This window comes from Alishewanella sp. SMS8 (assembly GCF_030737935.1).
Taxonomy (GTDB): Bacteria; Pseudomonadota; Gammaproteobacteria; order Enterobacterales; family Alteromonadaceae; genus Alishewanella; species Alishewanella maricola.
The window spans coordinates 673,693-731,363 of sequence record NZ_JAPJEA010000001.1 but is presented as its reverse complement, the minus strand read 5'-3'; the positions used below and the strand labels follow the sequence as shown (position 1 = coordinate 731,363).

Genomic DNA, 57,671 nt, shown 5'->3' with positions numbered 1-57,671 from the left:
GACTTCTTAGGTTTGCGTACCCTGACTATTTTGCAATGGGCGGTCAATATGGCCAACGCCCGTTTGCAAAAAGAAGGACGTGCGCTGGTCGATATTAATAGTATTCCACTGGATGACCGCTACAGCTTTCAACTGCTAATGCGAGCTGATACCACGGCAGTATTCCAGCTGGAATCGCGTGGGATGAAAGATCTGATCCGACGCCTGCAACCTGACTGTTTCGAAGATATGATTGCCTTAGTGGCATTATTCCGCCCGGGTCCATTGCAATCGGGCATGGTTGATAACTTTATTGACCGTAAACGTGGTCGTGAAGAAATTTCATACCCCGATGCCACTTGGCAGCATGATTCGTTAAAAGTTATTTTGGAACCGACTTACGGCATTATTCTCTACCAAGAGCAGGTCATGCAGATCGCTCAGGTGCTGTCGGGTTACTCATTGGGCGGTGCCGACTTACTTCGCCGTGCCATGGGTAAGAAAAAACCGGAAGAAATGGCGAAACAGCGCGATACCTTCCAAGAAGGTGCCGCCAAAAATGGCATCGATCCAGAATTAGCAATAAAAATCTTCGATTTAGTTGAGAAGTTCGCCGGCTACGGTTTTAACAAGTCGCACTCTGCCGCTTATGCCTTAGTCTCTTATCAAACGTTATGGATGAAGGCGCATTATCCCGCCGAATTTATGGCGGCGGTGATGTCAGCAGATATGGATAACACCGATAAGATTGTGACCTTGGTTGATGAATGTGAGCGAATGAAGCTGACCTTGATCCCACCTGATGTCAATGCGGGCCAACATAAGTTTACCGTGAACGAACAAGGTCACATTGTTTACGGTATTGGCGCCATCAAAGGTGTCGGAGCCGCCCCTATTGAAGCCATTATCGAGGCCCGGCGTGAACACGGTGAATTTAGTGATTTGTTTGACTTCTGTGCTAAGGTTGATCTGAAGCGTTTAAATCGACGCGTGATGGAAAAATTAATTTTAGCCGGTGCTATGGATCAATTAGGGCCGACGCGAGCTAAACAACATCCTGGGCCGCAACGCGCTATTTTAATGGCTAATTTGGAAGAAGCCATGAAAGCCGCCGAGCAACATGCCAAAGCACAAGCGGTTGGCCAAGACGATTTATTTGGTTTACTCGGTGGTGCCGACGATGAACCCGGTACACAAAGCTTAAGAATGGTGCCGCTGTGGTCCGATGAAGTTTGGTTAGAAGGCGAGCGAGAAACGCTGGGGTTATATTTAACCGGCCATCCTATAAATCGCTACCTTGATGAAATTAAGCATTACACCAGTTGCCGCTTAGTCGATTTACAACCAACGAAAAAAGATCAAAGCGTACAAGTCGCAGGTTTAGTTGTTTCTGTGCGAGTTATGATTAACAAAAAAGGTCGGCGCTGGGCTATTGTGACCTTAGATGATAAATCTGCTCGTTTAGATGTACGATTTTTCCCAGAACAGCTGGAAACTTTCGAGCAATTGCTACAAAAAGACCGAATTTTACTGGTTAATGGACAGGTCAGCTTTGATGATTTTAACGGTGGCCTTACAATGTCCGGCCGCGATGTCAGCGAAATTACCGCGATGCGAGAAAAATCGCTGAAATCTCTGAATATCACTGTACAATCGATGCAGATTGATCAGAATTATCTGGAAAAGTTAAAACGGGCGTTAGCCGAGTATCAAGCTGGCACCGTGCCAGTACATCTTTGGTATCAACGCGAGGAAGGGCAGGTTAGACTGCAGTTAGGGACAGCATGGTGGGTTACGCCCACAGACGCTTTGTTGCATCAGTTACGACAAATGGCAACAATAGAATTGGAATTTAATTAATTAGGTAGTGATAGTCGATGATGCTGAATTATTTAGAGTTTGAGCAACCTATTGCTGAACTGGAAGCAAAAATAGACGAATTACGCAATGTCAGTCGCAATGGCGATTATGATCTTGGGTTAGAAGAAGAAATTAACAAATTAAAAGAAAAAAGCCTGACGCTGACCAAAAAGATTTTTGCGGAATTAGGTGCTTGGCAAGTTGCACAATTAGCGCGCCATCCTCGTCGGCCATATACCTTTGATTATCTTCGGCATATGTTTACCGATTTTGATGAACTGTGTGGCGATCGGGCTTTTGCTAATGACAATGCGATTGTCGGCGGAACGGCCCGTCTTGGTGAGCAAGCGGTGATGGTCATTGGCCATCAAAAAGGTCGCGATACTAAAGAGAAAATCCGTCGTAACTTTGGCATGCCAAGACCAGAAGGTTATCGTAAAGCCTTACGCTTAATGGAAATGGCCGAACGTTTTAAATTACCGATCATTACGTTTATTGATACGCCAGGTGCTTACCCGGGTATCGGCGCTGAAGAGCGCGGCCAATCTGAAGCCATTGCCCGTAATTTAAAAGTGATGGCCGGTTTGAAAGTGCCGGTGATCTGTACGGTTGTGGGTGAAGGTGGTTCTGGTGGTGCTTTAGCTATTGGTGTGGGCGACAAAGTGAATATGTTGCAATACAGCACGTATTCGGTTATCTCGCCAGAAGGCTGTGCCTCTATTTTATGGAAAAGCGCTGAAAAAGCGCCATTAGCGGCTGATGCTATGGGTATTACTGCCGGTCGGTTAAAAGAGCTAAAATTAATTGACGAAGTGATTACTGAGCCACTAGGCGGCGCCCATCGCTCGCCAGAGCAAATGGCCAGCACCTTAAAGCAGGCCTTACTGCGTGACTTAGAGAAGTTACAAAAACTCAGTACCGCAGAATTACTAGAAAAACGCTACAAGCGTTTAATGTCTTACGGTTATTGTTAAGCATAGCTAGCTGAGGATAGGTCAGCTTTGCACCGAACAAACTTAAGCCAGTATTTGCTCAAGCAACTGCACCAACACCAGCCCTCGCGGCTGGTGTTGGCTTATAGCGGTGGCTTAGACTCACAAGTTTTGTTGCATTTACTTTGGCCTTTATGTCAACAACACGCCATTCCCTTGCAAGTGGTGCATGTACATCACGGGCTAAGCCCGCAAGCCGATGCCTGGGCCCGTTTCTGCCAGAAACAGTGTCAACAGCTTAACCTGCCTTTTGAGCTTTGCCATGTACACCTGCCGTCTAATACCAATATTGAACAACAAGCACGCCGCGCAAGGTATCAGGTACTAGCTGACTATATTACTGAGCCTCAAACGAGCTTAGTGTGCGCACATCATGCCGATGATCAATTCGAGACACTACTGCTGGCGTTAAAGCGCGGTGCCGGCTTAAACGGTTTAGCCGCCATGCCAAGCCGTCGAAATTTTGCCAAGGGCCAGTTGTGGCGGCCGTTACTGGCCATCAGCCGCCAACAGTTAGTGGATTATGCCACTAGCCATGCGTTGTCTTGGGTAGAAGATGAGAGTAATCAGAACACCGAGTTTGAGCGCAATTTTGTGCGACATACGGTGAGCCCGGTTTTAAAACAGCGCTGGCCGCAGTGGCTCAGTACGGTAGGGCGCAGTGTGCAACATCTGCAAGATGCCGCCAGTTTAGCGGAATATTATACCGAGCAAGCGTTAGCGCGTTGTGCCACGCCAGATAAGCTCGATCTTATTGCACTGAGTCAGCAGCATCCGTTACAGCAAGACTTGGTGTTACGCAGTTGGTTATATGCTGCCGGCTTTAATCCAGATACACAGTGGCTTTTAACGTTAAAACAGCAAGTTATCGCGGCGCAAGCCGATGCTCAGCCGCAATTAGTGGCTGGGCGCTTGTTGGTTCGCCGTTATCAACAGCACCTTTATTTACTGAATAACGATTCTCAACGGAAATTCTTACCGAGTTGCGTATTAACTTGGCAACAAGCCTGTCAGTTACCCGAAGATCGGGGGCAGTTACTCTGGCATAAAACCAAGGTAGCGGGAGCATTAGCATTAGCTGAAGCGTCACAGCAGTATCAAGTGGTATTTGGTATGTTAAATTTGCCGTTTAAACCGGCAGGAAAGCAGACTAAGCCGTTAAAGCAGTGGTTTAAGCAATGGCAATTGCCCCCTTGGCAGCGAGGGCAAATACCGTTGCTGCTGCATGAGGGCAAATTAGTGTTAGTCGCCGGTTATGCCAGTAGCTACAGCGATGAACAAGCTAAAGCGTGGCTTAGCTGGCAGCCAGCAAAGAATGAGCTGCCTTTTCTAGCAACTTAATACGGCCGCCATTATATTGACTGACTCGACCTTTGCCTGATAATTTAGCCTGGTATAAGGCTTCATCTGCGGCATGAAATAAATCGCGCGGTTGATGTTCAGCCGATAACCGCGCCATACCAATACTGCAACCGACGTTATGGCTCGCTAAAAAAGCATTTGTATAAATGCTTTGCAGTAAACGATCAGCCACCACATCCGCATGCTCTGCATCACTATCAGAGAGCAATACCGCAAATTCGTCCCCACCAAAGCGGAACAAGCTGTCAGTGGCTCTTAGCGATTCCCGCATACAATCTGCTACCGCGATCAACACCTCATCACCCACATAGTGGCCAGAGTTATCATTAACTTGTTTAAAGTTATCTAAATCTAATAACAATAACGTCAAAGGCAGTTGATGGCGCTTAGCCAGTTGCACGGATTTGACAAAACTATCGTCAAAAAAGCGACGGTTGCCTAACGTGGTTAATGGATCTTTCAAAGCCATTTGTTGCAAGCGACTGACCAATAGTGCATTGCGCAATGCAAACAGCCACTCTGATTCTAATAACAGCAGTTGCCTTTGCACTAAAGGCGTAAACGCATGCGCCGAATCATAACTAATCTCAGCTAATACTTGGTTTTCTAGCACCAATTTTGATTGGTGATGATAAGCCCCTTTTTTTGAACCACGGGCTTGCAAGTTGCTGGAGTGGGTATTTAAAGTCATTCCGCAAAGAGGCAAAACACGACCTGCGCTCATGGAAAAAATATCCAATTGCTGCTGCAAGTCTAAGGTGGTTTGTAATTGACTGACTAAACTGCTTTCACTGCAGTCTGGAGTTTCTTGCCAAATACTGCCGATGGATAAGTCACCAAACGCGTTAGTTAAGTTGCTTGATTCTTGCCACATATGCTCACCTTACCAGAATTTATTGTTGCACTGATAAGGATAAAGCAAATGTTAGGCCAGTTTTTTAAATTATTGTTTTTGTTGGTTTAAGTTTGGTTGCATTTAAGGTTGGCGGTTTTTTGACGGCATTATTTTATGGTGCGGCAAGAAATTGCATGATGCTATCCATCTGCTGCATACCATCTTCAAAGCCTAATTCAATTAAACGGCGCGTGTATTTTTGTTCGAATAATAGATAACTGACTAAGCTTGAATCAGAGTGTTGCCGAATACCCGTAATGCGCAATAAGGTGCGAATGGCGATCGGCAAACACAAAAAGTATTCACTGGCTAATTGATTAAAATTTTGGCTTGGATTAATCATGTAGCTTTGCACGGGCTTGAGTTCCGTTTCAATATTGTGCTGCTGTAACAGCTCAACGGTTTTATTGATGCGCTGCATTCGCTCCAAATCGGAGTTAAGCGTGTCGGTAAATACCGTATCAAGTAAATGACCTGCCACCGTGGCTAAATCTGGGTGGTGTAAGCTGCGCTCTCGAAAAGCACCACGGCGCGGATCGTCGACACCAATAATCAAAATTTTGTCAGCACCCAAATGGATCGGCGAGCTAAGGGGAGCCAATTGATTAACAGAGCCATCACCAAAGTAGCGTTGATGGATACGCACCGAAGGAAACAGCAGTGGTATCGCCGCAGAAGCCATTAAATGATGTACATCTAACAGGGTCCGTTGGCCACAACGTTTGGCTCGGCGCCATTCTTCTGCCGTATCAGATTGAAAAAAGCTAATCGAATCGCCGGTATTATAACAAGAGGCGGTAACCGAGAAGCTAGACAGATAACCGCGCATAATATTTAGGTCAATGCGCTGCAAGTCGAGAATTTTGTTCAATAACTGTTTAAGCGGTTTGTTATCCAGTAAGCTGACCGGTTTTTTATTGGCATAGTCTGCTTGAAAGGCACTGTAAACATTACGAATTTGATGGCGAATTAGCCGAGGATAATCAGAGTAATACACCTGCGCGGTATGAAAGTTTCGCCACACCGATTCAATTTTTTTCACCCCTAAATGAAAACAAGAGGCATAGCAGGCAAGGCCTGCACCATTGATGGCGCCAGCAGAAGTGCCACTGATAATCTTAAATGGTAGTGGGCTACTGCGTGGATATTGACTGGCAATCGCTTTAAGCACACCAACTTGATAGGCCGCTCGTGCGCCACCACCGGTTAACATTAATGCGGTTTTGCTAGATGTTACTGTGGGGTCTGTTTGCATAATAAGGTGTTAAACATCCTGTACTGAACTTTTTAAACAACCTGTACTCTTCAATTAGTATATTGCTGATAATTGAGATTAATGCAATGCTAGACACCCTTAAGGGTTATTTATTTCAAAAGCACAGGTAAATCACTATGTCACAACAAGCTTCAGGTGGTGGACAGTCCGTATATTATGCCGGTTTAGCCGGCGTAGTTTTAATCATTATCGCTGCATTATGGTTTTTATTCAAAGGCCCGGCCGAACCGACCGAAACCGTCATGCTGCCACCGGTATTATTACCGCAACCCGAACAAGTGGCCGCAGTAGAGCAAGCTGAGCAAATGCAACCTGAACCTGTTAACGAACCTGCCGTTATGCCAGAGCCGATAGCAACCATTGAAACACCCATGGCCGAAGTGAAACCCGAGCTTCCGCCGTTACCACCTTTGAATACCTCTGATAAAGTGATTAGTGAAGATTTGTTAGCGCTGAACTGGAAAGCGGGTATGGCATCGCTATTTAATCGTGAAGATATGGTGCGGCATTTTGTGGTCACGGTTGATAATTTAGCGCAAGGCCGATTAGTCGCAGGCCATGCCGTGTTATCTGCACCGGCTGACGCTTTTTTAGTTGAGCAAGTGGCGCCGGATCGTTTTCGGATGGCTGCAGCGAATGCCGCCCGCTATGAGCCTTATATTCAGCTATTAGAAAGCGTACCAGCAAGACAGTTATTGGCTTTGAAAGCGCGCTATCAACCCTTGCTTGACGAGGCTTTCGCCGAACTCGGCTATCCTGACATGAGTTTTGAACAGCGTTTACGTCAAACGATTAATCTATTGCTGGCTACGCCAGAGTTGTCGAGTCAGCCCGAATTAATCCGCCCTTCGGTCATGTATGTTTACGCTGATCCGCAGTTAGAGGCGTTACCTGAAGCGCAGAAACAATTATTACGCTTATCACCGGCGCAACAACGTCGTTTAAAAGGGGTGCTGCAGACCTATCAGCAAGCTTTAGGTAATTAAACTGTTGTTTTTATCAGCGTTAGGGTTGCAGCTTGCTGCTTAGCACTTGCAACCCCGAACGGTTTTGCGGATAATGCGCGTTGCCGTTAAGGCAATACCATGGTAACTCCATTGGTCCTCTCGCAATACTAGTAGGCGAACCTGGTCAGGTCCGGAAGGAAGCAGCCACAGTTTATGATGTATGTGCCGGGATGTGGCTGGTGGAGTTGCCACCCAAACCCCTCGTTGTTCACTCTATTTTATTCAAAACACTGAAATAAGCTGCTGTTTCGCCGTTAACTCGCCCAAGACGAAAACGTTAAACGCTGCGTAAAGCTTCGGCTGGAGCACGCGGTAAATACCTCCCTGTACGCTCCTCTTTTTCATCCCTGAAAAAGACGTCTCTAGCCAAAGTTTACTTCGCTATTAACTCATCCAACTTAAATCCGATCCTTCAGGTTCAGAGACTAAACATTTGGGTCTAGATATCTGACCCCGAAGCTTGACCTAAAAATTCATAGCCGTTTTTGCTGTTAATCCCATTACGTTGCAAGCCGGGCAATCTAGCGCGGCCAAGGTTTTAAGACGAGGGGTGTTTGAGCAAGGCACGGTAGTGCCGAACGAGTTATCTCATCGCATTGTCCGTGTTAGGTTGAGCCGGGCTTTCGCCGCAAGGTAGGGTCGCATTTTCTTTGGATACTTTCTTTTGGCGACGCAAAAGAACGTATCTCACCGCAGGTGAAATGCTGACCAGCAGATTAGGCTAAGTTGCTGAAATGATGACCAAACGATTTGGGGTAAAAGAGGTCATTTACAGCTAAGCAAATACCGCTTTGGTTTTAATTCCCCTTAGAGCGAGCCGACTGAACATCGTTGACCAAGGTTTTAAGAAAACGGGTGTTTGAGTGCGGCGACGGTAGCGCCGCGCGAGTTACGTTTTCGCCTTGGACGGCGCATGGGCAGGCGGGCTTTCGAGCGGAAGTGGGGTCGCATTTTCTTTGGATACTTTCTTTTGGCGACACAAAAGAAAGTATCTCGCCAACGGCGACAATGTAATTTTTATCAGTAGATTAGTGTTTAAGAATCAGCGGAATTAGCATCATAATTTCTTTGAATACTTTCTTTTGGCAAGACAAAGAAAGTACTCAAAGTCAGGGAGAATAAGTTAATTCATTGGCTTAGTGATGATGACCACAGAGCGCTTATTGCGAAGCTGCGGCCAGTTTGTTCTCAGTATCTTTGACGACTAATTTTAAGGCGGCCAGCAAGGTTGCTGCAGGCAAATTTTGTTGTTCTAGCAACAAAATTAAATCGACGGCCAGTTTGACATGGTCGGGTGCCTGCTCAAGAGATGACATTACTGGTTATCCAAAAAGTTGCGGGCGCGGCTAATAGCTTCTTTTACTTTCATTTGCATTTCAAAGCGTTCACTTTGTGGCATGTAAAATGACATATCCACTTCATAGCGAATGTATCGTGGCGGTAATAAATTTAAAGAGATACAGCATAAATCAGCTAAATACTCGCTGTCTTTTTCTTGGTCTAATCCCAGCTCAACAATATGATCTAACAATAGTTTTTCATAAAAATTATGAATATCGTTATCCAATGTCATGGCGTTTCTCCTCGTTAATGTACTTTAAGCATAATCAGCTTTGATCGAAAAGACTACTGAAAGATTGAGTTAGTTGCGCGCCTTGTTACAATGCGCTGAACAGCGATAAGTGGTTATTAAGCGTATGCAAAAAAATACAACAGCATGTTACTACGGCGATTACTTGCAACTCGACAAGCTTTTAACCGCCCAAGCCCCGGAAAGTAAGCGCTATGGCGCTGAAGCCCATGATGAAACCTTATTCATTATAGTACATCAGGTATATGAACTGTGGTTTAAACAAATTTTGCATGAGCTAGGTGCTGTTATGGCGGTGTTCGCTGAAGCTGAAGTCAAAGATGAACAATTGACCGGTATGGTGCATAAATTAAAGCGCATTATCAGTATTCAACAACTGCTTAATCAGCAAATTGCAGTCATCGAAACGATGACACCGCAAGACTTTATGGCGTTTCGCGATTACTTAGTGCCGGCCTCCGGTTTTCAGAGCATTCAATTTAAAATGCTCGAAATTGGTTTGGGTTTAAAAAGCGAATTTCGCATCGATTTTGATAAAAACTCATTTTATAGCCGGTTAAATGCCGCCGATCGTGAGTTTTTACAAAACTTAGAGCAGGCGCCAAGTTTGTTTGAACGCATTGAAAAGTGGTTAGAGCGCATGCCGTTCTTACAATTTGAAGACTTTAGTTTTTGGCAAATGTACCAACAAGCAACCGAGCAGATGTTGCAAAATGATCAGAGTATCGTTTCGCAAATTGAGCAGATATCGAATACCGAGCGTGATCTTCAGTTGCAAGAAATTGCCCGTACGCGTGAAAAATTTTCGGCTTTACTTGATCCGGATAAATATCAGCAATTACAACAGCAAGGTAGTTTTCGGTTAAGTCAAAAAGCCATGCTGTCGGCCTTGTTTATCAACTTATATCAAGAAGAACCGCTGTTTAATTTACCGTTTCAGTTATTAACCTGTTTAACAGAGATTGATGAGCAACTGACGATCTGGCGTTACAAGCATGCCATGATGGTACAACGGATGTTGGGCAGTAAAATTGGCACCGGTGGCTCGTCAGGGCATGATTATTTAAAGCGCACTACTGAGAAGAATCGTATCTTCACCGATTTATTCACTATGGCAACTTTTTTACTGCCAAAGTCAGCTTTACCGGCCTTACCCACGGCGATCAAACGGCAGTTAGGTTTTTATTTCGCGCCCCAAGTTTGAGCCAAAGACGTTGAACGCCGCTTTAAATAACTGCAGATGCACCGCAGTGAGTGCGGCGAGATCGCGTTGATAGCCTCCGCCAATGACTGCCGCGACTGGGATCTGTTTGGCGCGGCAGCTTTCGAAAACTAACTGATCGCGCTGAGCGATAGTGGCCGTGCTGATCGATAATAAACCTAAATCATCGTTTTTATGCACATCCACGCCTGCGTCGTACAAAACCAGTTCAGGGCGATACCACGTTAATAAACTGTCTAAGCTTTGCTGCACGGTTTCTAAATACTCGTGTTCGCTACAGTTCGTTGCTACGCCAATATCCCAATCAGAGTGTTGTTTGCGTGCTGGAAAGTTTTTCTCACAATGAATGGAAGCAGTGATAATCTCTGGCTCGTTGGCTAACAGCAGCGCGGTACCATCGCCTTGATGCACATCCAGATCAAAAATTAAGATCGGGCCCACACCCCGTTGTTTCAATGTTTTCGCGGTGAAAGCCAAATCATTAAACAGGCAAAAGCCACTGCCAAAATCATGAAAAGCGTGATGATAACCACCGCTTAGATGCACAGCTAAGCCTTGTGCTAACGCTAATTCTGCGGTGTGTAAAGTGCCACCTATCGATTGCAATGAGCGTGCAATGAGTTGTTCAGACCACGGAAAACCAATACGGCGCATGGCTTTGGCATCAAGCGTGCCGCTGCATAAGGCTTCAACATAGTGACTAGCATGGATACAACTGAGATCGGCCGGTAGGGCAGCTTGCGCTTCGGTAAAATGTGCAGCAGGTACACCGATAGCGAGCAATGCTTGTTGCAAAGCGCGATACTTACCAATCGGGTAGCGATGGCGCTCGGGTAAAGCCAACTCGCTGTAACAAGGATGATAAATCAGCGGGGGTAACGCTTGGCTCATCGGTTTTTTCCTGCCTCCAGTTTTTGAATGGCTAACTCAACTTCATAAATCGCTTTTCGACATCGACCCAAGCGACCATGTAGGGTCAAAGTGCGGTTGGTTGCTTCTGCATCACTTTCCCGCTCGGCTTGTCTTACCATATCTAATAAGCGGCTTTCATATTGCTGGTATTCACTTAGCTGTTGATACAACTGCTGACCTGTCACCGCAAGTTGTTGCACCGCAGCTTTAGTACGAGGGGCCGCGACATGCTGATGTTGTTGGCGCACTTGATTGAGCCGGAATGCCTGGGTTAACGCCGAAATTTGTTCATTTAAGCGTTCAGTAATCCGTTGTTTAGCTGTGGTAGATAAGTTATCAGCCTGTTGTTGCAGTCGGTTTAGATTACGCACGCTATCCTGCACATAATCTGCCAGATCTGGTGAATGACAACTAAACAAGGCAGAATCGAACCAGTGCACCGGCTTACCGGGTTTTCTTTGCCGATCAAGTTGTTGCGCCCAGCTTAATAATTGCTGCAATTGAGCTTGTAAATGACGCAGTTGCTCCGAGGTTAAGCTGTTCATCTTAAGCACTCCAAGCCTGCCACGCTAAACGTGCCGCAATGGCAATAACCACACTGATAAATACGGGCCGGATAAATTTACTACCGAAACGAATGGCTGAGTGCGCACCTAACCATGCGCCGCACATCAAGCAAAAACCCATGGCTAAACCGAGGGTAAAATGTACATGGCCCAGCACAATAAAAGCGGCCAATGAAAACCCATTACTGACAAAATTCATGGTTCTGGCGACACCACTGGTGAGTAGTAAGTTAATTTTATACATTGCCATGGTCGATACCATCCAGAAAGCGCCAGTACCCGGGCCGGCTACGCCATCATAAAAGCCCAAAGTGAGCCCTTGCAGACGTTGTTGCCAAAACAATTTTTTACTCTGTGTCGGTAATGTCATCCGATCATCGGGCTGCATGCGATTAAATAGGGTATAGATCGCAGCAAAAAGAATGAGTATGGGTAACAGTTTTTCTAGCAATACGGTACTTAATTGATCGACGACCAAGGTACCGATTAATGCACCCAGGGCGGTAAAAATCAGGCTGGTGCGCCAATAACGCGGGTTAAATAGACGCTTTCGATAATAAGTTAGCGAAGCGGTAAAAGAACCAAAGGTCGCGGCCAGTTTATTGGTACCTAACACCACATGCGGTGGCAAGCCCGCGGTAAGCAAAGCCGGTACCGTTAATAAACCACCACCGCCGGCGATAGCATCAATATAACCGGCAATAAAGGCCACACTGCAGAGTAATAGCAGCAGTTCTGTCGTAAGAACCAGCTCGGGCATAACGGTTGAGATCCTGTCAGTATTCTATATTTCGTCGAAATGGCGGCAGTGCATCAAGCATGGCTTTACCATAAGTTTTACTTACCAGTCGGCGATCTAAAATAACGATACGCCCTTCATCTTGCTCTTGGCGCAGCAGTCTACCACAAGACTGCACCAGTTTTTTCGCCGCAGCCGGAATACTTAATTGTAAAAAAGCATTACCGCCACGGGCGGTGATGGCTTCACTCAAGGCCTCTTCCAGCGGTGAAGTGGGCACGGCAAAGGGAAGTTTAGTGATCACTAAATTGGTAAGCAGTTTACCAGGTAAATCTAACCCTTCCGAAAAGCTTTGTGTGCCAAATAATATACTGGCGTTATCGCCATTAACCCGATCAGCATGTAATTGCAGCAAAGCTTGTCGCGAAGCCTCGCCTTGTACCAGTAGCGTAAAGCCTTGTTTGCGAAGCTCCGTGGCCACTTCTTGCATTTGCCAATAAGACGCAAATAACACCAACGATCCGGCAGGGGTATTGAGATAATGCGGTAATAGGCGCACCAATTCAGCGGTAAAAGCGCTGTCAGTAGGTTCACAGCGTGTTTTGGGTAGCAGTATTTCAGCTTGTTGTTGATAAGCAAAAGGTGAATCGACTTGTAAACATTGCAAGCCAGTATGGGCATTTAACCCTAATTCCTTTTTGGCATAATCGAACGAGTTTAAGGCGGTCAGTGTGGCAGAGCAAAGGATCACTGCAAAGGCTTGGCTAAATAATAGCTGTTCTAATTGTAAGCCGGCAGCCAAGGGGCTGGCGTGCATAAATAAAAGATCAGTATCAGCACGCCGCTGTAACCAACGCGCTTGCCAAGCAGGTTCTTTTTGCGCTTGTTGTAATAATTGCCACAGGGCTTGCTGTTGCTCAAAGCGTTGGCGCGCATAAGCCAGCTCTTGTAATAACGTGTACCACAGCTTAGGGATCTTACTGTTTTCTGAAAGCTTTTGCTGTAGCTCGGTTAACAACTTATCGCACAGGTTAGTGGCTTTTTGCGCTGCTTGTGCCAAAACCTCAGCTTGTTGCTGCCACAATTTGGGTAAAGCCGCGTGTTTAAAACGATATTCGGTTTGCTGTTTACTGTTAAACCAACTGGGTAGAAATTCTTGCACACTGCGCTGAATCGGTTTAAGCGCGACGTTAAAATCACTCACCGCATCGTCTAAGCGCATGCAATCGCGCAATGCGGTATCGGGTAAAACGGCTTGGAGTTGTGTAAGCGTTTTACGTAATTTCTCTAACCAAGGGCCATTTTCCGTTAATTGCGCGCTGGCGCTCAGTAGCTCTCTGCCACAGCTTGCAAGATGATGGGCTTCATCAATCACATAAAGAGTTTCTGCCGGCTCAGGCAATACCGCGCCACCGTTTAGTAAGTCAGATAATAACAAGCTGTGATTGACCACTAGCACTTGTGCATTGCTGATTTCAGCACGGGCTAAGTGAAAAGGGCAGTGTAAATGTCGGCGTTGTGTTTTACTGCAGTAGTGTGCATCGGCTTGTAAGCTATACCAGAGCTCGTCAGTTACAGGCTCGGGTAACGTATCGCGGTCGCCCAGCCAGTTACGTTGTTGCCAAGCGTCTAATAAACGCTGTAATAACGCTTGTTGATGGGCATCAGGTGCATCCTGACTAAACAGCGTGGGTTGTTGTATTTGTTGTTGTAAACGTTCAATACAGGCATACCGCTGGCGCCCTTTCACCAAGCTGTAATCAAACTCTAAGCCGCTATGTTGCCGAAAAAAAGGCAAGTCTTTATTCACTAGCTGCTCTTGCAGTGCCACCGTTGCCGTCGCAATCACCACTATTTTTTTTTGGCTTAAGGCATAAGGTAGGGTGCCAAGCAAATAGGCTAAAGATTTGCCGGTACCGGTACCCGCCTCAATTAAACCGATGCGATCGTGTCTATCGTACTTGCCTGCAACGATATTCGCTATTTCCGCGATCAATTTATTCTGCGTGGGCCGAGGCTGGTAGTTAGGCAATTGTTGTTTTAATTGTTGGTGTATTTGCCTAATCTGTTGTTTTGTACCGTTATTTAGCATCTTAAAATCTTCTTGGTTTTTACATTTGCTCGTCAAAAGTTACTTTTGCATCAGTATGTATCTGATTTGTATAGTAAAGGTATTTAATGCTTTTCGCGGTTAAAAAATACAAATGTTGAACAACTTTGTTTGGTTGACATGATTGACCAGCCCGATTGTTATGTTTATTATCAAGACGTGGAATAATAATTCCAACGATTTCTTGAACTTTTTCAAAAGTCAGGATAAAGCTTATACACAGAATCACACCCAATGTGATCCAGGGAGAACACCATGTTTACCACTAATAAAATTTCGGGCTCAGTGCGTCTTGCTTTGTTCTTGAGTGCGTCATCAGTTGCTATGTATTCTGGTGCTGCATTCGCTCAACAAGAAACACCAGCAGCAGAAGAAAAAGTTGAACGCATTTCTGTAACGGGTAGCCGTATCAGAAGTGCAAACGCAATGTCTACCAGCCCAATCAATACTATTGATGCTGTAGAAATTGAAAAACAACAACAACCTGAAATTGAACGCGTACTACGTGTATTACCTGGCGCAGTTCCAGGTGACAACAGTAACGTGAACAACGGTACAGGCGGCGCAGCCACTATCAGTTTACGTGGCTTAGGTTCAAACCGTAACCTTATTTTGGTTGATGGCAAGCGCGTTGTGCCATTCAACACTGCAGGTAGCGTAGATACCTCTACTATCCCTACTGCACTAATCGACCGTGTAGAAGTGGTTACTGGTGGTGCTTCAGCCGTTTACGGTTCTGATGCAATCTCTGGTGCAATCAACTTCATCATGAAAAAGAATTTTGAAGGTGTGCAGTTAGATGCAGGCCATTCAAGAACGGCTGAAGCCGATGCCTTTACAGACAACATTGCTTTAACCATCGGTGGCAACTTTGACGATGATAAAGGTAACGCCGTTGTTTCTTTCAGTTACTATGACCGTGACCCATTATTATTAGGTCAACGTACTTTAGGTAATTATGGTATTGCTACTGCGTCTGGCGGTAACTTATCTAACTTCCAACAAGGTATTGCACCTATTCCACCAACACAGCCATTATGCGGCCAAAACGCGCCAAACGTAGTAGCACCAGGTGGTGGTAGCGGTACAACAATCCCAACACGCGTAGGTATTGTTGGCGCCACTGGCACCAGCGGTCAATTCCGTGATGACGGTTCTCTAGTGATTGGCCCAACATGTTCTGCCTTTAACTTCAACCCGTATAACTATTATCAAACACCTTCTAAGCGTTTCAGCGGTACCGCTATTGCGCATTGGGACATCAATGATGATACAACTGTATACGGCTCATTCAACTTTACAAATACTAACGTATTACAACAAATCGCTCCATCAGGTATTTTCGGTAATACCTTTATGGTCCCGGTAGCCAACCCATTTTTCTCTGATCAAGCTCGTGGCGCTTTAGTTACTGCAGCGAATAATAGCATCAGCCAGTTAAACGGTCCTGGTTTAACGACATGGATTGATGGCAACCAAAACGGTGTAGTTGATAATGCTGACTCTTTGTTACTTTCTATCTTCCGTCGTACTGTAGAGCTTGGCCCCCGTTCAACTGAATTCAATACTGATCAGTTCCAGTTAGTCGGTGGTGTAAAAGGCTTTATTAATGACTCATGGGCATACGATGTGTCTTTACAACACGGTGAAACGAACCGTGTTAACTCTAATGCCGGTTATACTAACGTTGCCAACATTGCTAACGCCTTAAACGCTACAAGCACCACTACTTGTAACACTGGTGGCGCTGGTTGTGTGCCAATTAACCTGTTTGGTGGTTTTGGTACTATTACGCCAGAAATGGCGGCTTATGCTTCAGCAACGGCTTTCTCTACAACGGCTTATCAACAACGTGTTGTTTCTGCGGTAATTGATGGCCCAATTGATGCTGTGGTTTCTCCATTTGCTGATACACCTTTAGCCATGAGCTTTGGTTATGAGTATCGTGAAGAATCGGCATTCTTCAACCCAGATGAGTGTTTGAAACTTGCTCCAACTAGCTGTTTAGGTGGCGCAGGCGGTAACTCATTACCTGTTGGTGGTTCGTTCAAAGTGAATGAATTATACGGCGAAGGTAAATTAGCACTAGTTGAAGGCAAAGAACTGGTTGACCTGCTTGAGTTAGAGTTCGGTTACCGTCACTCTCACTTCGACACTGTTGGCGCAACAGGCAGCTGGAAACTAGGTTTAGCTTACCGTCCAACTGACGAGTTGTTAGTTCGTGTTATGAAGCAAAAAGCAACGCGTGCACCTAACGTAGGTGAGTTGTATGCGCCATTAACCACTAACTTAGATAACGCTGATTTAGACCCATGTTCATTATCTAACCCGAATATCAGTGCTACGTTACGTGCTCTGTGTATTTCAACAGGCCAAACTGCAGCACAAGTTGGTCAGGTTAATGATATCGTATCTGGTCAGATCAACATTCTGTCAGGTTCTAACCCTGATAGTTTACCAAACGAAGAAACCGCCAATACTACAACAGTAGGTTTTGTTTGGAGCCCAGAGTTTGACTCTATTAAACGTGCAATGTTCTCTGTTGATTACTATGACATCAACATTGATGGTTACATCGGTGAAAACACTGCTCAAGAAATCTTAGATGGTTGTTATGAGCTTGGTAATGCTGCACAGTGTGCGCAAATCACTCGTATCGGTGGTTCATTAAACATTCCTGGTGCAGGCGTTGAAGCCTATACCACCAACCTGTCTTATATCAAAACTCGCGGTGTTGAAGCGGCTTTCAACTTCGGTTTTGATTTAGGTGATATGGGTATGTTGGATTTCGCGGGTAACATCAACAAGTATCTTGAAGTGAAGAGCTTAAGCTCACCAGTATCGTCAGTGATTGATTGTAATGGTTTCTATGGTACTAACTGTAACCCACAGCACGAAATTAAAGCGACACAACGTACTACTTGGAACATGAATGACCTGTCAGTATCACTGTTATGGCGTTACTTAGGTTCAATCGAGCGTGAAACTGCGCAACAAGCTGCTACTTTTGAAGCCTTCCGTCAAATTGGTTCATTCAGCTACTTCGACTTAGCCACAAGCTATGTCGCTTCTGAAAACCTGACTATCCGTTTCGGTGTAGACAACTTGTTCGACCGTGACGCGCCAGTCGTTGGTGGTGAAGCTGCTAGTACTTCAGTGAACAACGGTAACACTTTCCCAGGTTACTATGACATGTTAGGCCGTACTTACCGTTTTGGTATTTCTCTGAAATATTAATATTGCGTAAGTTATTCGGTTAATAAAAACCTCTGACAATTGTCAGAGGTTTTTTTTTGCATCAATGAAAAAAGTATCATGTTTATTGAGCAAGTAACGGTAGTGGATACTTGTTAAGCTATCTGCAAGGTTGACTATGAGTTAACTGAAGAATGAATTTTATTTATTTCATAAACTTTCGCTAAATCTTTCTAATTAATTTAGAAGCCAAAAATGCTGTTAAGAGTGTCAAATGTAAATTTAATGATGCTAAAGTGTTTGTTTTTATTTGTTTTTTGTGGGGTGTATTGTTTTGTTAACACATAAAAAGAAATAGTGTCAAAAAGTTCAATTTTTGCGACTAATAACATGCTTTTAATCTTGACCTGAATTTTTTTGCTGCATATTATCGGGAAGTCTTGTACCGAGATTGTATTCGGGCGATTCTCAGCAGACACACATAAAGATGTGACTGACTACAAAAAACAACGAGATACTCTGAAGAGTCATCCAGGGAGTTAAATATGTTCACCAATAACAAGCTAAGCAAAGCAGTTCGGCTGGCAATGGTTTTCGGTGCTGCAACAACATTGGCATTTGCCGGTTCTGTTTCAGCGCAAGAGACTGAAGAAGACGAAACAGCAAAAAAAGATGAAAAAACTGAACGCATTCAGGTTGTCGGCTCGCGCATCCGCACTGATGGTTTAGACAGCGCTTCTCCTATTACTATTATCAGCACTGAGTTAGCAAAAGACCAAGGTTTAAGTACTTTAGGCGAATTATTACGTACTTCTACTGTTGCTGCTGGCTCAAGCCAATTAATATCAGCATTATCTGTTGGTTTCGTCACTGCCGGTGGTGCGGGTAACGAATCAATCTCTATGCGTGGTTTAGGTGCTAACCGCACATTAGTATTATTAAACGGCCGTCGTGCTGGCCCTGCGGGTACTCGCGGTCAAGTTGCTGCTTTCGATTTAAACTCAATTCCTTTATCTGCGGTAGAGCGTATTGAAGTATTAAAAGACGGTGCGTCTTCTTTATACGGTTCTGATGCAGTAGCCGGTGTTATCAACATCATCACCAAAAAAGGCGATGGTTCTAACGTTACTGTTAACCTTGACCAGCCATTTGAATCTGGCGGTGAAAATTATCGTTTAAATGCAACTTACGGCAAAACCTTTGACCGTGGTTCATTCCGCGTTGTAGCTGACTATAACTTGCAAACTGAGTTAGCGCGTGGCGATCGTGATTTCTTCGATTGTAACCAGCGTTTATTCTACAGCCAAGCTAACCCAGGTGAGCGTACTGATCCTATCGATCCACGTACCGGTGATTACCACTGTAGCGCTTCGCAATACGGTGTATGGATTTTCAACTATGCACCAGGTGCCTCAAACTTCCGTACTGGCGTAAAAGCACAATATGACTACGATGGTTTTTTCGCGGCGGCTAACCGTCCAACCTTTAACAGCTTAATTACTTCACCTGGCCCTAATAACATTTCTGTGCCAAACGGTTGGTACCCTGTTTCTTACGATAAAGAAACAGATGGCTGGGCTGATGCTGATCACCCATTCCAAAACGCGCAATCTATGATCCCAGAAAGCGAAGTGGCTTCAGTGTTCATGATGGGTGATTATGATTTAACTGATAATATTTCAGCTTATTCTGAGTTAATATACAGTCAGCGTAAGACTGAAGTGAACAGTTTCCGTCAATTCTGGACCGCGCAATTAGGTAACAGACGTTACATTCGTGGTGGTACAGTTGATGGATGGGGTGGTGATGCTGTAGGTTTCATGCCTGTTGCGATGACTGACCACTCTGGCGGTGAAACGACAATTGATTACAGCCGTTACGTATTAGGCTTAGAAGGCTCATTAGGTGATTGGTCTTGGGATGTGTCATTCCAAAACAGTTACAACAAAGGTACATATAACAACAAAGTTATCCTATTTGATGCGATGAATATGGCACAAGATGCTGTATACGGTGGCCCATGTGCCGGTGCAGTATCACCTGTTTCAGGTAAGGCCTGTACACCAGTAGATTGGTTAAGCCCAGATCACATCAATGGTAATCAATCTCAAGCCGTTAAAGACTTCTTATTTGATATTGATTATGGTGTAACGACTTATCGTCAATCAACTATCGACGGTTATATCACCGGTGATTTGTTTGAATTACCTGCCGGTATGATCAGTACTGCAGTCGGTGCATCATTTCAACAAGATGCGTTAAATGACGTACCAGGTGAAGCCACCTTAGCTGGCAACTTATGGGGTTCTACCGGTGCTGGTATTACCGCAGGTTCAGCTAATACTCGTGCAGTGTACAGTGAAGTGTTTGTGCCAGTTTTACGTGATATGTTCTTAGCGGAAAGTTTGGATATCACTGCTTCTGGTCGTTGGACTGATGTGTCAACCTACGGTTCTGATTCAACGTTTAAAGTATCGGCAAACTGGGTTGTCGGCAATGGCTTCCAGGTTCGTGCTTCTCGTGGTTCTTCATTCCGTGCTCCAGCACTGTTTGAGTTGTTCTTAGAAGGCCAAACGGGTTTCTTGAACCAAACAGGTAACGATCCATGTTTAAACTGGGCGGGTCGATTAGCTGAAGGTACTTTGGATCAGCGCGTTGCAGCTAACTGTGAAGCTGATGGTGTGCCTGCAACTTATGTTAATCCAGGTAGCTCTATGACCTCGATCACCGGTGGCGGTGCAGGTGTATTAGAAGCAGAAACTTCAATCTCTAAAGGTATCGGTATTGTTTGGAAGAGCCCGGAAGACAAATTTGGCTTCTCAGCAGATTACTACGATGTAGTGATCAGCAGCCAAGTGTCTAACATTGGTGGTGGTACTGTTTTAGGCTTATGCTACCGTTCAGAAAACTTCCCTAATGAACCGTTCTGTGACCAGTTTACGCGTCGTGATGGTTCTGCAGCAGGCGACTTTGGTATTGACACCGTACGTGGTGGTTATGTCAACGTAGCAGAACAAAAAGTTCGTGGTACTGACTTCTTGTTTACTTACCAAGATGATTTTGATTTTGGTTCATTACGTATTCGTTTAGATCACACGGTTCAGTTTGAGCGTTCATTCAAGCAGTTCCCTGACAGTACACCTTCGCAATATGTCGGTGATGTAGGTGATCCGAAGCACGTAGGTACGTTAAGCACCACGTTAAATCGTGACGGCTGGCGTTACACTTGGAACATGCGTTATGTTTCAGGCACAGACGATTATAAGTACTTCGCGAACGGTAACCAAACGACTTACCGTGGTCAGCCATCAACGTTTATTGCTGAAACACCTACTTACATCCTACACTCTGCTTCAGTACAAAGAGATATCTATGGTGTAGATGTGACCTTCGGTATTGCAAACTTGTTTGATAAAGCACCGCCACAAGGTTCTCCAGCTGGCGTACGGACAGCGGGTAACTCTGTCCTGTACTCTCAGTATGAGTTCATTGGCCGTCGTGCATTCTTGAACATGTCTTACGATTTCTAATTGGCGCTAGCGAATTAGTGATAGTTTGAATAAAGCCCCGTTTTACGGGGCTTTTCTTTTGTGATAATTCAAGCCTAATGCTTTTCAAATAGGCATAAATTCATTACCATAAGCACCAGTTTTGATTTGAATCAATTTTTGCGCGGTAGAAATAAATGGCTGACGAAAACTTTAAAGACTCTTTGAATGCAAAACAGATACTGATATTTGTAATTGTTTTTGTAAGTTTGCTGTGTTTAGTACCCATTTTACGCTGGGTACAGTTATTGGGTTAATGCAGTTTTGCATTTGCCAGATAGCCGCCACTCGGGCGGCTTTTTTATCGGTTTAATACAAGGGTAAAGCAATGGATTATCAAGCATTAGCAGCTGAATTAAAGCGTGTGATCAAAACGGTAGAGAACTACCCAAAACCTGGCATTACTTTTCGGGATGTCACCAGCTTAATGCAAGATGGCCCCAGTTTTAAAAAAGTGATTAATGCCTTTGCGGCGCATTATCAGCAGCAAGGTATAACTAAGATTATTGGTACAGAATCTCGCGGTTTTATTTTTGGGGCGCCTTTGGCTTATGCGTTGGGTATTTCGTTCGTGCCTGTGCGTAAACCAGGAAAATTACCTCGCGAACGTATCTCGCAGGCCTACACTTTAGAGTATGGTGAAGATGCGCTGGAATTACACGCTGACGCCATCGCTGCAGGTGATAAGGTATTATTGGTTGATGATTTGCTAGCCACTGGCGGTACTATCGATGCTACCGTGCAATTAGTGCGTCGTTTAGGCGGTCAAGTTGAAGATGCGGCCTTCGTTATCGCTTTACCTGAATTAGGGGGCGTGGCAAGACTTGAAGCCTTAGGCTTGAAACTTTGCAGTTTGGTTGAGTATCAAGGCGAATAAGTTTAGGCTAGGCACTGTGATGTTAGGTGCAGGAAAGCGGGCATGAGTTATCAGGTTTTAGCAAGAAAATGGCGGCCACGTCATTTTAATGAGTTGGTAGGGCAACAGCATGTAAAAACCGCGTTGGCGAATGCCCTGACCAGCAGTCGCTTACATCATGCTTATTTATTTACCGGCACCCGTGGTGTCGGTAAAACGACCATCGCCCGTATTTTTGCCAAAAGTTTAAATTGTGAAACGGGCATTACCGCAACGCCTTGTGGCCAGTGTAGTGCTTGCCAAGAAATTGATGCCGGCAACTTTGTTGATTTGCTCGAAATTGATGCGGCTTCTCGAACTAAGGTTGAAGACACCCGAGATCTACTGGATAACGTGCAATATGCACCCAGTCGTGGTCGTTTTAAAGTGTACCTGATTGATGAAGTGCATATGCTGTCGCGGCATAGTTTTAATGCTTTATTGAAAACCCTGGAAGAACCTCCGCCGCACGTCAAATTTTTGCTCGCAACGACTGATCCGCAAAAGTTACCCATCACGGTCCTCTCGCGTTGTTTACAGTTTAGTTTAAAAGCCCTGACGCCGGTGCAAATTGAGCAGCATTTAACCGAAGTGCTCGCTGCCGAGCAGATCCCGTTTGAAGCGGCTGCGCTCACCGCCTTAGCTAAAGCGGCCAAAGGCAGTTTACGCGATTCATTAAGTTTAACCGACCAAGCCATTGCGCTAAGTAATAGCAATCTTACAGTTGAAACCGTGCGTCAGATGTTGGGCTTATTAGATACCCGTTTTGCTGTAAGTTTACTGAGTGCGCTGTTAGCCGCAGATATGCCGCAGCTGCAGCAGGCGTTACAAGAACTGTTAAGTCAACAGTCCGATTATCAGCAGGTGTTAGATGATATGTTGTCGCTGTTGCATCTTACCGCGCTAACACAACTGCAGCCTGCTGCGGCAGACTTATCTGAACAAGCCGAAATGATCCGTTACTGGGCTGCGCATTTAGCGCCTGAGGCGGTACAGTTGTATTATCAATTGTTAATCAGTGGCAAGAAGGAGCTCCCTTTTGCTCCAGAGCCGGTGGTCGGGCTAGAAATGGCGTTATTACGCGCCATGGCCTTTGTACCCGCGAGCCGCACAGAGCCGCAAAGTTCGGCGCCAACTCAAGCGCTATCAACACCAGCCGCCTCGACACCTCAGGCACGCCCAGCCGTAATGGCTGCGCCAATTGCTCCACACGCTATGGCGCCCGTTACTGCGCCAAGTCAGGTAACCTCTGCGGCAGCTGAACCACACCAACCCAATGAGGCGGCGGCAATAGCCTCGGCGCCAACAGAAACGTTAATCGCCAGTGCTACAATGCCTAACACGGCCTTAGGCAATAACCCGATTACCACGCCTGATAAGCATAGCGCTACTCCAGTAGCATCGGCGATAGATGAGGGAACCGCGCGTATTATGGCTCGGCGTGGGGTGCAAGTGACGGCAGCACCGCCAGCGGTGGAGACAGTCGCAGGAAAAAAGCCTGAGCGCCCGATGGCGCTGCCTCAGTCTGAATTACCTCGACGTTTAAATACGCCGCCATCCGCCATGGCTGCTACAACAAAACCGCAACAAGCCACTGCGGTAGTACCCGAGCCTGCTGCAAAGTTAGATCCCCGTTCACACCAGCACGACGATGAAGATAGTGCCACTTCAGATGACACCGTTAGCTTTGCTGAGCAACAAGCGTTAACGGAAGCATGGTGGCAGCAGCAGCAATTTGATGTTTTACCCAGTAATGATACCGATGAGCTTGACGAGCAACGTTTTTCTATTCGTTTTGCCGCTCAGGTCGATGCCTGGTCGCGCTTAATCGAACAGCTATCGATTGGTGGGTTATTACGTTTATATTTATTACATAGTGCTATGCAGCAAAATGGCCTACAAGTGCAATTGCAGGTAGCCCAATCGCAGCAACATTTGGACAAGGGCGATTTTCGTGAAAAGCTGTATGCGGCAATTAGCCCGGTATTTCCTGCCAATTTTCAGTTAGAGATTCAATACTTAGCAGAGATTAATGCCAGTCCGTTAGCGATCCAGCAGCGTATAGAACATGAACGCAAAGACTATGTCAGCCGGTTGTTGCAACAAGATCCCAAGCTGCAAGCCATTCAACAGATATTTAGTGCAGAGCTGCAACTTGACACCTTGCAGGTGAATTAACCTTGTAATTTGTTGAGCGAGTATTTATCTTGTCGCCAACAATTTCCACATCCACAAAATAGAGAGATAGAGTATGTTTAAAGGTGGCATGGGCAATATCATGAAGCAGGCGCAAGCCATGCAAGAAAAAATGGCGAAAGTACAAGCTGAAATCGCCACAATGGAAGTCACGGGTGAATCAGGCGCGGGTTTGGTTAAAGTGACCATGACAGGCAATCACAATGTGCGTCGAGTGACTATCGATGACAGCCTGATGAGTGATGATAAAGAAATGCTAGAAGATTTGGTGGCTGCAGCATTAAATGATGCCGTGCGCCGGGTCGAAGAAAACAATAAAGAGCAGATGGCGAAAGTAACTGGTGGCATGCAATTACCGCCAGGTATGAAGATGCCGTTCTAATTATGGCGAAGTTAACGCCCCTGTTACAGCAACTGATTGAAGCCTTGCGCGTTTTACCTGGTGTTGGGCCAAAATCGGCCCAGCGCATGGCTTTTCAGTTACTTGAGCGTAATCGTAGCGGTGGCGCTCGGCTGGGCACGGCTTTAGTGGCCGCGATGGAAGGGATAGGGCAATGCCAGCAATGCCGTACCTTTTCTGAGCATAGCCTGTGCGCCATCTGCAGTGATGTGAAGCGACAACAAGCCGATGTGCTGTGTGTGGTAGGATCTGCTGCGGATCAACTTGCAATAGAGCATACTGGGCAGTTTCAAGGGCGTTATTTTGTATTAATGGGCTATCTGTCTCCCTTAGATGGCGTTGGCCCAGCAGAGTTAGGCCTCGATGCATTAGCGGCACAATTAGCTCAAGGTAAACTTTCTGAGTTAATCTTGGCAACCAATCCCACGGTTGAAGGTGAGGCGACAGCTTTTTATATTGCTGAGCTGTGCCAGAAATACGGTTGTAAGGTCACGCGTTTAGCGCAAGGACTGCCTTTTGGCGGTGAGTTAGAATATATCGACGGCACCACTTTGGCGCACGCCTTTAGTGGCCGTAAAAGCTTTTAATCCAGTGTAAAGAGTCTACTTAACCGTTAGCGTGGCTAAGTAGACTAAAAATCGACGCTTGAATTCCTATTGTTAACCCCCATATCCCTTGATGAAAAGGCAGGTACTTCGTACTTGTTGTCGCACTTATATTATTTTTGTTGAGGACTCACCAAATGACTGATACCACTGCCACCCAGTCTGGCCAGAAACAAACCCATGGCTTTCAGGCGGAAGTTAAGCAACTGCTGCAACTGATGATCCACTCGCTGTATTCAAACAAAGAAATCTTCTTACGCGAATTGGTGTCAAATGCCTCGGATGCGGCAGATAAACTGCGGTTTTTAGCCCTTTCAGACAGCAGCCTGTATGAAAATGACGGCGAGCTGCGCGTACAAATCAGTTTTGACGAGAAAGCACGTACCCTAACCATCAGCGATAACGGCATTGGTATGGATGAAGCTGAAGTGATTTCGCATCTGGGTACTATTGCGAAATCAGGTACTAAAGAGTTTTTCTCTAAACTGTCGGGTGATCAAAGCAAAGACTCGAAGTTAATTGGTCAATTTGGTGTAGGTTTCTATTCTGCTTTTATCGTTGCGGACAAAGTCACCGTGCGTACCCGTAAGGCCGGCTTGGCTGCAGACAGTGCCGTAGAGTGGGAATCATCAGGCGAAGGTGATTACAGCTTAGCGCCCATTGTTAAAAATGAACGTGGTACTGAAATTACCTTACACTTACGCGAAGGTGAAGACGAATTTTTAAGCCGTTGGAAAATTGAAAGCACGGTGACTAAGTACTCTGATCATATTTCTATTCCGGTAGAAATGTGGGAAGAAGGTACTGAGGCGCGTGAAGAAGACGGTGAAACTATCGCGGCAACGCCTGGCCACTGGAAAGCGGTTAACAAAGCCACTGCGTTATGGACACGTGATAAATCTGATATTTCAGATGAAGAGTATCAAGAGTTCTACAAGCATATTTCACACGATTGGAGTGAGCCATTAAGCTGGAGCCACAATAAAGTTGAAGGTAACTCGAATTACACCAGCTTGTTATATGTGCCGAAAAAAGCACCTTTTGATATGTGGAACCGTGAAGCTAAGCATGGTTTAAAACTCTATGTGCAGCGCGTGTTTATTATGGACGATGCTGAACAATTTATGCCGAGCTACCTGCGCTTTATTAAAGGTGTGTTAGATTCGAGCGATCTGCCGTTAAACGTGTCTCGTGAAATTCTGCAAGATAATAAAGTCAGCCAAAGCCTGCGCAAAGGCTGCAGCAGCCGTGCTTTGAAGATGTTAGAAAAGCTGGCTAAAGATCCCGAGCAATATCAAAGTTTTTGGAATGAGTTCGGCCAAGTGCTAAAAGAAGGTCCGGCTGAAGATCATAACAACAAAGAGCAAATCGCCGCCCTGTTACGTTTTGCCTCCACTCAAAATGAGGGCAGTGAGCAAAACGTGGCATTAGCCGATTATGTGGCTCGAATGAAAGAAGGCCAAGATGATATTTATTTCTTGGTTGCCGATAGTTTTGAGGCTGCGAAACACAGCCCACACCTGGAAGTGTTCCGCAAAAAGGGCATCGAGGTTTTATTACTCTCTGATCGAATTGACGAGTGGTTGGTGCAACACTTACCTGAATTTGATGGTAAGAAGCTGCGTTCAGTCGCTAAAGGCGGTTTAGATTTATCTAAGTTAGAGGATGAGGAAACCAAGCAGGCACAACAAAAAACTGAAGAAGCCTTCGCCACGGTAGCGGAGCGTTTTAAAGCAGCTTTAGGCGATCAAGTGAAAGACGTGAAAGTGAGTCATCGTTTAACGGATAGCCCAGCCTGTGTGGTAACGGATGAGTATGACATGAGCACGCAGATGATTAAATTGATGGAATCTGCTGGCCAAAAAGTACCTGAAGTGAAGCCTATTTTCGAGTTAAACCCAGAACATCAACTGGTTAAACATATTGCTGAAGAGCAAGATGAGCAGCAATTCAAGCAATGGGCAGAGGTATTATTAGATCAAGCTTTACTAGCCGAACGGGGGAGTTTGAAAAACCCAGCGGGCTTCGTGACTCGTTTAAACGGATTACTGTTAGCATTGGCAAAATAAGCATTGTTACTTACTTCTCTAAAATGACCGCCTCGGCGGTCATTTTTTTTAGCTTATTGTTATTGAGAAAGTTTGGGGTTTTACAGCTATACTTACAACCAGAAAATATAAAGCTTACAGGTGTAGTATGACAAAAACTTGGCGTAGTTTCGGCTTAGGTATACGTTTAACGGTTATTATTGTTAGTGTATTTTTGATTGGGATTGTCTCGTTAAGCAGTTTGGTCTTCGTTAAATATAAATCCTCACAAACCGCAGATGAAATAACAACATTAAGCAGTGCCGCTAGTTCGAACGCTGACGTTTTTACCGATTGGTTATTAGTGCGCCAAGATGAGATGCGCTTGTTGGCTACGTTGCCGAGTATCCAACAATTAGATTTAGCATTAGCCACGCAATTGATGCAACAACTGGCACAAAACTCAGGTGTATATGACACCATCTTTGTGGTTGGGTTAGACGGAATTGGTCAGGCGGGGGTCAGTTATAGTAATGGCCAAGCCAAGGTGTTATCGTCTGCTGAAAATGCCGCTTTTAACGTAGCTGATCGCGCTTGGTTTAAACAGGCGGTTAGCGGTCAGGATGTATTCTCACAGCCTGTGGTATCCCGTGCAACCGGTCAAACCGTCAGTACGGTTGCTATTCCTATCCGGCTAAATAATCAAATTGTGGCGGTTATGCGCGGTGCCGTTAAGCTAGAAGCCATTTTTAGTAAGGTCAATGAGCTCAAGCTTAACGAGCATACCGAAATATATTTGCTTGATACGGCCGGTATTGCTTTATCGCCGGCGGCATCAATTAACAATAAAGATCCACTACAAACGCAGGCCGCAGCGGCAGCTCGACAACAGCAAAGTGGCACTGGACTATATCAAAATGCGGCGGGAACGGCCGTGATTGGTAGCTATCAATACATTCCTATGCTTGGCTGGAGCCTTGTGGTAGAAAGCCGGCAACAAGAAGCCTTAGCCGAAGTGAACAATATGTTTTACACCTTGCTAATGGCTGCACTGTTCATCATGGTCATCGCGACCTATATTTGTATTTTTATTGTAAAAGGCGTAACTCGTATTTTAGGCGGCGAACCTGAGTATGCCGCAGCAATGGTACATCAGGTATCACAGTTCGATCTTACTGCGTCAATTCAACTAAGCCAAGGTGATAACAGCAGTTTATTAGCGTCTATCGCCACGATGCAGCAACGCTTGCGGCAAATGCTCGGTGAAGTAGGAAATTATTCTGATCAGGTAGCGGCAGCAGCTACAGAGTTAGCGCAAATTAATCAGCACACCACCGACGGAATGCAGCGACAAAGCACTGAAATTAGCAGTGCTGCGGTTGCCATGAATGAAATGACCAGTACTTTGCAAGACGTGTCACGGAACACCCAGCAAGCAGCCGAGGCGGCCACACAGGCTGAGCAGCAAAGTAAGCAGGGTCGAGTAGTCGTCAGTAACACCGTACTTGATTTATCCAACCTATCTAAAGAAGTCAGTTCGGCAGCGGCTATTATTCGTTTATTAAAACAGGATAGCGATCAGATAGGCAGTATTTTACAAGTTATCGAAAGTATCGCTGAGCAAACTAATTTGCTGGCGCTAAATGCGGCTATAGAAGCCGCCAGAGCCGGCGAAAGTGGTCGAGGTTTTGCGGTTGTGGCGGATGAAGTTCGAACACTGGCTAGCCGTACTAAAGACTCTACAACTGAAATCAAACAGATGATTGAAAAACTGCAACGCGGCACAGAAAAAGCCGTTAACGCGACGGTAAACAGTGAAAACAATGCACAAAAAACAGCTGAAAACGCGACTCGCGCCGAACAGGCTTTAATATCAATTAATGAGGCTATTGAGCTGATCAGCGCCACTACGCATCAAATAGCGACCGCAACGGAACAACAAACCGTGGTATCGCATGATATTAATCAAAACTTTCATTCGATTAGTGATGTGGCAGAGCAAACTAACCTGAACGTACAGCAATCTTCGCAGGCCAGTGATGCTTTATCCACGCTAGCCGAGCAGCTACAAGAATTAGTAAAGCGTTTCAGACTTTAGTCTGATAATGGCCAGAAAGCCGCTGAAAACCTTGTCACTTATTCTGCTTACTCAGTGATAACACCTTGTAACGGCGGCTTTGGCTAGACTATCGACTAAAGGCTAGGTATACCGCTGTTTCAGGTAGCACCAGTTGACAAATTTCTTGTTTCAAAGAGCGCATTATGCAAAGATCAAGCCTGACAAAAACTACAAATTGATCCCAAAAGACGAGGATGATCGCTATGCGCATAATTTTGTTAGGGGCCCCTGGCGCCGGAAAAGGAACTCAGGCACAGTTTTTAATGAGCAAATATGGTATTCCACAGATCTCAACTGGGGATATGTTACGTGCGGCGATTAAAGAGGGCTCAGAACTCGGCGTGGCTGCAAAGAAGATTATGGATGCTGGACAGCTGGTATCGGATGAATTAATTATCGGTTTAGTAAAAGAGCGTGTAGCAAAAGCAGACTGTGCCAATGGCTTCTTATTAGATGGCTTTCCACGTACTATTCCACAAGCTGATGCCATGAAAGATGCCGGCATTAGTGTGGATCACGTTATTGAATTTGATGTGCCAGACGATGTTATCGTCGAGCGCATGAGCGGTCGCCGTGTGCATCCCGCTTCAGGTCGTGTTTATCATTTAGTCTATAATCCACCCAAAGTGACCGGGCAAGATGATGAGACGGGTGAAGAGTTAGTGACCCGGGTGGATGATTTAGAAGAAACCGTGCGTAAACGTTTAGCGATTTACCATGAGCAAACTGAATTATTAGTGGGTTATTATCGTGAAACTGCGGCCCGGGGTGAAACGCAATATCACCATATTGACGGTACTCAGGCAGTCGATGCAGTGAGTCAGCAACTGGTAAAATTGCTAGATTAATCGCCTATCTTGCCCAATGACGCATAAAAAAAACCGGCTATGCCGGTTTTTTTTATTTTTAATCCCTTGGTTAGCGCAACGTTAAGACGCCGTAAGCTGCTGCAACGCCGCCAGTGCCGCTGCATAATCGGGCTCTTGGGCCAGTTCTGGCACTAATTGTTGATAAGCCACTATGCCTTTATTGTCGATTAAAATAATAGCGCGTGTTAACAAGCCCATATCTTTAATTAGCAAACCATAGTTACTACCAAAATCACGCCACACCGCATCGGATAGCACCGCCATCGCTTCTACTTGTTCTTGTTGGCAAAAACGTTTTTGGGCAAAAGGCAGATCAGCACTGATGGTTAGTAGCACGACGTTTTCCGGTAATTTAGCTACTTCTTCATTAAAACGCTTGGTTTGTAATGAGCAAACACCGGTATCAATACTGGGTACTACACTGATCATCAGTGTTTTACCTTTGAAATCATCTAGGGTGACTTTTTTAAAGTTGTTATCGACTACTTTAAAGTCAGGCGCTTTTTTACCCGTAATTAACGGCTTACCTAATAATATAACTTGTTGATCACCGGCTTTTACGGCGCTCACCCGCGCTGGGAGCTTTTCGGTGATGTCGATGGCTTGAATTGAAAAACTGCCAAAAGTAAGGCAAAGTGCTATTAGTAGATTATTTCTATTCACGGTTTTTAAAAACATTTTGCTGCTCCAATGGTTAATCAGCGTTATGATAAGACTAACTGCTGCAATGCGAGAAAGTTATGACGCCTGCAATTTTGATTTGTGATGATTCTAATCTGGCTCGAAAGCAATTGGCTAGAATCTTACCACAGGATTGGCAACCCAACATTTATTTTGCCGGACACGGCGCTGATGCGCTTAGCACCTTAAAGAAACAGTCGATTGATTGGTTGTTGCTTGATTTAAATATGCCGGTAATGGATGGCTATCAGGTGCTAACTGAGCTAAATCAATTGCAATTACCAGTGCAGGTTATTGTGATCTCTGGTGATGTGCAGCCTGAGGCGCACGAACGGGTAATGGCCTTAGGTGCGAAGGCATTTTTAAAAAAACCTATAAGTGCTGTTGAGTTATCGGCTTTTTTACCGATTAACGATGCGGCGTTATTGACTACACCTAAAACACGCGTTGCACCAAAACTTGCCGATACATTACAACTGAATGATGAATTGCGCGATGTGATGAAAGAAGTTGCCAATGTCGCCATGGGCCAAGCGGGGGATTTACTGGCGCGTTTGCTGAATGTGTTTGTTAATTTACCAATCCCAAATGTTAATGTGATTGAAGTCAGTGAGTTGACGATGGCATTAGCGTCGATTGATCCGAACAGTGAAAATTCGGCTATTTGCCAAGGGTTTATCGGGAGTGGTGTGGCTGGTGAGGCGTTGTTAATTCTGACTGACTCGAGTTTTGCTGATATTGCCCGTTTGCTGAATTATCATGGCGAAATGAATAGCACTGTCGAATTAGAGCTATTGATGGATATTGCGAATATCTTAATTGGTGCTGTTCTTAAAGGCATTGCAGAGCAAATTGATATTACTTTTAGCCAAGGGCACCCGGTGGTGCTGGGCCAACACGCCGCGATTAATGAGTTAATTAAAGCGAATTCAAAGCGTTGGAAAACCACCCTAACAATAGAATTAAGTTACGGCATTGAAAATTTTAATATTAATTGTGATTTATTACTGCTGTTTACTGAGGATAGTTTGAAAACCTTGAATTATAAACTCGCTTTTTTAATGGATGATGCGTTATGACAGAGCAAAGTGCTGGCATAGCAGATATTCATTGGCTGATGGACATGTTACAAACTGTGGATGTTGGGTTGGTGATTGTTAATGTAGATTATCGGATCCAACTGTGGAACGGTTTTATGGAAAACCATAGCGGCCTAACGCCACGTCAAGTGCGTGAACATTATTTGTTTGATTTGTTTCCGGAAATTGATGAAGACTGGCTAAGACGTAAGTGCGATCCGGTGTTTCTGTTAAAAAATCGCGCCTTTACCATTTGGGAACAACGTCCATATATTTTTCGTTTTAATAATTATCGTCCCATTACTGGCAACGCTGATTACATGTATCAAAACAGCACGATATTTCCAATCACCGATAGTCGCGGCGAGGTTAGCCATCTGTGTTTTATGATTTACGATGTGACCGATGCCGCAATTAACAAATTAGCGTTACAGCAAACTAATCAGCAACTTCGTGAGTTATCCAGTACCGATTACCTAACGCAGATACGTAATCGCGGTAATTGGGAAGAGCACTTAAAACTGGAGTTTGATCGTTTGCAGCGTTATCCGCAACACCACAGCAGTTTAATTATGTGTGATATCGATCATTTTAAAAAAGTGAATGATACCTTCGGGCATGCCGCTGGTGACTTAGTTATCCAAAAGGTGTCCGATGTGATTCGTAAAAGTTTGCGGACAACCGATATTGCCGGGCGTTACGGCGGTGAAGAATTTGCAATTTTACTGCTCGATACCACCGCCGATCAGGCGCAATATTTAGCCGAACGAGTGCGTCGAAAGATTGAACAACTCGACATTATGTATAATCAGCAGCTGATTAAAGTGACGATGAGTTTCGGTTTGGTGGAACGAGATGTAACCATCCAAAATTGTCTACAGTGGATTGAAACCGCAGACAAAGCCTTATATCAATCCAAACAAAATGGACGTAACCAAGTGACACTTTTTAAAGCCTGAGTGTTGAGCAACCCTATTCTAGTAACGCGACTGGATTGATACGTGTAAATCTAGCTTTGTGGGCTACAAGACGGCAGTTTGATGAAATCAAAATACAAACCAAAAAAATACCCAGCCGAAGCTGGGTATTGAGCGAAAAACTGCTTAAAAATTATTTAGCGAAGTTTTCTGCAGCGAAGCTCCAGTTAGCTAGGGCCCAGAAGGCGTCTAAGTAAGTTGGGCGTGCATTGCGGTAATCGATATAGTAAGCGTGTTCCCACAGATCGACAGTGATGATCGGCGTGACTGCTTCATCTTGGATTGGCGTGCCAGCATTGCTGGTGTTGACGATATCTAAACTACCATCAGCCTTTTTCACTAACCAAGTCCAGCTTGAACCGAAGTTGTTCACGGCTTTGTCGTTGAATGCCGCTTTAAAAGCATCAAATGAACCCCATTTTGCATTAATGGCATCAGCTAACGCGCCGCTTGGTTGGCCGCCTGCATTTGGTGCTAAGCAATGCCAATAGAAAGTGTGGTTCCAAACTTGGGCTGCGTTGTTAAATACGCCGCCTTCACTTGAACGAATGATTTCTTCTAGCGATTGAGTGGCATATGGTGTGCCTTCAACTAAACCATTTAATTTTACGACGTAAGTATTGTGATGCTTGCCGTAGTGATATTCCAAAGTTTCCGCAGAAATATGTGGGGCTAACGCATCTTTCGCATAAGGTAATGCTGGTAATTCAAAGGCCATTGTTGCTCTCCGTTCACGTTGTTAAATGTGTCTGCATCGCTTAGACTACAAAACCTGACTAAAATACTCAAGTTTATTCGTTGAGCGATTGGGCTTTGCCACTCGGCTGCTGCCGGGACATTATTATCTGTTTAGCAGATATTGGGTTCTTTCTGAAAAACTCAAGTGCTTGGCGGCCTAATACAGGGTAAAATATTGACACAGTCATGTTAAACCGTGAGGACACTATGGAAACGCTAGATAAAATCAAACAGCAAATCGCTGAAAACCCGATCCTGTTATTTATGAAAGGATCACCAAAATTCCCAAGCTGTGGTTTTTCTGCCCAGGCGTCACAAGCGCTGATAGCTTGCGGTGAGCAATTTGCTTTTGTGGACATTCTGCAGCACCCGGACATTCGGGCGGAATTACCAAAATACGCCAATTGGCCAACTTTCCCACAGTTATGGGTAGAAGGTGAATTAGTGGGTGGTTGCGATATCATATTAGAAATGTTTCAACGTGCTGAATTACAGCCGTTAATTAAGGACGCGGCAGCGCGCCAAAAAGAAACCAGCGCTGAATAATTGCCCGCATGCGAAGCGGCCTCGTTGGCCGCTTCAATGTTATTCGCGATGTAGCTAATAACCTGTTTTTGTTACATCCTTCTGCATTTTTACTCTTTAATCCTAGGTTTCGTCCGTTGGCGCAGTTAAGGCCTCACTCTCAGCATCGGTTGATTCTTCAGCTAAGGCGTCAGCCAGTGGCCAGCCACCGAGTTGTTGCCAGCGATTGACGATATAGCAAAATAATTCTGCGGTGCGTTCGGTGTCATATAGTGCGCTATGAGCCTCTTTCGCATCAAAGGCTATGCCTGCTTGAGCACAGGCTTTGGCTAATACGGTTTGGCCTAACGCCAGCGCGGCTAAACTGGTGGTATCAAAAGAGACAAAAGCATGAAACGGCGAGCGTTTATAATTTAGCCGGTTTATCGCGGCATTAAAAAAGCCTTGGTCAAAGGCTGAGTTGTGCGCCACGATAACTGAGCGCTGGCAGCCCGCGGCTTTCTGGGCTTTGCGTACCGCTTTACAGATCTCACCAATGGCTTCGCGTTCATGAACCGCGCCACGTAGCGGATTAAAAGGGTCAATACCATTAAAGGCTAACGAGCTGGCATCAAGGTTTGCGCCTTCAAACGGCTCAACATGAAAATGCAGCGTTTCGCCCGGGAGCAGTTGGCCTGTTTCATCCATTGTCAGTAAATTTACGGCGATTTCTAGCATGGCATCGGTTTGAGCATTAAAGCCAGCCGTTTCGATGTCGATAACTACAGGGTAGTAACCGCGAAAACGGCGAGCCAATAAGGAAGAGGTTTGAGCGGGCATCGTTGCGTTCACAGATAGGTCAATTACCAAAGATGGCGCTATTATGCCAAAAAATACGGCTTAGGTCTTGTGTTAGGCACAATGCTTGCTTAGTTTTTCAAAGGGCGCGGTTTGACGTTATGCTGCAGATGCGTCTTTTGCTGTGATTAAACGATAAATTAAAGGGATTAAACTAAGCCTATGCGTGCTTTAGCCTATGTTTTTTGTACTAGCTTGAGTTTGACTGCACTCACCTGTGTGGCGGCGTCAACACAATGGCGTCAATATTCTGCCAGCATTGAGCAGTCTAGTTGGTTATTAAGTAAAAATACGCCATTGCAGTGTCAGCTAGAGCATGAGATCCCCAATTTTGGTAAAGCGATTTTTCGTAGCCAAGCCGGTAAAGCGTTGAATATGGATTTTGAACTTAGCATGTTGCGCCTGCCAGATAATTACGATCTCGCCGAAGTGATGTCGGTACCACCGCAATGGCGTGCGGGTGAAAAAACCAAAGCGGTGGCCAGTATGAAGCTGTTAAAGCAATTTAACGGTGATCTGCCTAAAAAAGTGGCTTGGACCTTACTCACTGAGTTAGAGCAGGGGTTTAGCCCAACGTTTTACTACGCCGATTGGTACAGCCCTTACGATAAAGTGGTGGCCGCGTTAAACCCAGTGCAGTTTCCTGCACAATACCAAGCCTTTAGTCATTGTATCGCAGCATTATTACCTTACAGCTTTGATGATATTGCCTTTACGGTACTTAGTTATGAGAGTGGCGGCGATCAACTCAGCCGAGAATCTCGTCGACGTTTAACCCAGATAGCGGAATATCTTAAGTACGATAGTGAAATCGAATCGATAGAGTTACAAGGCTATACCGACAGCTATGGCGGACGTTGGATGAACGAACAATTGTCGGTGCAGCGAGCTGAAAAGATTAAAGCATTCTTTATTGCTGCTGGGGTTACTGAAGATAAAGTACAAATCGAAGGTTTCGGTGAGCGTCGGCATGTGGCCGCGAATGAAACCTCATTAGGCCGAGCGGTTAACCGTCGTGTCGTGTTACAAATGGCAAAACCTTAAGCAGGGCCTAGCGGCCCTGAACCATCACAGACACTTCACGCCAGCCATTACGCTCGGCAATTACCACGCGGATCTGCTGCTGTTCGCGAAAGAAATACAATTGCTTTTGCGTTGCTAAGGTTTTTTGCTGATTAGGCTCGCCTAAAGCGGTGATATAAAACAGTAACAAGTCTTGCTGAGTTTGTTGGCTAAAATAATGCAATACCGCCGGCATCTTTGTTTCTAGACGGGCCATTTCTTGTGCATCATTTGGCAGCGGTATCTGCTGAAAAGCCGGTGCAGCGGCTAATTGCCCTGCGCTGACGCTGAGCAGCAAACCTAGGGTGACAATCCAACTTCGCATAAGGCTTCCTTGTTTAATCAGTAATAGCTTGATTAACCTTAGCAAAGTTTCCGCTGCTTTGACTACTACTGGCGACGAAGTATTTCCAGAGGTACCTGCTGCGCGGCTGGGTTTAACTAGCGCGAACAGGCTATTGCGAGTATTTTTTTGATAATGCACAGACGCCTAGGCCAAGCTGAACTTAAGCGTCTTTACTTGCTTTATCTTGCAACACTAGCCTTTATTAAAGCGATTAGCAGCCAGCTGTGCTATCGCATCGCTGCCCTGCGGTAGCGGTTCTGCCGCCAACTGACAGGCGAGTAATTCTGCCAGTAGCGGTGCGTATAATAAGCCTCGAGCCCCTAAACCTGTCATCACCCATAGGTTTTTCAGCGCCGCCATCTGACCGACTATAGGTAAACGATCAGGTACGGTAGCGCGAAAGGCTGCCTTTGCTGAAATGGCCGTTATGGCCGAACTCCAAGCGGGTTGCCCCAGTTGCTGTTGTAACTCGGCAATGTTTTGCTGATCATCTTCTGTGGTTGTTTGAGCGATCTGACCATCACGGTCAAAGGTTGCGCCGACACTGTGCTCGCCTTGCCAAGCCGGCGTGAGATAGCCTTTATGACAGATCACAGTGCGTAACTGACTGATCTCTGGTGCCTGAACATGACTCACTTGCCCCCGGACACGATTAACAGGTAATGCGGCCAGTGGTGCGAGCTGACCAATATCGGCACCGGTTGCCACCAGCAAATGCTGGGCGTTAAAAGTATGGTCTGCCGTTTCGATTTGCCAGCCTGTTGCTAAGGGGTGTAAAGCGGTGACATCGCAATTAAATCGCACTTCAAACCCCTGTTGTTGCTGCAAATGAGCTAGCATTGCTTGGCAAAATGCTTGAGGGCCCAGCCAGCCAGCTGTTGGCAAGAATATGCCGCTGTGCTGCAAGGCAATGCCGGCTAAGGTGGATGCCTTTGCGGCATCGACAAAATTGACCAGGTCATTTGGCCAGCTCGCCTTCGCGGCCATCTTTTGCTGGCGCGTCGCTAAATGCGTTGTGGTAGCGAGATGTAGCATGCCGCAAAACTGTAACGGAAAGTCTAATCCCAGTGCATGATAATGCTGATAAAACTGTTTGGCATAATGAAAGGCGTGGCAGTGCAGCAACGAGGCGACCGTTGGTTGTACTGTTAAGTTGGGATAAAGCGCGCCTTGTCGATTGTGCGAGGCGCGCTGTGCCACATCCGCATCCGCACAAAGTAATTGCACCTTGATACCGCGCTTTAGTAAAGCGGCTGCGCTGCAAAGTGCTGCCAAACCGCCACCAATAATGGTGATATGACTAATGGCAGCCGCTCGCTGGCTTATGCTGTGGGCTTTTTCTAGCTGGCGTTCTGTCGGTACAGTAGCGGTGAGCATTTCGCGTTTACGGCCATAGCCTTTAACTTTTTTAATCTGAAAGCCCGCTTGTTGTAAGCCGCGTTTTACAATACCCGCACAGGTAAAGGTGGCCAGTGTGCATTCAGGAGCGGCTAACCGAAAGAGTTGCTCAAATAAGCTGACTTGCCACATTTCAGGGTTTTTTGAGGGCGCAAAACCATCTAAGAAAATGGCATCAACCTGGTGGTCTGTCGGGAATTGGGGTAATAAATCATTAGCGTCACCTAGCCATAAATCCAAAATAACCTGGCCCTCAGCAAACACTAAGCGATGACATCCTGCTACCGCAGGCGGATAAGCTTTTAATAATGCTTGGCTAAATTCGGCTAACTCGTGATGACAAGCCAGTGCCTTTTGCAGATCGGTGGCACTGATCGGAAATTTCTCCACGCTACTAAAATATAAACGCTGACAGGGTGCACTTGGATTTTGGGCTCGAAATTGCTGAAAACGTTGCCAACAAACTAAAAAATTGGCACCCGTACCAAAACCTGTTTCCAGCACATGAAAATACGTTTTACTCTGTTGTAACCAGCGTTCGGGTAAGCCATTTTGCTGTAAAAACACGTAATCTGTTTCGCCAAGGCCGCCTTCATCTGAAAAATAGATATCTTCGAAGTCGCTGGCAACGGGGGCGCCTTGCTGATTAAAATGAATGCGAGCGTTGGATAAAGGTTGCATGCTGGAGCCTGTGCAGAAAATTCAACTTGTAGTTTACCTCAGGCTCAAGCAAAATTGTAAACAGAGTACAACTGTTCGCTGAAAGCAGACCAGTTTTTTGCGGAAAAGCCGTAGAATAAGACGCAAATTTTTAATGAGCCTAAATAAATAGGTCTAGGAGACAGAATGAAAAGAGCCGTAATCACCGGTTTAGGTATTGTATCCAGTATTGGTAACAATAAAGCAGAAGTATTAGCCGCGTTAAAAGCGGGCAAGTCTGGCATTAGCCGGGCGGAAGAGTTTGCTACACTGGGATTACGCTCACAAGTGTGGGGCGACATTAAGTTGGATCCTGCCACCCTGATTGACCGCAAAGCGATGCGTTTTATGGGCGATGCTGCAGCATATTCTTACATTGCCATGCAAGAAGCGATGGAAGATGCTGGTTTAAGTTTAGAGCAAATCTCAGATCCACGCGTTGGCTTAGTCGTCGGCTCTGGCGGAGCTTCTTCTAAAACACAGGTTGAAGCGGCGGATATATTACGTGAAAAAGGCGTTAAGCGTGTTGGCCCTTATGCTGTCCCTAAAACCATGTCGAGTACCTGTTCAGCCTGTTTAGCTACGCCATTTAAAATTAAAGGCGTTAACTATTCCATCAGTTCAGCTTGTGCTACCAGCGCGCACTGTATTGGCCATGCCATGGAGCTGATCCAACTGGGTAAACAAGATATCGTGTTTGCCGGAGGTGGTGAAGAAGTGCATTGGACACTGGCGATGGAATTCGATGCCATGGGCGCTTTATCTTCTCGTTACAATGATACGCCAGAATTTGCGTCGCGCACCTATGATGCTAACCGTGATGGTTTTGTGATCAGCGGCGGCGGCGGTATTGTGGTGGTTGAAGAATTAGAACATGCGCTAGCGCGTGGCGCGACCATATATGCTGAAATCGTCGGCTATGGTGCCACTTCAGATGGCTATGACATGGTTGCCCCAAGTGGTGAAGGCGCCGTTCGTTGTATGCAGATGGCGATGCAAGATGTTAGCGCACCCATTGATTATGTGAATACTCACGGCACCAGTACTCCAGTCGGTGATGTCAAAGAGTTAGGGGCGATCCAAGAAGTCTTTGCCGGTAAAACGCCTGCTATCAGTGCTACTAAAGCCATGACAGGCCATGCTTTAGGCGCTGCCGGTGTGCACGAAGCTATCTATTCTATGCTGATGCTACAGCATAACTTTATTGCCCCATCGATCAACATTGGTGAATTAGATGATGCGGCCAAAGGTTTAGATATCGTGACTGAAACACGAGATGCAGTATTAAATACGGTGATGTCGAACAGTTTTGGTTTCGGTGGCACGAATGCAACCTTAGTGTTACAGCGTTATAACGACGCAAAATAAGCTAATAGGTTGATTTAAAAGGCGCCTTGATGGCGCCTTTTGCTTTGTTAGCTGTGTAATTTTGTTACACTTAACGTTAAAACCAGTGGAGTGCCGATGAATGCAGATTTATGCTGATGAAAATATGCCGTTAGTGCATGAGTTTTTTTCGCAGTTAGGCGAGGTCACAACCTTTGATGGGCGCAAGGTCACGGCTGCACAACTGAGTCAGGCAGATATTTTGTTAGTGCGTTCAGTCACGCCAGTAGGGCCTATGCTACTCGCCGACAATCAGCAGTTGCGTTTTGTGGGTACCGCGACGATTGGCACAGATCATATTGATCAGGCTTACTTACAGCGTCAAAATATTATGTTTAGTGCTGCGCCGGGTTGTAATGCACAGTCGGTAGTGGAATATGTGCTCAGCAGTATTTGGTGTTTAGCCGAGCGTTATCAATGGCAGTTAACCGATAAAACGGTGGGTATTGTTGGCGTAGGCAATATCGGTGGGCGCTTAGCGCGGGCGTTAAATGCTTTAGGGATCCCAGTTTTACTTTGTGACCCAATACGTGCAGCGCAAGAGCCGGATTTTCCACACACCGACTTTACAACACTCTGTCAGCAAGCCGATATTGTTAGCCTGCATACCCCCATGCAAAAACAAGGGCCCAATGCTACGTGGCACCTGTTTAATGATGCCACGCTAGCCAGTTTAAAACCGCAGTGTGCCTTGATTAACGCCTCTCGCGGCGGGGTTATTGATAACCAAGCGTTATTAGCGGCGCAGCAACAGCATCGTCGCCCTTTAGTCCTCGATGTATGGGAGCAAGAACCTGATATCCTACAAGCGTTATTGCCTTACTGTGATATCGCAACCGCGCATATTGCTGGTCACAGTGTTGAAGGTAAAGCGCGCGGCACTGAAATGCTGTATCAACGCTGTTGTGAGTTACTGGGAGTCACGCCAGAAATCGCATTAGCGGCCTTGTTACCTCGGCCTGCAGTAGAAAAATTACAAATTTCTGCTAATTTTGGGCTTCCGGATGTCCAAAGTGTCGCAAGAATGTTATATGATGTGCGGCGTGATGACGCTTTATTGCGGCAACACCTGCAACAACATGGGTTTGACTGGCTAAGAAAGTCATATCCCGCACGGCGCGAATACAGCGCGCTGCAGCTTGTCGGTCAGGCCGTACCGGCCTGGTTTGGCCAATTGGGCTTTAATAGTCAGATTTAAGAGGATGCATCAGATGGCGTCACAATATAATGTCGCAGTCTTAGGCGCGACGGGCTTGGTAGGCCAACATTTAATTGAAATATTAGAGCAGCGCGATTTCCCTGTTGCCCAGCTATTTCCCTTGGCTAGCAGCCGCTCTGCCGGTGGCACTGTTACCTTTAAAGGCAAAAAAATTACCGTGTTAGATGCGGATACTTTTGACTGGAGTCAAGCTCAAATTGGTTTGTTTTCAGCCGGTGGTAGCGTGTCAGCTATTTATGCTCCAAAAGCCGCAGATGCAGGCTGTGTGGTGATTGATAACACCTCACACTATCGATACGAAGCGGATATTCCGTTAGTAGTGCCCGAAGTTAACCCAGAAGCCATTGCAGATTATCGTAATCGTAATATTATTGCTAACCCAAACTGCTCTACGATCCAAATGTTGGTCGCTTTAAAGCCCATTCATGATGCCGTGGGGATCAGCCGTATTAATGTGGCGACTTATCAATCGGTAAGCGGTGCTGGCCAAGCGGCAGTTGAAGCCTTAGCCCAGGAAACGGCGCAGTTATTGAATGGTCGGCCTTTAGAAGAAGGGGGCCATTTCGCTCGGCAGATCGCTTTTAACGTGATCCCGCAAATTGATGTGTTCATGGATAACGGTTACACCAAAGAAGAAATGAAAATGCATTGGGAAACGCAAAAAATTCTGGGTGATAACAGCATTGGTGTTAATGCAACAGCGGTACGTGTGCCGGTGTTTTTTGGTCACGCTGAGGCGGTCCACATAGAAACGCGGATGCCGATTACCGTTGAGCAAGTTAAAGTGCTCTTAGCGAATGCCCCAGGCGTGGTGTTATTTGAAAATAACGCTGATTTTCCAACGCAGGTGAGTAACGCAACAGGCAAAGATGAGGTGTTTGTTGGGCGTATACGGCAAGATATTACCCATGAAAATGGCATAAACTTGTGGGTTGTGGCAGATAATATTCGCAAAGGTGCTGCCACCAATAGTATTCAAATTGCTGAGCACTTAATTCGTGATTATTTGTAATACCGTTTTGGCGGGTTAATTGAGTCACAAATCGCAGAGCGCCTTAGGGCGCTCTGCGTTATTTATAGCGGTAAACAATAGAGCTTGTTGCTATTTACTGGTAAGCCGAGGCTAACTGCATTATATTTGTTGAGTCAGCAGCAGTAATAATGGAACACTGCTTGCATAACACTATCATATGATTTTGCTTTAACGTGAGTCTAGGTGCTCGGCTAAGGAATCCTGATGCCTGTTCGTATAATTTTACTTTTGCTGTTAGTCAATTTTTCGTCGATGGTGCTGGCTCAGTCTGCGCCGACGCAGATCCGTGGCCCGAAAAACGCGGATAGTGTGCTATTGCAAAAGCAATTTGGCCCTTTAACACCCAGCGACACTTTGTGGCGTATCGCCGAGCAGGTCAAGCCTAGCGACAGTGTGACCACATTCCAAGTGATGTACGCACTTTTCATGAAAAACCCTGGTGCGTTTAATGACGCCAACTTCAATCATTTACGGCCTGGTGCCATTTTAATTGTCCCTGAGTTGCGTGAGATTCGTTTGGTTGATCCCGAAGTCGCTCGACGTAAAGCCGATAGCGATGATGCTGAGTGGGCGAAAAAAGTCGCGCGTGATGCTGCTGCCCGCGCCAAAGCACGCGAAGAAGCTAATAAACCTAATGTCGTGCAGCAACAAACCGCTGCAGAGCTGAACGCTCTAAAAGATCAATATCAAGACTCCATTCAATTAATTGAAGGTATAGCACTGGAAAACCAGCAATTACGTGGTTCGTTAGGGCGAGTGGAACAAGAGCTTGAAGGCTTAAAAGCGCAATTAGCGGAAGACAGCTTGTTACAACAGCAGCTTAACCAACTACTACAACAACAGCAGCAAATTTTGGCCGAGCAACAAGCCCGACGCGAAGCGGAGGAAGCCGCGCAACTTGCAGCCGCCGCAGCTGCAGAAGCAGAAGCCTCCAATTGGCTCAACAATCCGATTACGTGGGCGCTTGCTGCGTCGTTACCCGCTATTTTGTTATTGATGGGCTTTATCGCTTGGGTTAAACGGCGTGGGCGGCAAACCGAAGAAGCGGTAGCGAATGCTATCAAAGAGCCACAGACCTCGGCAGGCTATAAATCACCGGTGCCACCTATCGACAATAGTCAGGATTTTGACGAAAGCCTGCTCGATATGGATGACGATCTGTTTAAAAACGATTTTGATGAAGTCAGCCCAAGTGCAGTCAGTGCCCTAGATGATAGCCTTGAAGATGATACATTACCGGATTTCAGTGACGATATTTTAATTAACGAGTTAGTTGAGCCGGATCCACTGCGCACGGACATGTTAGATGGCATGGATGATGATCGTTTAGATGTTGATGACGACGCCTTAGATCCGGTAACGCCGGTGCGGGAAGAGCACGATATTCAATTAGAAGGCGTGGAAGAATTTGATTTCGACCCGGATAATATTTTGTCGGATACGGATTTATCGGCCTTATTAATGGCTGATGACGATGATGATGTTATTGAGTTAGCGGATCCGAGTGAGGCGGAAACAGCCAAGCTAGCAGCAGAACCTATTGCGCCAGAGCGCGAGACTGCAGATGATGTTAACGATCATATTGAAGAAATTGAAGTTGAGCTGCCGGATGATGAGCCCTACGCTACGCCCGTGCCGACAAATAATGATGAGCTTGAAGAAGCCGCAGAGCTTAACGACGATGTGCTGGATAGGTCTGCTGACGAGGCAGTCGATGCCGCAACAGACGAACTCGATGCTGATGATATTGACGAGTTACTGTTAGATAATGAGCGCGAACGTTTATTAGCCACAGAAGCCCGTTTTGATAATTCTGATTTAGATGACTTTGCCGAGCAATTGGCTGCAGAATCGATTGAAGCGGAAGATGCAGACAGCTTATCTGCAGATGAAGAGCAATTGAATGCCGAGCTTGACGATATCTTAGAGCAAGCGGCAGCGGAGCAATCGCAAGCGACAGCCCCTGAGGTTCGTGAGGCGGATGTCGATGAACTCACCCTTGAAGCGCTTGATGACATGGATTTAATCGACACCACTGCACAAGGCGGTGTTGATGACATTATTAATGACCAAGCGGCGGCTGATGATGATTTAGTGACTGAGTTTGAGCTGCCGGAAGAAACCGAACTAGCAGCAGGCGAAGCGTTAATTGATGATGAGCCCGAGCTTGCCGCTGCTAAGCGGTTGAGTGACGAACTAAGCCTAGCTGAAGACATCGCGTTACCTGCTATCGACGAGCAGCTGAATGAGCAGACCGCTTCTGATAGCAGCGAAAGCAGCGCTGCTCGAAAAGCCTCAGAGCACGCAACATCCGTGCAACAGATTGCCGATTTGCTGAACGAAGACGCTGAGTCTGATATTGCCCAGACGTTAACGGCAGAAGACGAGTTTAGCCATGATCTTACGAACTTATTAACTGAACCTGATGACGCGACTGCCGATGAGTTGGCAGAACACTCTGAAGCTGCAGCGCTTAATGATGCTGTCACAACGGACACTGATGATGCTGCGGCAGAGCTAACCCGACCAGATACATCGGCTGACGAAGAGGCGGTTGAGAATGCTCTAACAGCGGAATCGTCAGAGCATTTCCCTGATGTCGCTTTAGACAGTGATGCCGAGCCAGAAGGCGATGAAGAATTATTACTGGACTTAGCTTCAGATGAGGATAATTCAGTCACGCGCCCTTCAGAAGCGGCACTGTCTGTAGAAAACCCCAGTAAAGTACTGGACAGCTATCCTGAATTAGCCATGTCAGACGATACTGCGGATGACGATGAGTTTAGCCAGCTTGCCGAGCAAATTGAGCAATTAACCAATGAGTCTGCTGCAGAATTTAGCGATGAAGAATTAGCTGCTGCCTTAGCTGAGCAGAGTGAAAACGAAGACGAAGATGCTATCCCAGAACTGAGCCCAGAGGAATTTAACCTAACCGAGCTGGAAGACAGTCAGTTCGATTCGATATTAAATGAGTTAGCGGTAGATGAGAACGTTACCCAGGCAGACAACGATGTTGAGCAGGCCAACGATGCTTTCGCTATTTCTAATGCCGAATCTACAGCCGCGGAGATCAGCGATGAGCCGGCCATTTCAGATGATGACTTTGTTGAAATTGATAATTTGTTATCTGCCATGGAGCATGCTGATGAAGATGAGCAGCGTTTCAATCAATTAAATGTGGATGTCGGCTTAGAGGATTATGCCGGTATTATTGGCGAACATACTAAGATGGACGTTGATAAAGAAGATGAAGGTTTTGCCGGCAAACTGGATTTGATTCGCGCTTACTTAGAAATGGATGAAGCCGAAAGTGCAGAACTGCTGATTGGAGAAATTCTCACTTCCAACGCGCCTGAACACATAAAAGCAGAAGTGAAAGCGCTCAGAGCAGAGTAGGTATAATCGGTTAGCTGCGTTATAATCCGCGCAGTTAACAGAGGGCCAGTGATGCGAATTGCGTTAGGTATTGAGTATGATGGTGCCAGCTTTTATGGCTGGCAGCGTCAGCGCGAAGTCAACAGCGTGCAACAAGAAGTGGAACAGGCATTAGCCAAGGTGGCTAATCAGCCGATTGAATTATTTTGTGCCGGTCGCACCGATGCCGGTGTGCATGCAACCGGTCAAGTCGTGCATTTTGATTGCAGTGCTGATCGCGATATGAAAGCCTGGGTGATGGGTACTAATGCTCAGCTGCCTGATCAAATTGCTGTGCGCTGGGCCAAAGAGGTTCCTGATGATTTTCATGCCCGTTTTAGCGCAACGGCGCGTCGTTATCGTTATGTCATCTATAATCATAAATATCGACCGGCCATTTTACGGGCGGGTTTGAGTCATTACCATCAAGATCTTGATATAGCCTTAATGCAGCAAGCGGCACCTGCCTTGCTGGGCGAACAAGATTTTAGCGCTTTTCGCGCTATGCAGTGCCAATCAAATACGCCGTTTCGAAATGTGCATCATCTGCGAATCGCACGAATAGGCGATTTCATTGTCATAGACATTAAAGCCAATGCCTTTTTACATCATATGGTGCGTAATATTACCGGCAGTTTACTGGAAATTGGTATGGGCCGCCGCCCTGTAAGCTGGTTAGCTGAATTGTTAGCCAGTAAAGATCGTAATCTTGCTGCTGCAACGGCGAAGCCAGGTGGTTTGTATTTAGTCGAAGTCGATTACCCTGAGCAGTTTGCGATCCCGAAAGTGGCACTAGGGCCGCTGTTTTTACCGGCTACCTAGGCAGATAGCACTGACTACTAAGACCAGTTTTCTGTATTCGACAGTACTCAATATGTGTTTTAATAGCTGCATTTACGCTATATCAGTGTTTTTTACGTATTTTTCCGTCGTTAGCCCTGTGTTATCGACTATGACAGATTAGGAAACCTCTATGAGTTGGTTAGAAAAGATTCTACCTAGAACATCGTCTTCTGGTCGCCGCAATATTCCAGAAGGTGTCTGGACTAAATGTACTTCTTGCGATGCGGTGCTGTATAAAGCGGATCTAGACCGCAATCTAGGTGTCTGTCCTAAATGCGATCACCATATGCGTGTATCGGCTCGTGCGCGTTTACAAAGCTTTTTTGATGCGAGCAGCACTCATGAGTTAGCCGCTGAGCTTGAACCACAAGATCTGCTAAAATTTAAAGACAGCAAGCGATACAAAGATCGTATTGTTGCTGCCCAAAAAGCCACTAATGAAAAAGATGCTATGGTGGTGATGCACGGTACTTTGCATGGTAATCCAATTGTTGCCGCGGCGTTCGAGTTCGAGTTTATGGGCGGTTCGATGGCTTCCGTGGTGGGGGCTAAGTTTGTTGCCGGTGTCGAATATGCTTTAAAGCATAAAGTCCCTTTTGTTTGTTTCTCTGCCAGTGGTGGCGCTCGTATGCAAGAAGCCTTATTTTCTTTAATGCAAATGGCGAAAACCAGTGCGGCATTAGCGAAAATGAGCGAGCAAGGCTTGCCTTATATTTCGGTATTAACTGATCCAACTATGGGTGGTGTTTCTGCGAGTTTAGCGATGCTGGGCGATATCAACATCGGTGAACCTAAAGCGTTAATCGGTTTTGCCGGTCCTCGGGTTATTGAACAAACCGTACGTGAAAAGCTGCCAGAAGGCTTCCAACGTAGTGAATTCTTATTAGAACACGGTGCAATTGATATGATTGTTGACCGCCGTGAAATGCGCGATACAATTGCCCGACTTATGGCTAAGTTTATGCGACTACCTGCGCCAGTGGCGGAGCGTGATGCATCCTAGGGATTTATGTCGGTCCAACAATTAAATAGCCAATCGTGCCAAACCCTGGCCGATTGGCTTTGTTATATAGAGCAAAGTCATCCGATTGATAAAATTGAGCTTGGCTTAGATCGTGTGCGGCAAGTGGCTGCTCGCGGTGATTTGGCACAACTGCCTGGAACGGTTGTGTTGATAGCCGGTACCAATGGTAAAGGTACCACCGCTCGTACGTTAGAGCATTTGCTGCTGGCCCAAGGTTTTACGGTCGGTGTTTATAGTTCACCGCATTTACTGCAGTTTAATGAACGCTTACGCCTCAATGGTACTGATGTGGTTGATGCCGATTGGCTGACCGCTTTTCAATTAGTTGAGCAATTACGGCTTGATGTGCCATTAAGTTACTTTGAGTTTACGACCTTGGTGGCTTTTGCCATTTTACGCGCTCAGCAACCCGATTACTGTTTAATTGAGGTTGGGCTGGGCGGGCGTTTAGATGCAACAAATATTGTCGATCCGACCATCAGTGTCATCACCACAATTGATTTAGACCATCAAGATTGGCTGGGCCCAGATCGTGAAAGTATTGGTCGAGAGAAAGCCGGCGTGTTTCGTTATGCTAAGGTGGCGATATCTGGCGAATTAACGCCACCAGCCAGCTTGAGTCAGGTGGCCACGACGCTAGGTGCTGTGTTAAAGCAAGTGGGAACCGACTTTCACTATCACGTTAGTGCAGAGCAATGGCAATGGCAAGGGCAGCAACAACAGTTTGCGGACTTACCCATACCACAAGTGCCAGTACAAAACGTTGCCACCAGTTTAGCGGTGTTAGAACAATTAGGGCAGCTGCCAAGCGAAACCGTGTTAAAGCACTGCTTAAGCACGTTAACCTTGCCCGGGCGTATGCAACAGTTGCAACAAAACCCAACTATTTTGTTAGATGTAGCGCATAATCCGCAATCGGCGGCTTATTTAGCGACGCAGTTACAATTATTGCAGCCGCGCTATCGGCAAATTATTGCCTTAGTTGGCATGTTAAAAGACAAAGACGTGCGCCAAGCATTACAGCCCTTGACGTCTTGTGTGACGCAATGGCATCTTGTTAGCTTACCGGGTAACCGCGGCGCCAGCAGTACGCAATTACAGCAGGCATTGGCCAGTGTCGATCAGGCCAGTGCATCTAACGCTACTGAGCATGACTCTGTTGCTCAGGCTTATCAGACTATCGTCAGTGCCTTGCAGCCTACGGATCTCTTGGTCATTTTCGGCTCTTTTGTTACCGTTTCTGCGGTATTGGCGCTTCAGTAGGAGGGGCAATGATAGCAAAATTTAAACATCGGTTATTGGGTACCAGTATTTTGGTTTTGGCCGGCATTATCTTTTTGCCAGACTTACTCGATGGTGAAAAACAAGTCGTTAAAGATGATTTTAAAGTTATTCCCGATCGCCCAGAATTCGTTGGTGTACAACAGGTTCAGCCGTTTCCTGATGATGAGTTTGCGGCCAAACAACAAGCCGTTAACAGCCAGCTGATAGATGATGTCGATGTCTTGGATGACGCTGATAATAGCAGTGATAGTGCTAACTTACCCTCGCAACAATATGCCCAAGTTACCGCCGGCACAACCGAAGCTGAAAAAGTTGCTACGCCTACTAAAGTTGTTGAAGCAACCCCAAGCACAACGCCAACGAAAACGGCCGTAGCGCTTAATCAAGCTGCATGGGTGGTACGAGTGGGTAGTTTTAGTAATCCGCAAAACGCCAGTGCGTTAGAGGCAAAATTAAGACAAGCCGGTTTTGCCACCTTTACCCGCAGCATTACTAACAGCAATGGCCAGCCGTTAACCAGTGTTTTTGTTGGTCCTGAAGTACGGCGCGAGCGTCTTGAGCAAGGTCTGGGTAAGCTGCAACAATTAACAGGTATTGCAAAGCTAACGATCAGTAATTATCAACCTACGGAAATCAACTGAGTGTGATAGACACGAGTTGTTTCCTTTTGTAATAAACAAACGGATCACTTGTTTATGAACATTCCCTAGCTATTTGGGTCGGCAATTTGTTAGAATGCGCCCCGTCGTTAGGCAACCTTTGGTAGCAAATGAGTTGGGTTGATTTTGTCATCTTGGCGGTCATAGCTCTCTCCGCTGTGATCAGTCTGGTCCGAGGCTTTGTAAAAGAAGCTATTTCTTTGACCGTATGGATCGCGGCTTTCTTTATTGCCAGCTCGTATTACCCCCATCTAGCCAGTTTTTTCACAAATATTTCTGAACCCACGCTGCGTAATGCTTCCGCTATTGCCATTCTATTTATTTGCGCGCTTATTGTGGGCGCGCTGATCAACTATGTCGTTGGCAAGCTCGTCCAGTCTACCGGCTTATCTGGCACAGACAGGTTGCTTGGGTTGGTATTTGGTGCGTTGCGCGGTGTGTTAGTGGTCAGTGCCGTATTATTTTTTATTGACGCCTTTACTCCTGCGGCGGCGGCTGATTGGTGGAGCCAATCTAGCTTGATCCCTGAGTTTGGTTTTATTATTGAATGGTTTTTCGAATATCTGCAAAGCCGTTCTAGTTTTATGCAAAAGCCATAGCCGGCGAGGAAAAATCAATGTGTGGTATTGTTGGAATCGTAGGTAAGTATCCCGTTAATCAGGCGCTGTATGATGGTCTGACAGTCTTGCAACACCGTGGTCAGGATGCTGCGGGTATCGTTACGGTCGATAATAATACCTTGCGCTTGCGCAAGGCCAATGGTCTGGTCAAAGACGTATTTGAAATACGTCATATGCAACGTCTGGCCGGTAATATCGGTATTGGACATGTGCGTTACCCTACTGCAGGTTCGTCAAGCACCGCTGAAGCACAACCATTTTACGTTAACAGCCCCTTTGGTATCGCTTTAGCCCACAATGGCAATCTGACTAATGCGCATGAGCTAAAAGACGAAATCTTTCGTTTAGCGCGTCGCCATGTGAACACGACTTCTGACTCAGAAGTGTTGTTAAATGTGTTGGCGCACGAATTAGCCATTCAACCGAATATGAAGCTAGAGCCTGAGCAAATCTTCAAAGCGCTGGCCAATGTGCATCGCAAAGTGCGAGGCGGTTATGCAGCGGTGGCGCTGATTATTGGCCATGGTTTGCTCGCCTTCCGTGACCCGAACGGGATCCGCCCCTTAGTGATGGGCAAACGTGAAACTGCGGCGGGTACTGAGTATATGGTCGCTTCAGAAAGCGTAGCCCTTGATGCGGATGGCTTTACCGTATTACGGGATATTTCACCAGGTGAAGCTGTGTACATCACCGAGGAAGGTGAATTACACAGCATGCAGTGCGCCGAGAACCCAAGTTATACCCCTTGTATTTTTGAGTACGTCTATTTTGCGCGTCCTGATTCAACCATCGACAATATTTCGGTTTATGCTTCTCGTGTCGCGATGGGAACTTACCTCGGTAAAAAATTAAAACGGGAATGGTCGCATCTGGATATTGATGTGGTTATTCCAATCCCAGAAACCAGTAATGATGCGGCTTTAGAAATTGCCAATGTGTTAAATTTACCTTACCGCCAAGGTTTTGTGAAAAACCGTTATATTGGCCGTACCTTTATTATGCCTGGCCAAACAGAGCGTAAAAAATCGGTTAAGCGTAAATTGAATGCGATTTGGCAAGAGTTTAAAGGAAAGAACGTGTTGTTGGTGGATGATTCAATCGTCCGTGGCACCACTTCGGGTCAAATCATCGAAATGGCGCGCGAAGCGGGTGCGAAGAAAGTGTATTTTGCTTCGGCAGCACCAGAAATACGTTTCCCGAATGTGTATGGTATTGATATGCCGTCAGCCAATGAGCTCATTGCTCATGGTCATGATGTTGACAGTATTTGTCAGATCATCGGCGCGGATGCCCTGATTTTCCAATCATTGCCAGATTTGATTGCCGCAGTGAGAACAGAAAACCCGGACATTACCCATTTTGAAACGTCGGTGTTTGATGGTCATTATGTTACCAACGATATTGATCAAGATTATTTAAATCGTCTTGATCAATTACGTAGTGACGATGTGAAAGCGGCGTCTAGCATGAACATGGCAACCAATTTAGAAACTTACAACGAAGGTTAAACCAAGTCGTTGTTGCAAGTATAAAAAACGGCTGCAATTGCAGCCGTTTTACTGTCTACCTTGTCTTATTATTATGCGTTTGGTTTTACCATCAGTGGGTAAAAGCAGGACCAAAACCCGAGCTCCATAAAATAGCAGTGGCGGCAAGTAAAGTCACTAACAAAATTAAACCTGACGTAACCACCGAGCTGGCATAAATAAAACCGCGCTCTTCAGGAATGTGCATTAAGATAGGCACCCCAACGTACAGTAAATATACTGAATACGTTAAGCCCGCTAAACCCACAACCATCACAAACCATAGTTCAGGGTATAAGGCGGCTAAACCCACCATAAACAATGGTGTTGATGTATATGACGACAACTCTAAGGTCTGAGTGTAAGTCGGCTCAGCACCAAAAGTATGGGCCATCCAATGTGCTAAAAGTGCTAGCGCTAGCACGCCAATAATTAAGGCAAAATACATCGCAACAGACAGCATTAAAGCGCTATTTGCGGTTAAAAAGATTTTTTCGCCAACGCCAATACTCCAACCTAAATGCACTGCCGAGTAGTACGCGCAAATGGAAGGGATTAAAGCAACCAGTAAAATGTGAATTAAGCTATAGCGTAAACTTTCATGTCTGGCATCAATGGTATGCCATTCTTCTTTAGGATGGGCGTAGATGCCCCATAAATGGTTTAGAATCATCGTTATTATCCTTATTATTGAAGCGCCTTGTGCGGGAACTTAAAAAATTTACCCGTATTAAAGTTATGGTTGAATAACGCAGATTCGTCAAGGACAATGTTGAAAAATTCAACATTTCATGTCGATGCTGGAGCACTTTACTGGCTTCGGGTATACTGCGCGGCATGTTCAATCAGTAGACTGCCTTATGTTAAGCCACGAATATCAGACTTTATTAGCGCCCATTCAGCAGTTTCTGCACTGCAGTACGCCGCAATCTTGGATAAATGAAGCAATGCAACCGGCTCGTTTACCGATGCTGTTAACCGATCATCTGATTTGTGAGTTAAAAGCCGCACAATCCGCAATGTATCTAATCCGGCGTTATGCGGTAGATGAACAAAGTGCTGAGGCTTTATTGCAGTGGCTGAAACCTTATGAAGACTTTACTTATCGCCAGCAGGGTACATGGCAAGCCTTAGCGGATATCAAACTGAAAAAGTCGATGTTGCCGAAATCGAACTCAGCTTATGGCCAAGATCTTATCGATAAGATGGTGTTGTTAATTAAAGAAGAGTTACATCATTTTTATCAAGTGCTTGAAGTGATGCAGCAACATGATGTGCCTTATGAAAAAATCACCTCTAGTCGCTATGCCCGTGGTTTGTTGCGTCATGTTAGCACTTATGAACCAGCGGCTTTGATTGATAAGCTTATTTGTGGAGCCTACATCGAAGCACGCTCTTGTGAGCGTTTTGCTACTTTAGCGCCGCATTTGCCTGCGGATATTGGTCAGTTTTATTTCTCTTTGTTGCGCTCAGAAGCGCGGCATTATCAAGATTATCTGCAACTTGCAGAGCAAATTGCTGGGCAGGATATCAGTGCGCGCGTAGCCTTTTTTGGTGAGAAGGAAGCCGAGTTAATTTTATCAGCCGATAACGACTTTAAATTTCATAGTGGTAGCCCAGTGCCTGAGCTTATGGCGCAAGCGGGTTAAAGACCAGTTGCCAGTGATCGGCGTTTACCTTGAGATAACTGCTTTGACTATACCAATCTCCCAGCACATAGCGCAAAGCGGGTTGGTTGTTGACGGTTAATTGATGTACCGCAGGGCGGTGTGTGTGGCCATGGATCAGATGTTGTACGTTATACTCGGCCATTATTTTAGGCACTTCCGTTGGCGTAACATCCATAATGTTGGTGCTACCCATTGTTTGATAACGTGCTTTGGCTTTAGCGCTTTTGGCGCGCGCTTTGCGGGCTAAAGCTTGCCGAATAAAAAGGGGTAATGAGAGCATCAATCGTTGCCACCAAGATTGATCCCACCAACGTCGAAACTTTTGATAAGCCACATCCATCGTGCATAAGCTATCGCCATGCATGATGAGGGTGGGGGTGCCGTAAAGATCAATTACCTGCTGTTGCGGTAATAAAATTAACCCCGCACGTTTGGCATAATGTTGTTTTAATAAAAAATCACGATTGCCATGGATAAAGTAAATCGGCGTGTGCTGACTGAGCGGTTTTAACACTTTGGCAACGGTGTCGAGTAACTGTTCAGGATTATCGTCACCAATCCAGACTTCAAACAGATCGCCTAAAATATACAGTGCATCGGCCGCTGGCGCTTGCTGCGCAATAAACTGTAAAAAGGCCTGAGTAATATCAGGCCTTTCTGCTGATAAATGCAAATCTGCAATAAACAGCGTGTGTGACATGGTTTAGTCGTTCAGCTCAGCACGTTCAATCACTACTGGCTCAACCGGTACATCGCTGTGACCAGCGTTACGCCCCGTGCGTACCGCTTTGATTTTTTCAACCACGTCCATACCTTCAACCACTTCACCAAATACACAGTAACCCCAGCCTTGAGCGTTTTCAGCACTGAAGTTTAAGAAGCTATTATCAGCAACGTTGATAAAAAACTGTGAGGTGGCAGAATGCGGATCGCTGGTGCGCGCCATAGCGATGGTGCCTTTGCTGTTCGCGACGCGGTTGTTAGCCTCGTTTTTAATGGTTTCTTTTGTCTCTTTTTGCTGCATATCTGCAGTGAAACCACCGCCTTGGATCATAAAGCCGTCAATCACCCGGTGAAAAATAGTGTTGTCAAAAAAGCCATCTTTTACGTAGCTAATAAAGTTAGCCACGGTCACCGGTGCCTTGTCAGCAAAAAGATTTAATTTAATCACGCCAAAATTAGTATGTAAGCTAACCATCATTTTTTCCTTATCATTACAGATGCGCCATTCTAACGCACTGCCGTCAAATCATAAAGCAAGGATAGCGGCTAGCATCTGCCAATGCTAAACTAATCGGCGCATTTTGCTGTTAATGATTCATATTTTCTGTCAGAGGACATAATGTTACAGATATACAATACCTTAAGCCGCCAAAAAGAAGTCTTCAAACCTATCATTCCGGGGAAAGTGGCCTTGTATGTTTGTGGCATTACCATTTACGACCACTGCCATGTAGGGCATGCCCGCACTTACGTTGCTTTTGATGTCATTAATCGCTACTTACGTTTTAGCGGTTATGACGTGACCTATGTGCGAAATATCACTGATGTTGACGACAAAATTATTAAGCGCGCAGCAGAAAACAACGAAAGTTGCGATGCTTTAACCGCACGCTTCACCGCGGCAATGCATGCCGACTTTGCAGCTTTAGGGCTATTACCCGCCGATATTGAGCCAAAAGTGACCACTCACATGGCCGAGATTATTAGCCTGATCGAAACCTTAGTTGCCAAAGGTTATGCCTATGTTGCAGCGGATGGCGATGTACTGTTTGATGTCAGTAAATATGCCGAATATGGTGCGTTAAGCCAACAAAACCTGGATATGTTACAAGCCGGTTCTCGGGTAGAAGTGGCGCAAAATAAAGATGATCCATTAGACTTTGTGTTATGGAAAGGCACCAAGCAGGGTGAGCCATTCTGGGCTTCACCTTGGGGCAATGGTCGGCCCGGTTGGCATATTGAATGTTCTGCCATGAGCGCTAAGCATTTGGGCGAACATTTCGATATTCATGGTGGCGGTTCAGACTTACAGTTTCCTCACCATGAAAATGAGATCGCACAATCTACCTGTGCCCATGGCCAAAAGTACGTCAATACCTGGATTCATACTGGTATGGTGCAAGTTGATAAAGAAAAAATGTCGAAATCACTTGGCAATTTTTTCACGGTAAAAGACGTATTAGCTGAATATAATGCAGAAGCGGTACGTTATTTCCTTCTGTCTAGCCATTACCGTAGCCAATTAAATTACTCTAAAGAAAACTTAGAGCAAGCACATGCCGCGCTAGGACGACTTTACACTGCGCTGCGAACAGTAACGCCAAGCCATAGCATTGATTTGGCCAGCCCGTATATTGTGCGTTTTAAAGCCGCGATGGATGATGACTTCAATACGCCTGAAGCTTTGCCGGTATTGTTTGAATTAGCGCGTGAGGTGAATCGCTTTAAAGAGGCTGAGCCAGCAAAAGCCGCAGAGCTAGCGGGTTTGCTGACACTTTTAGCGGGCGTACTGGGCTTGCTGCAGGGCGATGCCGAAACCTTTTTACAAAGTGGCGCATCAGATAGTGATGTGGCAGAAATTGAAGCGTTAATTGCCAAGCGCAATGCGGCTCGTGCCGCTAAAGATTGGGCCGCGGCTGACGCGGCTCGCGCTGAATTAACCGCTAAAGGCATTATTGTTGAAGATAAAAATGGCGTGACCAGTTGGCGTAAGGCTTAAAACGGTCATTGCATAATAAAAAAACCGCCGATGGCGGTTTTTTTATGGCAACTGTAGCGGTTATTTACTGTCGTGGTATAGCTCACACGCTTCTAGCGTGTTTTCAATTAAACTGGCCACAGTCATTGGGCCAACACCACCAGGGACAGGAGTAATATAGCGAGCCAATTTAACCGCTTTAGCATATTCGACATCACCGACCAGTTTGCCACTGTCTAAGCGATTGATCCCGACATCAACGACCAGAGCACCGGGCTTGATCCAATCACCAGGAATAAACTCTGGCCGACCTACGGCGACAACCAATAAATCCGCACGACGCACTTGCTCTTCTAAATTACGGGTAAATTTATGGCAGACTGTTGTTGTACAACCGGCGAGGAGTAATTCCAGAGCCATAGGGCGACCGACTATATTAGATGCACCCACGACCACCGCATCCATACCTTTAACGTTTACGCCGGTACTTTGCAGTAACGTCATAATACCCTTAGGGGTGCAAGGGCGTAAGGCTGGCATACGCTGCGCTAAGCGGCCGATATTATAGGGATGAAAACCATCGACATCTTTGTGCGGGTGAATATGTTCTAAAATAGCCGAAGCGTCTAACCCTGCCGGCAAGGGTAGTTGTACTAAAATACCATCGATGCTGTTGTCATTATTTAACGTATCGATAAGCTCCAACAATTGTTGTTGCTTGGTTTCAGCCGGAAGATCGTAAGATACTGAATGAAAGCCTACTTCTTCGCAGGCTTTACGTTTGCTGCCAACATACACTTGTGAGGCTGCATCAAGCCCAACTAATACAACGGCAAGTCCGGGAGCTCGTTTTCCGGCTGCTACGCGAGCGCGCACCTGAGCGGCGACTTTGTCTTTTGTTGCGTTAGCAACGGCTTTGCCATCTATTATTTGTGCTGTCATGCCTGCTGATTTCCTAGGAACTAAAAAGAACAATATTTTCGCACAGCTGCCAAAAGAACGCTATCATCGTCCGTTGCAAACATGAATAACCGCCAGTGCGGGTCAATTAGGTTCAAATAATAGCCAATCAGCGTAAATACCTAAAAAAAGGTTTGACGGTGTGCATGGCGGGCGTTAATATTCCGCCCCGTTGCAGCGATGTAACGTTGTCGGTGATTGGCGCAGTTTGGTAGCGCACTTGGTTTGGGTCCAAGGGGTCGCAGGTTCAAATCCTGCATCACCGACCAATCTTAATTCAAAAAATTAAGAGAGTCCCAGATAGGCGTTTGACATGTGCGCCCGTAGCTCAGCTGGATAGAGCAACGGCCTTCTAAGCCGTGGGTCATAGGTTCGAGTCCTATCGGGCGCGCCATTTGGTGCAAAGTTTCAAATTGTGGTGGTTGTAGCTCAGTTGGTAGAGCCCCGGATTGTGATTCCGGTTGTCGTGGGTTCGAACCCCATCATCCACCCCATCCCCTTTGTCGGTGATTGGCGCAGTTTGGTAGCGCACTTGGTTTGGGTCCAAGGGGTCGCAGGTTCAAATCCTGCATCACCGACCATTCTCCCTGAGTCTTAAATTTCCTATATAAAAATCTCATATCAT

At 45.9% G+C, this 57,671-nt stretch carries 47 protein-coding genes, 4 tRNA genes and 1 other RNA gene (1 of these 52 running past the window's edge); 35 read left to right on the top strand and 17 right to left on the bottom strand.

Annotated features, from left to right (window positions below):
* The 3 genes in view from dnaE to tilS are tightly spaced (at most 27 nt apart) and all read left to right on the top strand, a layout consistent with a single transcriptional unit that may run on beyond the window.
* Window positions 1-1,839, top strand: the 3' portion of a protein-coding gene (gene dnaE / locus ORJ01_RS03265) for a DNA polymerase III subunit alpha (RefSeq protein ID WP_306177523.1). Its footprint begins 1,662 nt before the window's first position; 1,839 of the gene's 3,501 nt are visible here — the last part of the coding sequence; the start codon falls outside the window, past its left edge; its stop codon occupies window positions 1,837-1,839.
* 17 nt (window positions 1,840-1,856) lie between these two features.
* Window positions 1,857-2,813, top strand: coding sequence for an acetyl-CoA carboxylase carboxyl transferase subunit alpha (gene accA, locus ORJ01_RS03260; protein WP_226749743.1), 957 nt, complete (start codon window positions 1,857-1,859; stop codon window positions 2,811-2,813).
* A 27-nt stretch (window positions 2,814-2,840) separates the two neighbouring features.
* Window positions 2,841-4,172 carry a tRNA lysidine(34) synthetase TilS gene (tilS, locus tag ORJ01_RS03255; protein WP_306176954.1) on the top strand — a complete coding sequence of 444 codons (1,332 nt, stop codon included), beginning with the start codon at window positions 2,841-2,843 and terminating at the stop codon, window positions 4,170-4,172.
* On the opposite strand, the gene ORJ01_RS03250 is transcribed toward tilS, so the two are convergent.
* Both ORJ01_RS03250 and ORJ01_RS03245 read right to left on the bottom strand, forming a co-directional pair.
* Window positions 4,126-5,067: a GGDEF domain-containing protein gene (locus ORJ01_RS03250; RefSeq protein ID WP_226749745.1), complete on the bottom strand. Its 942-nt coding sequence runs from the start codon at window positions 5,065-5,067 to the stop codon at window positions 4,126-4,128. The genes tilS and ORJ01_RS03250 overlap by 47 nt on opposite strands.
* Window positions 5,068-5,200: 133 nt before the next feature.
* Window positions 5,201-6,343: a patatin-like phospholipase family protein gene (locus ORJ01_RS03245; protein WP_306176953.1), complete on the bottom strand. Its 1,143-nt coding sequence runs from the start codon at window positions 6,341-6,343 to the stop codon at window positions 5,201-5,203.
* Between the two features lie 137 nt (window positions 6,344-6,480).
* Between ORJ01_RS03245 and ORJ01_RS03240 the strand changes: the two genes are divergently transcribed.
* Window positions 6,481-7,350, top strand: coding sequence for a DUF3014 domain-containing protein (locus ORJ01_RS03240; protein ID WP_306176952.1), 870 nt, complete (start codon window positions 6,481-6,483; stop codon window positions 7,348-7,350).
* A 109-nt stretch (window positions 7,351-7,459) separates the two neighbouring features.
* An RNA gene (gene ffs, locus ORJ01_RS03235) (signal recognition particle sRNA small type) lies at window positions 7,460-7,556 on the top strand.
* A gap of 975 nt (window positions 7,557-8,531) precedes the next feature.
* Here the strand turns inward: ffs and ORJ01_RS03230 are convergent.
* Complete coding sequence (locus ORJ01_RS03230) at window positions 8,532-8,687, bottom strand: DUF2496 domain-containing protein (protein WP_306176951.1); 156 nt, start codon at window positions 8,685-8,687, stop codon at window positions 8,532-8,534.
* On the bottom strand, window positions 8,687-8,944 hold the full coding sequence (locus ORJ01_RS03225; protein WP_306176950.1) for a late competence development ComFB family protein: 258 nt from the start codon (window positions 8,942-8,944) through the stop codon (window positions 8,687-8,689). Before ORJ01_RS03225 ends, ORJ01_RS03230 begins: the two co-directional genes overlap by 1 nt.
* Before the next feature lie 124 nt (window positions 8,945-9,068).
* On the opposite strand from ORJ01_RS03225, the gene ORJ01_RS03220 reads away from it, so the two are divergent.
* Complete coding sequence (locus ORJ01_RS03220; RefSeq protein WP_306176949.1) at window positions 9,069-10,166, top strand: tryptophan 2,3-dioxygenase family protein; 1,098 nt, start codon at window positions 9,069-9,071, stop codon at window positions 10,164-10,166.
* Here the strand turns inward: ORJ01_RS03220 and ORJ01_RS03215 are convergent.
* From ORJ01_RS03215 to dinG, 4 genes are read right to left on the bottom strand one after another with little or no spacing between them, the layout of a single operon-like run.
* Window positions 10,137-11,075: a histone deacetylase gene (locus ORJ01_RS03215; RefSeq protein ID WP_306176948.1), complete on the bottom strand. Its 939-nt coding sequence runs from the start codon at window positions 11,073-11,075 to the stop codon at window positions 10,137-10,139. The genes ORJ01_RS03220 and ORJ01_RS03215 overlap by 30 nt on opposite strands.
* The gene (gene priC / locus ORJ01_RS03210) at window positions 11,072-11,641 is read right to left on the bottom strand and encodes a primosomal replication protein PriC (protein WP_306176947.1); all 570 of its coding nucleotides are present in this window, start codon (window positions 11,639-11,641) and stop codon (window positions 11,072-11,074) included. Before priC ends, ORJ01_RS03215 begins: the two co-directional genes overlap by 4 nt.
* A 1-nt stretch (window position 11,642) precedes the next feature.
* Window positions 11,643-12,422, bottom strand: a complete 780-nt coding sequence (locus tag ORJ01_RS03205; protein WP_306176946.1) for a TSUP family transporter — start codon at window positions 12,420-12,422, stop codon at window positions 11,643-11,645.
* 16 nt (window positions 12,423-12,438) lie between these two features.
* The gene (gene dinG / locus ORJ01_RS03200; RefSeq protein WP_306176945.1) at window positions 12,439-14,493 is read right to left on the bottom strand and encodes an ATP-dependent DNA helicase DinG; all 2,055 of its coding nucleotides are present in this window, start codon (window positions 14,491-14,493) and stop codon (window positions 12,439-12,441) included.
* A gap of 273 nt (window positions 14,494-14,766) precedes the next feature.
* Here dinG and ORJ01_RS03195 point away from each other — a divergent pair, with 273 nt between their 5' ends.
* The 9 genes from ORJ01_RS03195 (at window position 14,767) to adk (ending at window position 30,344) form a co-directional block, all read left to right on the top strand.
* Complete coding sequence (locus ORJ01_RS03195; protein WP_306176944.1) at window positions 14,767-17,748, top strand: TonB-dependent receptor domain-containing protein; 2,982 nt, start codon at window positions 14,767-14,769, stop codon at window positions 17,746-17,748.
* A gap of 503 nt (window positions 17,749-18,251) precedes the next feature.
* On the top strand, window positions 18,252-21,236 hold the full coding sequence (locus tag ORJ01_RS03190) for a TonB-dependent siderophore receptor (protein WP_306176943.1): 2,985 nt from the start codon (window positions 18,252-18,254) through the stop codon (window positions 21,234-21,236).
* Between the two features lie 346 nt (window positions 21,237-21,582).
* Window positions 21,583-22,131: an adenine phosphoribosyltransferase gene (gene apt / locus ORJ01_RS03185; RefSeq protein ID WP_306176942.1), complete on the top strand. Its 549-nt coding sequence runs from the start codon at window positions 21,583-21,585 to the stop codon at window positions 22,129-22,131.
* Between the two features lie 42 nt (window positions 22,132-22,173).
* Entirely contained in the window at window positions 22,174-24,327 is a 2,154-nt protein-coding gene (dnaX, locus tag ORJ01_RS03180) for a DNA polymerase III subunit gamma/tau (protein WP_306176941.1), read from the top strand.
* Between the two features lie 73 nt (window positions 24,328-24,400).
* A complete protein-coding gene (locus ORJ01_RS03175; protein WP_226749759.1) occupies window positions 24,401-24,727 on the top strand; it encodes a YbaB/EbfC family nucleoid-associated protein in 327 nt (108 codons plus the stop codon).
* A 2-nt stretch (window positions 24,728-24,729) separates the two neighbouring features.
* Window positions 24,730-25,332, top strand: a complete 603-nt coding sequence (gene recR / locus ORJ01_RS03170; RefSeq protein WP_306176940.1) for a recombination mediator RecR — start codon at window positions 24,730-24,732, stop codon at window positions 25,330-25,332.
* A gap of 155 nt (window positions 25,333-25,487) precedes the next feature.
* A complete protein-coding gene (gene htpG, locus ORJ01_RS03165) occupies window positions 25,488-27,419 on the top strand; it encodes a molecular chaperone HtpG (protein WP_306176939.1) in 1,932 nt (643 codons plus the stop codon).
* A gap of 127 nt (window positions 27,420-27,546) precedes the next feature.
* Window positions 27,547-29,475 (top strand): methyl-accepting chemotaxis protein, encoded by a 1,929-nt coding sequence (locus tag ORJ01_RS03160; RefSeq protein WP_306176938.1) that lies wholly within the window; start codon window positions 27,547-27,549, stop codon window positions 29,473-29,475.
* 224 nt (window positions 29,476-29,699) lie between these two features.
* Window positions 29,700-30,344 carry an adenylate kinase gene (adk, locus tag ORJ01_RS03155; protein WP_306176937.1) on the top strand — a complete coding sequence of 215 codons (645 nt, stop codon included), beginning with the start codon at window positions 29,700-29,702 and terminating at the stop codon, window positions 30,342-30,344.
* Window positions 30,345-30,425: 81 nt separating this feature from the next.
* Here adk and tpx read toward each other — a convergent pair whose 3' ends face one another.
* Window positions 30,426-31,043 (bottom strand): thiol peroxidase, encoded by a 618-nt coding sequence (gene tpx / locus ORJ01_RS03150; protein ID WP_306176936.1) that lies wholly within the window; start codon window positions 31,041-31,043, stop codon window positions 30,426-30,428.
* A gap of 62 nt (window positions 31,044-31,105) precedes the next feature.
* Here tpx and ORJ01_RS03145 point away from each other — a divergent pair, with 62 nt between their 5' ends.
* Entirely contained in the window at window positions 31,106-32,125 is a 1,020-nt protein-coding gene (locus tag ORJ01_RS03145; protein WP_306176935.1) for a response regulator, read from the top strand.
* Entirely contained in the window at window positions 32,122-33,084 is a 963-nt protein-coding gene (locus ORJ01_RS03140; protein ID WP_306176934.1) for a diguanylate cyclase, read from the top strand. The genes ORJ01_RS03145 and ORJ01_RS03140 overlap by 4 nt, the downstream gene beginning before the upstream one ends.
* Before the next feature lie 151 nt (window positions 33,085-33,235).
* Here ORJ01_RS03140 and sodB read toward each other — a convergent pair whose 3' ends face one another.
* The gene (gene sodB / locus ORJ01_RS03135) at window positions 33,236-33,820 is read right to left on the bottom strand and encodes a superoxide dismutase [Fe] (RefSeq protein ID WP_306176933.1); all 585 of its coding nucleotides are present in this window, start codon (window positions 33,818-33,820) and stop codon (window positions 33,236-33,238) included.
* Window positions 33,821-34,047: 227 nt separating this feature from the next.
* Here sodB and ORJ01_RS03130 point away from each other — a divergent pair, with 227 nt between their 5' ends.
* Entirely contained in the window at window positions 34,048-34,386 is a 339-nt protein-coding gene (locus tag ORJ01_RS03130; protein WP_226749959.1) for a Grx4 family monothiol glutaredoxin, read from the top strand.
* A gap of 102 nt (window positions 34,387-34,488) precedes the next feature.
* Here the strand turns inward: ORJ01_RS03130 and rnt are convergent, their stop codons facing one another.
* A complete protein-coding gene (rnt, locus tag ORJ01_RS03125; protein ID WP_306177522.1) occupies window positions 34,489-35,184 on the bottom strand; it encodes a ribonuclease T in 696 nt (231 codons plus the stop codon).
* A gap of 180 nt (window positions 35,185-35,364) precedes the next feature.
* On the opposite strand from rnt, the gene ORJ01_RS03120 reads away from it, so the two are divergent.
* On the top strand, window positions 35,365-36,246 hold the full coding sequence (locus tag ORJ01_RS03120) for an OmpA family protein (protein WP_226749769.1): 882 nt from the start codon (window positions 35,365-35,367) through the stop codon (window positions 36,244-36,246).
* Window positions 36,247-36,253: 7 nt separating this feature from the next.
* Here the strand turns inward: ORJ01_RS03120 and ORJ01_RS03115 are convergent, their stop codons facing one another.
* Together ORJ01_RS03115 and mnmC are read right to left on the bottom strand one after the other, a co-directional pair.
* A complete protein-coding gene (locus ORJ01_RS03115) occupies window positions 36,254-36,589 on the bottom strand; it encodes a hypothetical protein (protein ID WP_229585528.1) in 336 nt (111 codons plus the stop codon).
* A gap of 213 nt (window positions 36,590-36,802) precedes the next feature.
* The gene (gene mnmC / locus ORJ01_RS03110; protein WP_306176931.1) at window positions 36,803-38,689 is read right to left on the bottom strand and encodes a bifunctional tRNA (5-methylaminomethyl-2-thiouridine)(34)-methyltransferase MnmD/FAD-dependent 5-carboxymethylaminomethyl-2-thiouridine(34) oxidoreductase MnmC; all 1,887 of its coding nucleotides are present in this window, start codon (window positions 38,687-38,689) and stop codon (window positions 36,803-36,805) included.
* Window positions 38,690-38,854: 165 nt separating this feature from the next.
* Between mnmC and fabB the strand changes: the two genes are divergently transcribed.
* The 10 genes from fabB (at window position 38,855) to purF (ending at window position 51,697) form a co-directional block, all read left to right on the top strand.
* Complete coding sequence (gene fabB, locus ORJ01_RS03105) at window positions 38,855-40,075, top strand: beta-ketoacyl-ACP synthase I (protein WP_306176930.1); 1,221 nt, start codon at window positions 38,855-38,857, stop codon at window positions 40,073-40,075.
* Window positions 40,076-40,175: 100 nt separating this feature from the next.
* On the top strand, window positions 40,176-41,291 hold the full coding sequence (locus ORJ01_RS03100; protein WP_306176929.1) for a 4-phosphoerythronate dehydrogenase: 1,116 nt from the start codon (window positions 40,176-40,178) through the stop codon (window positions 41,289-41,291).
* A 13-nt stretch (window positions 41,292-41,304) separates the two neighbouring features.
* Complete coding sequence (locus tag ORJ01_RS03095) at window positions 41,305-42,324, top strand: aspartate-semialdehyde dehydrogenase (protein WP_226749774.1); 1,020 nt, start codon at window positions 41,305-41,307, stop codon at window positions 42,322-42,324.
* A gap of 225 nt (window positions 42,325-42,549) precedes the next feature.
* Complete coding sequence (locus ORJ01_RS03090; RefSeq protein ID WP_306176928.1) at window positions 42,550-45,741, top strand: FimV/HubP family polar landmark protein; 3,192 nt, start codon at window positions 42,550-42,552, stop codon at window positions 45,739-45,741.
* A gap of 51 nt (window positions 45,742-45,792) precedes the next feature.
* The gene (gene truA / locus ORJ01_RS03085; RefSeq protein WP_226749776.1) at window positions 45,793-46,581 is read left to right on the top strand and encodes a tRNA pseudouridine(38-40) synthase TruA; all 789 of its coding nucleotides are present in this window, start codon (window positions 45,793-45,795) and stop codon (window positions 46,579-46,581) included.
* 151 nt (window positions 46,582-46,732) lie between these two features.
* Entirely contained in the window at window positions 46,733-47,605 is an 873-nt protein-coding gene (accD, locus tag ORJ01_RS03080) for an acetyl-CoA carboxylase, carboxyltransferase subunit beta (RefSeq protein ID WP_226749777.1), read from the top strand.
* Window positions 47,606-47,611: 6 nt separating this feature from the next.
* The gene (gene folC, locus ORJ01_RS03075) at window positions 47,612-48,889 is read left to right on the top strand and encodes a bifunctional tetrahydrofolate synthase/dihydrofolate synthase (protein WP_306176927.1); all 1,278 of its coding nucleotides are present in this window, start codon (window positions 47,612-47,614) and stop codon (window positions 48,887-48,889) included.
* Between the two features lie 8 nt (window positions 48,890-48,897).
* Window positions 48,898-49,551 carry an SPOR domain-containing protein gene (locus ORJ01_RS03070; RefSeq protein WP_226749779.1) on the top strand — a complete coding sequence of 218 codons (654 nt, stop codon included), beginning with the start codon at window positions 48,898-48,900 and terminating at the stop codon, window positions 49,549-49,551.
* Window positions 49,552-49,679: 128 nt separating this feature from the next.
* Window positions 49,680-50,168 (top strand): CvpA family protein, encoded by a 489-nt coding sequence (locus tag ORJ01_RS03065; RefSeq protein WP_226749780.1) that lies wholly within the window; start codon window positions 49,680-49,682, stop codon window positions 50,166-50,168.
* Window positions 50,169-50,185: 17 nt separating this feature from the next.
* A complete protein-coding gene (gene purF / locus ORJ01_RS03060; protein WP_226749781.1) occupies window positions 50,186-51,697 on the top strand; it encodes an amidophosphoribosyltransferase in 1,512 nt (503 codons plus the stop codon).
* A 91-nt stretch (window positions 51,698-51,788) separates the two neighbouring features.
* On the opposite strand, the gene ORJ01_RS03055 is transcribed toward purF, so the two are convergent.
* Window positions 51,789-52,388 (bottom strand): Yip1 family protein, encoded by a 600-nt coding sequence (locus ORJ01_RS03055; RefSeq protein WP_226749782.1) that lies wholly within the window; start codon window positions 52,386-52,388, stop codon window positions 51,789-51,791.
* 187 nt (window positions 52,389-52,575) lie between these two features.
* Here ORJ01_RS03055 and miaE point away from each other — a divergent pair, with 187 nt between their 5' ends.
* Window positions 52,576-53,364 (top strand): tRNA isopentenyl-2-thiomethyl-A-37 hydroxylase MiaE, encoded by a 789-nt coding sequence (miaE, locus tag ORJ01_RS03050; protein WP_306176926.1) that lies wholly within the window; start codon window positions 52,576-52,578, stop codon window positions 53,362-53,364.
* On the opposite strand, the gene lpxH is transcribed toward miaE, so the two are convergent.
* Window positions 53,345-54,085, bottom strand: coding sequence for a UDP-2,3-diacylglucosamine diphosphatase (lpxH, locus tag ORJ01_RS03045; protein ID WP_306176925.1), 741 nt, complete (start codon window positions 54,083-54,085; stop codon window positions 53,345-53,347). The genes miaE and lpxH overlap by 20 nt on opposite strands.
* A 3-nt stretch (window positions 54,086-54,088) precedes the next feature.
* Window positions 54,089-54,583 (bottom strand): peptidylprolyl isomerase, encoded by a 495-nt coding sequence (locus ORJ01_RS03040; RefSeq protein WP_226749785.1) that lies wholly within the window; start codon window positions 54,581-54,583, stop codon window positions 54,089-54,091.
* 144 nt (window positions 54,584-54,727) lie between these two features.
* Between ORJ01_RS03040 and cysS the strand changes: the two genes are divergently transcribed.
* On the top strand, window positions 54,728-56,107 hold the full coding sequence (gene cysS, locus ORJ01_RS03035; RefSeq protein ID WP_306176924.1) for a cysteine--tRNA ligase: 1,380 nt from the start codon (window positions 54,728-54,730) through the stop codon (window positions 56,105-56,107).
* A 60-nt stretch (window positions 56,108-56,167) separates the two neighbouring features.
* Here the strand turns inward: cysS and folD are convergent, their stop codons facing one another.
* Entirely contained in the window at window positions 56,168-57,028 is an 861-nt protein-coding gene (gene folD / locus ORJ01_RS03030; RefSeq protein ID WP_226749787.1) for a bifunctional methylenetetrahydrofolate dehydrogenase/methenyltetrahydrofolate cyclohydrolase FolD, read from the bottom strand.
* Between the two features lie 210 nt (window positions 57,029-57,238).
* Here folD and ORJ01_RS03025 point away from each other — a divergent pair.
* The 4 genes from ORJ01_RS03025 to ORJ01_RS03010 all read left to right on the top strand — a co-directional run bounded on the left by ORJ01_RS03025 (window position 57,239) and on the right by ORJ01_RS03010 (window position 57,627).
* Window positions 57,239-57,315, top strand: a tRNA-Pro gene (locus ORJ01_RS03025).
* A 48-nt stretch (window positions 57,316-57,363) separates the two neighbouring features.
* Window positions 57,364-57,440: transfer RNA gene (locus ORJ01_RS03020), tRNA-Arg, on the top strand.
* A gap of 24 nt (window positions 57,441-57,464) precedes the next feature.
* Window positions 57,465-57,540: transfer RNA gene (locus tag ORJ01_RS03015), tRNA-His, on the top strand.
* Window positions 57,541-57,550: 10 nt separating this feature from the next.
* A tRNA-Pro gene (locus ORJ01_RS03010) sits at window positions 57,551-57,627 on the top strand.
* The last annotated feature ends 44 nt before the right edge of the window (window positions 57,628-57,671 follow it).

What these genes read in the sequence shown, in the direction of transcription:
- accA (WP_226749743.1), top strand. Translation starts at nt 1,857, where the DNA reads ATGATGCTGAATTATTTAGAGTTTGAGCAACCTATTGCTGAACTGGAA.
- ORJ01_RS03250 (WP_226749745.1), bottom strand. Translation starts at nt 5,067, where the DNA reads ATGTGGCAAGAATCAAGCAACTTAACTAACGCGTTTGGTGACTTATCC.
- ORJ01_RS03245 (WP_306176953.1), bottom strand. Translation starts at nt 6,343, where the DNA reads ATGCAAACAGACCCCACAGTAACATCTAGCAAAACCGCATTAATGTTA.
- ORJ01_RS03240 (WP_306176952.1), top strand. Translation starts at nt 6,481, where the DNA reads ATGTCACAACAAGCTTCAGGTGGTGGACAGTCCGTATATTATGCCGGT.
- ORJ01_RS03230 (WP_306176951.1), bottom strand. Translation starts at nt 8,687, where the DNA reads ATGTCATCTCTTGAGCAGGCACCCGACCATGTCAAACTGGCCGTCGAT.
- ORJ01_RS03225 (WP_306176950.1), bottom strand. Translation starts at nt 8,944, where the DNA reads ATGACATTGGATAACGATATTCATAATTTTTATGAAAAACTATTGTTA.
- ORJ01_RS03220 (WP_306176949.1), top strand. Translation starts at nt 9,069, where the DNA reads ATGCAAAAAAATACAACAGCATGTTACTACGGCGATTACTTGCAACTC.
- ORJ01_RS03215 (WP_306176948.1), bottom strand. Translation starts at nt 11,075, where the DNA reads ATGAGCCAAGCGTTACCCCCGCTGATTTATCATCCTTGTTACAGCGAG.
- priC (WP_306176947.1), bottom strand. Translation starts at nt 11,641, where the DNA reads ATGAACAGCTTAACCTCGGAGCAACTGCGTCATTTACAAGCTCAATTG.
- ORJ01_RS03205 (WP_306176946.1), bottom strand. Translation starts at nt 12,422, where the DNA reads ATGCCCGAGCTGGTTCTTACGACAGAACTGCTGCTATTACTCTGCAGT.
- dinG (WP_306176945.1), bottom strand. Translation starts at nt 14,493, where the DNA reads ATGCTAAATAACGGTACAAAACAACAGATTAGGCAAATACACCAACAA.
- ORJ01_RS03195 (WP_306176944.1), top strand. Translation starts at nt 14,767, where the DNA reads ATGTTTACCACTAATAAAATTTCGGGCTCAGTGCGTCTTGCTTTGTTC.
- ORJ01_RS03190 (WP_306176943.1), top strand. Translation starts at nt 18,252, where the DNA reads ATGTTCACCAATAACAAGCTAAGCAAAGCAGTTCGGCTGGCAATGGTT.
- apt (WP_306176942.1), top strand. Translation starts at nt 21,583, where the DNA reads ATGGATTATCAAGCATTAGCAGCTGAATTAAAGCGTGTGATCAAAACG.
- dnaX (WP_306176941.1), top strand. Translation starts at nt 22,174, where the DNA reads ATGAGTTATCAGGTTTTAGCAAGAAAATGGCGGCCACGTCATTTTAAT.
- ORJ01_RS03175 (WP_226749759.1), top strand. Translation starts at nt 24,401, where the DNA reads ATGTTTAAAGGTGGCATGGGCAATATCATGAAGCAGGCGCAAGCCATG.
- recR (WP_306176940.1), top strand. Translation starts at nt 24,730, where the DNA reads ATGGCGAAGTTAACGCCCCTGTTACAGCAACTGATTGAAGCCTTGCGC.
- htpG (WP_306176939.1), top strand. Translation starts at nt 25,488, where the DNA reads ATGACTGATACCACTGCCACCCAGTCTGGCCAGAAACAAACCCATGGC.
- ORJ01_RS03160 (WP_306176938.1), top strand. Translation starts at nt 27,547, where the DNA reads ATGACAAAAACTTGGCGTAGTTTCGGCTTAGGTATACGTTTAACGGTT.
- adk (WP_306176937.1), top strand. Translation starts at nt 29,700, where the DNA reads ATGCGCATAATTTTGTTAGGGGCCCCTGGCGCCGGAAAAGGAACTCAG.
- tpx (WP_306176936.1), bottom strand. Translation starts at nt 31,043, where the DNA reads ATGTTTTTAAAAACCGTGAATAGAAATAATCTACTAATAGCACTTTGC.
- ORJ01_RS03145 (WP_306176935.1), top strand. Translation starts at nt 31,106, where the DNA reads ATGACGCCTGCAATTTTGATTTGTGATGATTCTAATCTGGCTCGAAAG.
- ORJ01_RS03140 (WP_306176934.1), top strand. Translation starts at nt 32,122, where the DNA reads ATGACAGAGCAAAGTGCTGGCATAGCAGATATTCATTGGCTGATGGAC.
- sodB (WP_306176933.1), bottom strand. Translation starts at nt 33,820, where the DNA reads ATGGCCTTTGAATTACCAGCATTACCTTATGCGAAAGATGCGTTAGCC.
- ORJ01_RS03130 (WP_226749959.1), top strand. Translation starts at nt 34,048, where the DNA reads ATGGAAACGCTAGATAAAATCAAACAGCAAATCGCTGAAAACCCGATC.
- rnt (WP_306177522.1), bottom strand. Translation starts at nt 35,184, where the DNA reads ATGCCCGCTCAAACCTCTTCCTTATTGGCTCGCCGTTTTCGCGGTTAC.
- ORJ01_RS03120 (WP_226749769.1), top strand. Translation starts at nt 35,365, where the DNA reads ATGCGTGCTTTAGCCTATGTTTTTTGTACTAGCTTGAGTTTGACTGCA.
- ORJ01_RS03115 (WP_229585528.1), bottom strand. Translation starts at nt 36,589, where the DNA reads ATGCGAAGTTGGATTGTCACCCTAGGTTTGCTGCTCAGCGTCAGCGCA.
- mnmC (WP_306176931.1), bottom strand. Translation starts at nt 38,689, where the DNA reads ATGCAACCTTTATCCAACGCTCGCATTCATTTTAATCAGCAAGGCGCC.
- fabB (WP_306176930.1), top strand. Translation starts at nt 38,855, where the DNA reads ATGAAAAGAGCCGTAATCACCGGTTTAGGTATTGTATCCAGTATTGGT.
- ORJ01_RS03100 (WP_306176929.1), top strand. Translation starts at nt 40,176, where the DNA reads ATGCAGATTTATGCTGATGAAAATATGCCGTTAGTGCATGAGTTTTTT.
- ORJ01_RS03095 (WP_226749774.1), top strand. Translation starts at nt 41,305, where the DNA reads ATGGCGTCACAATATAATGTCGCAGTCTTAGGCGCGACGGGCTTGGTA.
- ORJ01_RS03090 (WP_306176928.1), top strand. Translation starts at nt 42,550, where the DNA reads ATGCCTGTTCGTATAATTTTACTTTTGCTGTTAGTCAATTTTTCGTCG.
- truA (WP_226749776.1), top strand. Translation starts at nt 45,793, where the DNA reads ATGCGAATTGCGTTAGGTATTGAGTATGATGGTGCCAGCTTTTATGGC.
- accD (WP_226749777.1), top strand. Translation starts at nt 46,733, where the DNA reads ATGAGTTGGTTAGAAAAGATTCTACCTAGAACATCGTCTTCTGGTCGC.
- folC (WP_306176927.1), top strand. Translation starts at nt 47,612, where the DNA reads ATGTCGGTCCAACAATTAAATAGCCAATCGTGCCAAACCCTGGCCGAT.
- ORJ01_RS03070 (WP_226749779.1), top strand. Translation starts at nt 48,898, where the DNA reads ATGATAGCAAAATTTAAACATCGGTTATTGGGTACCAGTATTTTGGTT.
- ORJ01_RS03065 (WP_226749780.1), top strand. Translation starts at nt 49,680, where the DNA reads ATGAGTTGGGTTGATTTTGTCATCTTGGCGGTCATAGCTCTCTCCGCT.
- purF (WP_226749781.1), top strand. Translation starts at nt 50,186, where the DNA reads ATGTGTGGTATTGTTGGAATCGTAGGTAAGTATCCCGTTAATCAGGCG.
- ORJ01_RS03055 (WP_226749782.1), bottom strand. Translation starts at nt 52,388, where the DNA reads ATGATTCTAAACCATTTATGGGGCATCTACGCCCATCCTAAAGAAGAA.
- miaE (WP_306176926.1), top strand. Translation starts at nt 52,576, where the DNA reads ATGTTAAGCCACGAATATCAGACTTTATTAGCGCCCATTCAGCAGTTT.
- lpxH (WP_306176925.1), bottom strand. Translation starts at nt 54,085, where the DNA reads ATGTCACACACGCTGTTTATTGCAGATTTGCATTTATCAGCAGAAAGG.
- ORJ01_RS03040 (WP_226749785.1), bottom strand. Translation starts at nt 54,583, where the DNA reads ATGGTTAGCTTACATACTAATTTTGGCGTGATTAAATTAAATCTTTTT.
- cysS (WP_306176924.1), top strand. Translation starts at nt 54,728, where the DNA reads ATGTTACAGATATACAATACCTTAAGCCGCCAAAAAGAAGTCTTCAAA.
- folD (WP_226749787.1), bottom strand. Translation starts at nt 57,028, where the DNA reads ATGACAGCACAAATAATAGATGGCAAAGCCGTTGCTAACGCAACAAAA.